The organism is Falsiruegeria mediterranea M17 (genome assembly GCF_900302455.1).
Taxonomy (GTDB): domain Bacteria; phylum Pseudomonadota; class Alphaproteobacteria; order Rhodobacterales; family Rhodobacteraceae; genus Falsiruegeria; species Falsiruegeria mediterranea.
Genome location: NZ_ONZG01000011.1, coordinates 1 through 55,714, shown reverse-complemented (window position 1 = coordinate 55,714; position 55,714 = coordinate 1). Strand labels below are relative to the sequence as shown.

55 protein-coding genes, 1 other RNA gene and 1 riboswitch (1 of these 57 cut by a window edge) are annotated in these 55,714 nt (G+C 59.3%); of the genes, 25 read left to right on the top strand and 31 right to left on the bottom strand.

Going from position 1 to position 55,714, the window contains the following annotated elements:
• Positions 1–406, bottom strand: partial view of a cysteine hydrolase family protein gene (locus TRM7615_RS19325; RefSeq protein ID WP_108790770.1) — the 5' portion only. Its footprint begins 227 nt before the window's first position; only the first 406 of its 633 coding nucleotides appear in the window; its start codon is at positions 404–406; the stop codon falls past the left edge of the window.
• Between the two features lies 1 nt (position 407).
• A complete protein-coding gene (locus tag TRM7615_RS19320) occupies positions 408–857 on the bottom strand; it encodes a MarR family winged helix-turn-helix transcriptional regulator (protein ID WP_108790768.1) in 450 nt (149 codons plus the stop codon).
• A gap of 125 nt (positions 858–982) precedes the next feature.
• Between TRM7615_RS19320 and TRM7615_RS19315 the strand changes: the two genes are divergently transcribed.
• From TRM7615_RS19315 to TRM7615_RS19305, 3 genes are all read left to right on the top strand, one after another.
• Positions 983–1,834, top strand: a complete 852-nt coding sequence (locus TRM7615_RS19315) for a methylated-DNA--[protein]-cysteine S-methyltransferase (RefSeq protein WP_108790766.1) — start codon at positions 983–985, stop codon at positions 1,832–1,834.
• Between the two features lie 256 nt (positions 1,835–2,090).
• On the top strand, positions 2,091–2,822 hold the full coding sequence (locus TRM7615_RS19310) for a helix-turn-helix transcriptional regulator (protein WP_108790764.1): 732 nt from the start codon (positions 2,091–2,093) through the stop codon (positions 2,820–2,822).
• A gap of 90 nt (positions 2,823–2,912) precedes the next feature.
• A complete protein-coding gene (locus TRM7615_RS19305) occupies positions 2,913–3,575 on the top strand; it encodes a YiaD family glycine zipper/OmpA-like lipoprotein (protein WP_108790762.1) in 663 nt (220 codons plus the stop codon).
• A 108-nt stretch (positions 3,576–3,683) separates the two neighbouring features.
• On the opposite strand, the gene TRM7615_RS19300 is transcribed toward TRM7615_RS19305, so the two are convergent.
• Together TRM7615_RS19300 and TRM7615_RS19295 are read right to left on the bottom strand one after the other, a co-directional pair.
• Positions 3,684–4,244 carry a TetR/AcrR family transcriptional regulator gene (locus TRM7615_RS19300; protein WP_108790760.1) on the bottom strand — a complete coding sequence of 187 codons (561 nt, stop codon included), beginning with the start codon at positions 4,242–4,244 and terminating at the stop codon, positions 3,684–3,686.
• A complete protein-coding gene (locus TRM7615_RS19295; protein ID WP_108790758.1) occupies positions 4,241–4,780 on the bottom strand; it encodes a dihydrofolate reductase family protein in 540 nt (179 codons plus the stop codon). The genes TRM7615_RS19300 and TRM7615_RS19295 overlap by 4 nt, the downstream gene beginning before the upstream one ends.
• 230 nt (positions 4,781–5,010) lie before the next feature.
• Between TRM7615_RS19295 and TRM7615_RS19290 the strand changes: the two genes are divergently transcribed.
• The gene (locus tag TRM7615_RS19290) at positions 5,011–5,553 is read left to right on the top strand and encodes an NADPH-dependent FMN reductase (protein ID WP_108790756.1); all 543 of its coding nucleotides are present in this window, start codon (positions 5,011–5,013) and stop codon (positions 5,551–5,553) included.
• On the opposite strand, the gene TRM7615_RS19285 is transcribed toward TRM7615_RS19290, so the two are convergent.
• Positions 5,550–5,945 (bottom strand): VOC family protein, encoded by a 396-nt coding sequence (locus TRM7615_RS19285; RefSeq protein WP_108790754.1) that lies wholly within the window; start codon positions 5,943–5,945, stop codon positions 5,550–5,552. The genes TRM7615_RS19290 and TRM7615_RS19285 overlap by 4 nt on opposite strands.
• Before the next feature lie 38 nt (positions 5,946–5,983).
• On the opposite strand from TRM7615_RS19285, the gene TRM7615_RS19280 reads away from it, so the two are divergent.
• Positions 5,984–6,805, top strand: coding sequence for an HTD2 family dehydratase (locus TRM7615_RS19280; protein ID WP_108790752.1), 822 nt, complete (start codon positions 5,984–5,986; stop codon positions 6,803–6,805).
• A 259-nt stretch (positions 6,806–7,064) separates the two neighbouring features.
• Here the strand turns inward: TRM7615_RS19280 and TRM7615_RS19275 are convergent, their stop codons facing one another.
• On the bottom strand, positions 7,065–8,099 hold the full coding sequence (locus TRM7615_RS19275) for an NAD(P)/FAD-dependent oxidoreductase (RefSeq protein WP_108790750.1): 1,035 nt from the start codon (positions 8,097–8,099) through the stop codon (positions 7,065–7,067).
• Between the two features lie 62 nt (positions 8,100–8,161).
• On the opposite strand from TRM7615_RS19275, the gene mnmC2 reads away from it, so the two are divergent.
• Both mnmC2 and TRM7615_RS19265 read left to right on the top strand, forming a co-directional pair.
• On the top strand, positions 8,162–8,827 hold the full coding sequence (mnmC2, locus tag TRM7615_RS19270) for a tRNA (5-methylaminomethyl-2-thiouridine)(34)-methyltransferase MnmC2 (RefSeq protein WP_108790748.1): 666 nt from the start codon (positions 8,162–8,164) through the stop codon (positions 8,825–8,827).
• Positions 8,828–8,862: 35 nt separating this feature from the next.
• Complete coding sequence (locus TRM7615_RS19265) at positions 8,863–9,699, top strand: DMT family transporter (RefSeq protein WP_108791063.1); 837 nt, start codon at positions 8,863–8,865, stop codon at positions 9,697–9,699.
• On the opposite strand, the gene TRM7615_RS19260 is transcribed toward TRM7615_RS19265, so the two are convergent.
• A complete protein-coding gene (locus TRM7615_RS19260) occupies positions 9,658–11,640 on the bottom strand; it encodes a lytic transglycosylase domain-containing protein (RefSeq protein WP_108790746.1) in 1,983 nt (660 codons plus the stop codon). The genes TRM7615_RS19265 and TRM7615_RS19260 overlap by 42 nt on opposite strands.
• A gap of 133 nt (positions 11,641–11,773) precedes the next feature.
• On the opposite strand from TRM7615_RS19260, the gene dapA reads away from it, so the two are divergent.
• On the top strand, positions 11,774–12,646 hold the full coding sequence (gene dapA / locus TRM7615_RS19255; protein WP_108790744.1) for a 4-hydroxy-tetrahydrodipicolinate synthase: 873 nt from the start codon (positions 11,774–11,776) through the stop codon (positions 12,644–12,646).
• Between the two features lie 34 nt (positions 12,647–12,680).
• Here the strand turns inward: dapA and TRM7615_RS19250 are convergent, their stop codons facing one another.
• The 9 genes from TRM7615_RS19250 to pdxR form a co-directional block, all read right to left on the bottom strand.
• A complete protein-coding gene (locus TRM7615_RS19250; protein ID WP_108790743.1) occupies positions 12,681–13,562 on the bottom strand; it encodes a sigma-70 family RNA polymerase sigma factor in 882 nt (293 codons plus the stop codon).
• The gene (locus TRM7615_RS19245; protein ID WP_108790741.1) at positions 13,559–14,020 is read right to left on the bottom strand and encodes a carboxymuconolactone decarboxylase family protein; all 462 of its coding nucleotides are present in this window, start codon (positions 14,018–14,020) and stop codon (positions 13,559–13,561) included. The genes TRM7615_RS19250 and TRM7615_RS19245 overlap by 4 nt, the downstream gene beginning before the upstream one ends.
• Positions 14,021–14,127: 107 nt before the next feature.
• Positions 14,128–15,000 (bottom strand): dimethyl sulfoxide reductase anchor subunit family protein, encoded by an 873-nt coding sequence (locus TRM7615_RS19240; RefSeq protein ID WP_108790739.1) that lies wholly within the window; start codon positions 14,998–15,000, stop codon positions 14,128–14,130.
• Positions 15,000–15,764 (bottom strand): 4Fe-4S dicluster domain-containing protein, encoded by a 765-nt coding sequence (locus TRM7615_RS19235; protein WP_108790737.1) that lies wholly within the window; start codon positions 15,762–15,764, stop codon positions 15,000–15,002. Before TRM7615_RS19235 ends, TRM7615_RS19240 begins: the two co-directional genes overlap by 1 nt.
• The gene (locus tag TRM7615_RS19230; protein WP_108790735.1) at positions 15,764–18,586 is read right to left on the bottom strand and encodes a molybdopterin oxidoreductase family protein; all 2,823 of its coding nucleotides are present in this window, start codon (positions 18,584–18,586) and stop codon (positions 15,764–15,766) included. The genes TRM7615_RS19235 and TRM7615_RS19230 overlap by 1 nt, the downstream gene beginning before the upstream one ends.
• Before the next feature lie 26 nt (positions 18,587–18,612).
• Positions 18,613–19,644, bottom strand: a complete 1,032-nt coding sequence (locus TRM7615_RS19225) for a YeiH family protein (RefSeq protein ID WP_108790733.1) — start codon at positions 19,642–19,644, stop codon at positions 18,613–18,615.
• A gap of 70 nt (positions 19,645–19,714) precedes the next feature.
• Positions 19,715–20,722, bottom strand: coding sequence for a phosphate acetyltransferase (gene pta, locus TRM7615_RS19220; protein WP_108790731.1), 1,008 nt, complete (start codon positions 20,720–20,722; stop codon positions 19,715–19,717).
• 23 nt (positions 20,723–20,745) lie between these two features.
• Entirely contained in the window at positions 20,746–22,521 is a 1,776-nt protein-coding gene (gene xsc, locus TRM7615_RS19215) for a sulfoacetaldehyde acetyltransferase (RefSeq protein ID WP_108790729.1), read from the bottom strand.
• Positions 22,522–22,651: 130 nt separating this feature from the next.
• Positions 22,652–24,112, bottom strand: coding sequence for a MocR-like pyridoxine biosynthesis transcription factor PdxR (gene pdxR / locus TRM7615_RS19210; protein WP_108790727.1), 1,461 nt, complete (start codon positions 24,110–24,112; stop codon positions 22,652–22,654).
• A 275-nt stretch (positions 24,113–24,387) separates the two neighbouring features.
• On the opposite strand from pdxR, the gene TRM7615_RS19205 reads away from it, so the two are divergent.
• Positions 24,388–24,696: an ArsR/SmtB family transcription factor gene (locus TRM7615_RS19205; RefSeq protein WP_108790725.1), complete on the top strand. Its 309-nt coding sequence runs from the start codon at positions 24,388–24,390 to the stop codon at positions 24,694–24,696.
• A complete protein-coding gene (locus TRM7615_RS19200) occupies positions 24,689–25,717 on the top strand; it encodes a permease (RefSeq protein WP_108790723.1) in 1,029 nt (342 codons plus the stop codon). Before TRM7615_RS19205 ends, TRM7615_RS19200 begins: the two co-directional genes overlap by 8 nt.
• Positions 25,718–25,766: 49 nt before the next feature.
• Here the strand turns inward: TRM7615_RS19200 and TRM7615_RS19195 are convergent, their stop codons facing one another.
• Complete coding sequence (locus TRM7615_RS19195; RefSeq protein WP_108790721.1) at positions 25,767–26,150, bottom strand: hypothetical protein; 384 nt, start codon at positions 26,148–26,150, stop codon at positions 25,767–25,769.
• Between the two features lie 127 nt (positions 26,151–26,277).
• On the opposite strand from TRM7615_RS19195, the gene TRM7615_RS19190 reads away from it, so the two are divergent.
• Positions 26,278–26,784 carry a hypothetical protein gene (locus tag TRM7615_RS19190; RefSeq protein WP_108790719.1) on the top strand — a complete coding sequence of 169 codons (507 nt, stop codon included), beginning with the start codon at positions 26,278–26,280 and terminating at the stop codon, positions 26,782–26,784.
• Between the two features lie 59 nt (positions 26,785–26,843).
• Here the strand turns inward: TRM7615_RS19190 and TRM7615_RS19185 are convergent, their stop codons facing one another.
• Both TRM7615_RS19185 and TRM7615_RS19180 read right to left on the bottom strand, forming a co-directional pair.
• Entirely contained in the window at positions 26,844–27,488 is a 645-nt protein-coding gene (locus TRM7615_RS19185; RefSeq protein ID WP_108790717.1) for a ribonuclease T2 family protein, read from the bottom strand.
• A gap of 16 nt (positions 27,489–27,504) precedes the next feature.
• Positions 27,505–28,317, bottom strand: coding sequence for an ankyrin repeat domain-containing protein (locus tag TRM7615_RS19180; RefSeq protein ID WP_108790715.1), 813 nt, complete (start codon positions 28,315–28,317; stop codon positions 27,505–27,507).
• 128 nt (positions 28,318–28,445) lie between these two features.
• Between TRM7615_RS19180 and TRM7615_RS19175 the strand changes: the two genes are divergently transcribed.
• Entirely contained in the window at positions 28,446–29,219 is a 774-nt protein-coding gene (locus tag TRM7615_RS19175) for a DUF1013 domain-containing protein (protein ID WP_108790713.1), read from the top strand.
• A gap of 131 nt (positions 29,220–29,350) precedes the next feature.
• A complete protein-coding gene (locus tag TRM7615_RS19170) occupies positions 29,351–30,199 on the top strand; it encodes a DMT family transporter (protein WP_108790711.1) in 849 nt (282 codons plus the stop codon).
• Here TRM7615_RS19170 and recR read toward each other — a convergent pair.
• The 3 genes from recR to TRM7615_RS19155 form a co-directional block, all read right to left on the bottom strand.
• Positions 30,196–30,786: a recombination mediator RecR gene (gene recR / locus TRM7615_RS19165; RefSeq protein WP_108790709.1), complete on the bottom strand. Its 591-nt coding sequence runs from the start codon at positions 30,784–30,786 to the stop codon at positions 30,196–30,198. The two genes, TRM7615_RS19170 and recR, sit on opposite strands and share 4 nt — an antisense overlap.
• A 92-nt stretch (positions 30,787–30,878) precedes the next feature.
• Positions 30,879–31,223, bottom strand: a complete 345-nt coding sequence (locus TRM7615_RS19160; protein WP_108790707.1) for a YbaB/EbfC family nucleoid-associated protein — start codon at positions 31,221–31,223, stop codon at positions 30,879–30,881.
• 178 nt (positions 31,224–31,401) lie between these two features.
• Entirely contained in the window at positions 31,402–33,213 is a 1,812-nt protein-coding gene (locus TRM7615_RS19155; protein ID WP_108790705.1) for a DNA polymerase III subunit gamma/tau, read from the bottom strand.
• On the opposite strand from TRM7615_RS19155, the gene TRM7615_RS19150 reads away from it, so the two are divergent.
• A complete protein-coding gene (locus TRM7615_RS19150) occupies positions 33,201–33,836 on the top strand; it encodes a protein-tyrosine phosphatase family protein (RefSeq protein ID WP_370739829.1) in 636 nt (211 codons plus the stop codon). The genes TRM7615_RS19155 and TRM7615_RS19150 overlap by 13 nt on opposite strands.
• Positions 33,837–34,103: 267 nt before the next feature.
• On the opposite strand, the gene TRM7615_RS19145 is transcribed toward TRM7615_RS19150, so the two are convergent.
• Entirely contained in the window at positions 34,104–34,502 is a 399-nt protein-coding gene (locus TRM7615_RS19145; protein WP_108790703.1) for a hypothetical protein, read from the bottom strand.
• 88 nt (positions 34,503–34,590) lie between these two features.
• A riboswitch (cobalamin riboswitch) is annotated at positions 34,591–34,800 on the bottom strand.
• 18 nt (positions 34,801–34,818) lie between these two features.
• Positions 34,819–35,382, bottom strand: a complete 564-nt coding sequence (locus TRM7615_RS19140) for a TetR/AcrR family transcriptional regulator (RefSeq protein ID WP_108790701.1) — start codon at positions 35,380–35,382, stop codon at positions 34,819–34,821.
• Positions 35,383–35,474: 92 nt separating this feature from the next.
• On the opposite strand from TRM7615_RS19140, the gene TRM7615_RS19135 reads away from it, so the two are divergent.
• On the top strand, positions 35,475–36,338 hold the full coding sequence (locus TRM7615_RS19135; protein WP_108790699.1) for an alpha/beta hydrolase family protein: 864 nt from the start codon (positions 35,475–35,477) through the stop codon (positions 36,336–36,338).
• Between the two features lie 37 nt (positions 36,339–36,375).
• On the opposite strand, the gene rsgA is transcribed toward TRM7615_RS19135, so the two are convergent.
• The 3 genes from rsgA to TRM7615_RS19120 form a co-directional block, all read right to left on the bottom strand.
• Positions 36,376–37,407 (bottom strand): ribosome small subunit-dependent GTPase A, encoded by a 1,032-nt coding sequence (gene rsgA, locus TRM7615_RS19130; protein WP_108790697.1) that lies wholly within the window; start codon positions 37,405–37,407, stop codon positions 36,376–36,378.
• A 180-nt stretch (positions 37,408–37,587) separates the two neighbouring features.
• Positions 37,588–37,686, bottom strand: an RNA gene (gene ffs / locus TRM7615_RS19125) — signal recognition particle sRNA small type.
• Positions 37,687–37,728: 42 nt separating this feature from the next.
• Positions 37,729–39,603: a bifunctional 2',3'-cyclic-nucleotide 2'-phosphodiesterase/3'-nucleotidase gene (locus TRM7615_RS19120; protein WP_108790695.1), complete on the bottom strand. Its 1,875-nt coding sequence runs from the start codon at positions 39,601–39,603 to the stop codon at positions 37,729–37,731.
• A gap of 248 nt (positions 39,604–39,851) precedes the next feature.
• Here TRM7615_RS19120 and nudC point away from each other — a divergent pair, with 248 nt between their 5' ends.
• Positions 39,852–40,835, top strand: coding sequence for an NAD(+) diphosphatase (gene nudC / locus TRM7615_RS19115; protein ID WP_108790693.1), 984 nt, complete (start codon positions 39,852–39,854; stop codon positions 40,833–40,835).
• Between the two features lie 35 nt (positions 40,836–40,870).
• Positions 40,871–41,338: an SRPBCC family protein gene (locus TRM7615_RS19110; protein ID WP_108790691.1), complete on the top strand. Its 468-nt coding sequence runs from the start codon at positions 40,871–40,873 to the stop codon at positions 41,336–41,338.
• Between the two features lie 2 nt (positions 41,339–41,340).
• Here the strand turns inward: TRM7615_RS19110 and TRM7615_RS19105 are convergent, their stop codons facing one another.
• Complete coding sequence (locus TRM7615_RS19105; protein ID WP_108790689.1) at positions 41,341–42,198, bottom strand: LysR family transcriptional regulator; 858 nt, start codon at positions 42,196–42,198, stop codon at positions 41,341–41,343.
• A gap of 90 nt (positions 42,199–42,288) precedes the next feature.
• Here TRM7615_RS19105 and TRM7615_RS19100 point away from each other — a divergent pair, with 90 nt between their 5' ends.
• Positions 42,289–43,155 carry a DMT family transporter gene (locus tag TRM7615_RS19100; RefSeq protein WP_108790687.1) on the top strand — a complete coding sequence of 289 codons (867 nt, stop codon included), beginning with the start codon at positions 42,289–42,291 and terminating at the stop codon, positions 43,153–43,155.
• Here the strand turns inward: TRM7615_RS19100 and TRM7615_RS19095 are convergent.
• Positions 43,149–43,982, bottom strand: coding sequence for a prephenate dehydratase (locus TRM7615_RS19095; protein ID WP_108790685.1), 834 nt, complete (start codon positions 43,980–43,982; stop codon positions 43,149–43,151). The genes TRM7615_RS19100 and TRM7615_RS19095 overlap by 7 nt on opposite strands.
• A gap of 120 nt (positions 43,983–44,102) precedes the next feature.
• On the opposite strand from TRM7615_RS19095, the gene TRM7615_RS19090 reads away from it, so the two are divergent.
• The 5 genes from TRM7615_RS19090 to TRM7615_RS19070 all read left to right on the top strand — a co-directional run bounded on the left by TRM7615_RS19090 (position 44,103) and on the right by TRM7615_RS19070 (position 50,547).
• A complete protein-coding gene (locus TRM7615_RS19090) occupies positions 44,103–44,609 on the top strand; it encodes a c-type cytochrome (RefSeq protein ID WP_108790683.1) in 507 nt (168 codons plus the stop codon).
• A 221-nt stretch (positions 44,610–44,830) separates the two neighbouring features.
• The gene (locus TRM7615_RS19085; RefSeq protein WP_108790681.1) at positions 44,831–46,768 is read left to right on the top strand and encodes an extracellular solute-binding protein; all 1,938 of its coding nucleotides are present in this window, start codon (positions 44,831–44,833) and stop codon (positions 46,766–46,768) included.
• A gap of 9 nt (positions 46,769–46,777) precedes the next feature.
• On the top strand, positions 46,778–47,863 hold the full coding sequence (locus tag TRM7615_RS19080; protein WP_085794022.1) for a microcin C ABC transporter permease YejB: 1,086 nt from the start codon (positions 46,778–46,780) through the stop codon (positions 47,861–47,863).
• 3 nt (positions 47,864–47,866) lie between these two features.
• The gene (locus TRM7615_RS19075) at positions 47,867–48,973 is read left to right on the top strand and encodes an ABC transporter permease (RefSeq protein ID WP_108790679.1); all 1,107 of its coding nucleotides are present in this window, start codon (positions 47,867–47,869) and stop codon (positions 48,971–48,973) included.
• Positions 48,970–50,547, top strand: a complete 1,578-nt coding sequence (locus TRM7615_RS19070; protein WP_108790677.1) for an ABC transporter ATP-binding protein — start codon at positions 48,970–48,972, stop codon at positions 50,545–50,547. Before TRM7615_RS19075 ends, TRM7615_RS19070 begins: the two co-directional genes overlap by 4 nt.
• A 259-nt stretch (positions 50,548–50,806) precedes the next feature.
• Here TRM7615_RS19070 and TRM7615_RS19065 read toward each other — a convergent pair whose 3' ends face one another.
• Both TRM7615_RS19065 and hemN read right to left on the bottom strand, forming a co-directional pair.
• On the bottom strand, positions 50,807–52,729 hold the full coding sequence (locus tag TRM7615_RS19065) for an elongation factor G (protein WP_108790675.1): 1,923 nt from the start codon (positions 52,727–52,729) through the stop codon (positions 50,807–50,809).
• Between the two features lie 241 nt (positions 52,730–52,970).
• On the bottom strand, positions 52,971–54,326 hold the full coding sequence (gene hemN / locus TRM7615_RS19060; RefSeq protein WP_108790673.1) for an oxygen-independent coproporphyrinogen III oxidase: 1,356 nt from the start codon (positions 54,324–54,326) through the stop codon (positions 52,971–52,973).
• 61 nt (positions 54,327–54,387) lie between these two features.
• Here hemN and fnrL point away from each other — a divergent pair, with 61 nt between their 5' ends.
• Both fnrL and TRM7615_RS19050 read left to right on the top strand, forming a co-directional pair.
• Complete coding sequence (fnrL, locus tag TRM7615_RS19055) at positions 54,388–55,131, top strand: transcriptional regulator FnrL (protein ID WP_108790671.1); 744 nt, start codon at positions 54,388–54,390, stop codon at positions 55,129–55,131.
• A 70-nt stretch (positions 55,132–55,201) separates the two neighbouring features.
• Positions 55,202–55,456, top strand: a complete 255-nt coding sequence (locus TRM7615_RS19050; protein ID WP_108790669.1) for a GlsB/YeaQ/YmgE family stress response membrane protein — start codon at positions 55,202–55,204, stop codon at positions 55,454–55,456.
• The last annotated feature ends 258 nt before the right edge of the window (positions 55,457–55,714 follow it).

The following is a 55,714-nucleotide window of genomic DNA, read 5'->3' as shown; positions in this document are numbered from 1 at the left end:
CGCCCACTGATTTCACGAACTCGGCGCTTGGTGTCAGGCTCAGTCTAGGGTCAAGCCCCAGCCCATCAGACCCATTGTTTCCGCGGCCATTGTTGAACAAGCCATTCAAAAGGTTGGCCAGCCACCCCTGGAATACGTGTCGGACTACGATGATGGGCATACCAGAGTGCTGGGCATTTGATGTCGAAGCTGAGATTTGCGCAAAGTTTTGCTGCAAGTCGCTCTCTGTCCAGGTGGGCAGAGTGGTAAAGTCCACCTGCATATCTATCACCAAAAGGGCTGTTTCTGTGCGCGCAGACAGGTTGATCTGTGGCCCGGTTGTCGGCTTGCCGATCCTCCGGATATCCCAGATCACGTACAGGACACAGGCTGTCAGTGCTGCGACTACGATCCAGATGATTGTCATTTCAGCTCTCCTTGGCGAGCAAAGCAAAATACTGCGTCAAGGTGATTTGCAGCCTGCAGAATGCGTTAAGGTCTTCGGTGGTCTGCCCCTCGGCAAATGCGATCAATTTGGATGTTTCGTCAGCCCGGATGGCTGAAATGACATCCTTTCCCTTGGCAGTTAGTCGATATCGCCATGATCGGGCACGATCAGGGTTGGGCAGTTTTTCAACCAATTCCGCTGTGACGACTTCTTGCAGAACGCGAGCCACATATTGGCGCTTCATCTGCAATTCCGAACCCAGCAAAGGGGCGGTGGCATCCGGGTGCAAAAATAGGCCTTCCAGGATGGCGCGTTGCCCGACGGTTACTCCGTGTCGGCGGCTGCCTTGTTCAACGGCTGCCGTGATGTTGCGCAGCAAGGGGCGGGTGGCCTGAACGGCTTGGTACAGGTGATCGAGGGTTTGGGTCATACCGGGATCCTAGATTACCCAATTCTGATTCGTCAACTGAGTTGACGAATACTTGCGCAAGTTCCGGGTCGCGTTACAGCGGTCGAGTTCGCTACTGTGAGGTCAATAAGTGAAAGGGTATCGTGATGAACATGCGCACCGGAGAAGAGGGCTATCACTATGGCGTCATGCGTCGGGCCATCGAACTGATTGATCAGGGCGAGGGGAACCTGTCGCTTGAACAGCTGGCGGGTCAGATGAACATGAGCCCCGCGCATTTTCAGCGATTGTTTTCACGGTGGGTCGGTGTGTCGCCCAAGAAGTACCAGCAATACCTCACCCTCGGCCACGCCAAGGCATTGTTGCAGGAGCATTTCACCACGCTTGAGGCCGCGCATAGCGTGGGTTTATCTGGCACCGGTCGCCTGCATGATCTGTTTGTCCGGTGGGAGGCGATGAGCCCCGGCGACTACGCCCGCCATGGGCAGGGTCTTGTGATCTATTGGGGCTGGTTCGAAAGCCCCTTTGGTCCCGCGTTGGTCATGGGCACCGACAAGGGGATTTGCGGGGTTGGCTTTGCGGCCGAAACCACGGCCGAGGCGACAATGGAGGATCTGTTGTCGCGTTGGCCCAAGGCCGAGTTTATCGAAGACCCGATGAGGCTGCGCCCCTGGGTTTTGAACATGTTCAATGCCGCCAGCGATCGGCTGGAGCCAACGCCGCTCTATCTGATCGGCGCGCCCTTGCAGATCAAGGTATGGGAGGCGCTGTTGCGCATCCCATCCGGTCAGGTCACCACCTATTCCGAGATCGCCGAGGCCATCGGCAACCCACGTGCAGTTCGTGCAGTGGGCACCGCAGTGGGTCGCAACCCGATCAGCTGGATTATCCCCTGCCACCGCGCCTTGCGTAAATCTGGTGGCTTGGGTGGCTATCATTGGGGGCTGCCTGTCAAACGGGCGATGCTGGCCTATGAGGCCGCCAGAGCCGAAGCTTGATCCGGGGTTTTGGTGCGTGTGTTTGGGGGCGTTTGGCTTCCTTCCGTTCAGCAATTTCGTTGCGCTCGATTTCCCAGGATTTCGGCGGACGCGGGCGTCTCCAATGGTCCAGGCCCAGGGTCATCAGCGTTGTGTGGTCATAAGAAGACATCTGCACTCTCCAATCAAACGTGTTTGACGGAGAAAAACAGATGCCTCCTGACATCCGGTTGTCAGTGGGGTGTGCTAAGGTGTCAGGATCATCTCGGAGACTCAGATGCATCGATCCAACCGCCTTTTCGAAATCATTCAGATCCTGCGCGCCGCGCCTGGGCCGGTGACGGCGGATACGCTGGCCGAACAGCTCGAGGTTTCGGTTCGCACGATCTACCGCGACATTGCGGCGTTGCAGGCGATGCGAACCCCGATCGAGGGCGAGGCGGGTTTGGGCTATCTGATGCGACGTGGGTATGATCTGCCGCCGCTGAACTTCGATCTGGAAGAGTTGGAGGCGTTGCGGGTCGGTCTGTCGATGCTCGAGCGCACTGGGGACAGCGCCTTGCAACAGGCAGCCAAACGGATTTGTCAAAAGATCGAGGATCTGCACGACCCGGCGGAATGGCTGCAAGTGGCGCCTTGGGGCGCCCCGTTGGACGATGCCGAACGGGGCTGCGTGTCCAAATCGGGTCTGCGTTCAGCCATCCGGCAAGAGCAAAAGCTGCGGTTGACGTACCGGGACGAAGCAAACAAGGAAACGGAACGTGTCGTACGCCCCGTGGCGCTGATCTATCATCTGGAATGCACCATGCTGGCTGCTTGGTGCGAGCTGCGTGGTGGGTTCCGCCACTTTCGTACCGATCGCATTTGGGCTTGCGACTGGCTGGAGCAGCGGTTCGTCGGACAAGGTGCTGCGCTGCGCGAGGTCTGGCATCAGCAGAACCGTTGGGAAGACCGTGACAGAGCCTTTGATCCAACACCCAATGCGCAAGGAACCGCCGAAATCAATTGATTGTCGGTTGAGTGCGCGCCAACAAAACATGATATAGTAGGGATAAGGAAAAGCCCTGTGAACAAGGGCCGTTGAGCAGAAGGTGACCCTATGTCGATCTCGAAAACCTCGTTGGCCGTGCTGATGGGCGCGGCTGTTACCCTTGCCGCGTGTACCGATCCGGCGCAATTGGGCGTTCAAACCGATCCCAAGCAGAACACCAAACAGGGGGCCATCGCCGGTGGTATTTTGGGTGCGGGCATTGGTGCCATTACCGGTTCGTCCGCCAAATCGGCGATTGTTGGCGCGGCTGCTGGTGCCTTGGCGGGTGGCGCAATCGGGTCAGTTCTGGACAAACAAGCCGCTGACCTTCGGCAGGAACTGGCCAACGATGGGATTACCATCACCAACACCGGTGACCGTCTGATCGTTTCGGTGCCAAATGACATCACTTTTGACACCGACAGCTCTTCGGTGCGGCCTGCCTTGCAATCCGACTTGGACAAGGTCGCGCAGAACCTGCTGAAGTATCCTGAAAGCAGCGTCCAGATCATCGGCCATACTGACAGCGACGGTGCCGCAGAGTACAACCAAGGCCTGTCTGTACGACGCGCCAATGCGGTGGCTGATGTCATCCAGGCCGGTGGTGTGCCTTACAATCGGATCTCTACCATCGGTCGGGGCGAAGATGACCCGATTGCGTCGAACCTGAACGAGGCGGGCAAGGCCCAGAACCGCCGGGTCGAAATCGTGGTCATCCCCACCAACGCGTGAGGCTTGCCTTGATGGATCACGTGCTGACGTGATCCGGACCAAGCCAGAATTGCGGACATGCCACTTTCCCGTCGCCTCGGCGGCGGGATCGATTTCTCTGGTCGTGGGCTAGGTGCGTCGTGCTCGATCCAAGACCCAATTTATCCCGCGCAGATAGTCATCAATCGTCAACGTGTCAGTTTCGTCGCTTGCTGCCGAAAGAACAAATCCATGCGTGTAGTCGATGAGTAGGTGCAACAGAACACTGCCAGCATCGCCGTCATTCAGGTCTTTTGTGCATGTTCCCAATGCGCCGGTCACATGTTTCAGATCGACACTCATCAAAGAGGGGTCACTTAGAACTGCACGCAGTAGATGCGCGTTCGCAAGGGCCCGGGTGTAGTACGCGGTCAGGATTTGCCGTACCCGATCTGATGCCGTTGCCCCGTCGACCTGACCCAGGGTGTCTTTGAACGCTACTGCCACCAAGTCAGCCAAAAGCTGTTGCCTGCTCCCGGAATGATAGGTGACGGCCATCGGCGTGACACCCAACTGATCCGCCAATGTGCGAAAGCTCAGCGCCTCAATGCCGTCTCGTTGGACGATCGGCAGAGCGACTTCGATAATTCGGGCCTTGGAGATTTTCTGGTCCGAAGCTTTCGGACGTCCCACCTTAGAGCGGGCGTTCATTCAGTTTTGACCCGATAGACCAAATCGACCAATCCGGACGGGAAACTGGTCGCAGATTGCAATTCCAGATCAATATCGTGGTCTATGTCGCCGAAAATCCGGATGCCATCACCAATCAGAATTGGAATCATGGAGACTTTCATATCGTTGATAAGACCGGCCTTTAGAAACGATTGAATGATTGCTCCGCCATCCACATAAACGCGTTCGAACCCTCGTTCGGCAAAGCTCTCCCAAAGGTCTTTTGGTGCAGCGGTCGAAAACTCGACCTTGTCGCGCAGGTCGCTTGGCAGGTCGTCCTTTGTCATGCTCCGACTAAGGACAACGACGGGTTTGTCGTACGGCCACATGTCAAACCCCAGAACCGTACGAAGTGATCCGGTTCCCATCACCAACACATCAACGCTGTCCATGAAATCGACAAACCCATGATCCTCGTTGCCGGAGGGTTGTTTGAACAACCAATCAAGAGCGTGATCCTTTCGCGCGACAAACCCGTCCAAGGTCATCGCCATCATGATGTGTCCAGTTGTCATGTGCGCCCCGTGATTAATATTTATACGGCATATAAAAAAATAGTCAACTCAAGGTCAAGGCAGAGATGCGGACAGAGCCCGCAGCACCCCTCAGTGCGTTTGAATACTGTCATTACGCCACGTTCTCTTCGTCCTGCGAAATTTCGAACAGCCCCTGCGCGCGGGTTGGGGTTGGTCCTGAACCACGGCTTGCTAAATAGGGCACAGTTACAAAACCGGAGTTATTCAAGATGTCCGCACCCGTTCTTTTGGGCCTGTCAGGCTCGCTGCGCAAAGATGCAACAAACCGCAAGCTGCTGCGTGAGGCCGCGCGCCTGTTTGATGCCCAGACCTATGTCGAGGCGAATCTGAACCTGCCGCTTTATGACGGAGATCTTGAGGATGCAGAGGGCGTTCCAGCCGCAGTTCAAGCGTTGGTCGATCAAATCGCAGCCGCCGATGCAGTCGTGATTTCGACCCCTGAATACAACAAGGGTCCGTCCGGTGTTCTGAAAAACGCGTTGGACTGGGTCAGCCGCACTGGGTCGAACCCTTGGGCGGACAAGCCGGTTGCAGTTATGTCAGCTGCCGCCGGGCGGGCGGGCGGTGAGCGCGCGCAGATGGTGTTGCGCGGTTTCATGGTCCCGTTCCAACCGCGCATTTTGCAAGGTCCGGAGGTTCATCTGGCGAATAGCTCGAACGAGTTTGACGAGAACGGTCAGCTGTCCAGCGCGCAGTACACCAAGACGCTGCAGGCATTGATGGACAAGTTGCGGGCCGAAATCGCGCGCTAGGCAACGGTTCCGATCTCGATCAGATTGCCGTCGGGATCACGAATGTAGAGAGACATGATCGGGCCGGTTGCTCCTGTACGGGCGACCGGCCCGTCTTCGATTGGGACGCCCAACTGCGATAGGTGGCGGGTCCAGTTCTCTAACGTTTGATTCGTGAGAAAACACAGGTCGGCTGAGCCGGGTGCGGGGTGCTGCGCCTTTGGTTCAAAGGGACGCTCGGCGGGGTGAAGGTTGATTTTTTGATTTCCGAACTTGAGCGCGGTACGAGTGGACCCGTCCGCTGGATGAAATTCTTCGGCCTGCATTCCCAGAACATTCGAATAGAAGGCGACTGTTGCGGGAATATCGTCGACAGTCAGAACCAGGTGATCGAGTGTGGAAACGTCAGGCATGGATTGTCCTTTGCGGTGATCTGCATAAAGTGCCTGCTATGACATCGACTGACCAGACAGAAACTCAGACCGAGATCCAAGGCGACGTGATGGATCCGGCCCGCGCGGCCGCGTTTCAGGTCGCTTTGGGGCAAGACCCCACAACTGCGACCGGTTCACCCCTCCCTCCTTTCTTTCATCAGCTCTATTTCTGGACCCCACGTCCACCCGATGGGCTGGGACGCGACGGTCATCCGCTGGTGGGGGGCGGGTTGATACCAGACATGGGGTTGCCGCGAAGGATGTGGGCTGGGGGGCGACTGACATTCTCGGCGCCTCTGCGGGCTGGGGTTGCGGCAGAACGGCGATCCGTTCTGGAAAGCGTCACGTCAAAGGTTGGGCGTACAGGGCCGCTGGCCTTTGTCACCCTGCGGCACGACATCTGGCAGGATGGTGTGTTGTGCCTGAGCGAATGGCAGGATCTGGTTTATCGCGAAGATCCCCTCGAAAATGCGCCAAAACCTGTCCCGCCTTCAGCGCGCACAGATGAAACTGACATGCAAGCTGCCCGTTTCGATTCAACTTTCCTGTTTCGCTATTCGGCACTGACCTTCAATGGGCACCGGATCCACTATGATCTGGATTATGCCCGCGATGTGGAAGGCTACTCAGGGCTTGTGGTGCACGGCCCGCTTCTGGCGCAGAAACTGATGTTGCTTGCGACCGAAGTGTTGGGGCCGCTGGCAACGTTCTCGTTCCGCGCCTCGTCCCCTTTGATGCATTTCGAACAGGCGGAGTTCTGTCTTAGCGGCAATGACCTATGGGTTCGAGGACCGGACGGACGCCAATGCATGCAGGCGCGTGCCGCCCCGATTGCTTGAGCCTCGCGTATTGCGAGTAAGTCAACGGCGGGGTGCTCCCGCGCCCGAGCCATCCTGACTGCGTCAGCCCGGCTAGCGGACTTGGGCCGGGCGCCGCGCTACGCGCGGCGCGGCACCGTCTGGCGTGCCGTTTTTGCCAAAGTCGCCAACTGCCGAGCGAAGCGAGGCCGGGCCCAACGGGAGGAGGTTTTTCGTCAGAAAAATTGACGACGGGCGGGAGCGCCCCCGCCTCACACGGTGTCCTTTCGAATGACGCACGTCACAGGCTTCTTTCTGGTCGGAAATCCTCGGGAATACCGTCGCGCGACTCCAAAACCAGATCGGCCATCACATTGGCCACTTTGGGAGCCATGCCAAAGCCGATTTTGAAGCCACCATTGGCGATGAACTGGCCTGGGCGCAAGGGATGCCCCCCCAGTATCGGCGCCCGGCTTTTGGATCGAGGGCGGACGCCCGCCCAGCGTTCGATAACCTCTGCCCCATGCAACAAAGGTAGAGTTTGAACGGCGCGGTCCAGCACATCGTCCAGCTGTTTGTCCGTCGTATCCGGCGCGTCAAATTCCCGTTCAGAGGTCGACCCGATCGCCAATGTCCCGTTTGCGTGCGGGATGAAATGCAGTGCATCCGCAAAGAGCTGTGGGACCTTTCCGGCGTCAAATCGCAACAAGGCGGCTTGTCCCTTGACGCCATTGCCGACCGTTTTGCCCATGGCCTGGGACAGTTCTTGCAAGCCTACCACGCCAGTCGCATGCACGACCTGGCCTTCGTCCACTCCTTCCGCTTCAATTTCGACGCCGAGAGTTTGCAGCGCCGCGACCAGCGCCGCACAGGCCTGGCGCGGATGCATCCGAGCGCTCAGAGTGTCATGGATGACGAAGCCCGTAGGGCTTGGGGGGCACCAGCCGCCCATGTCCGACACAGCCATGACTTGCCAGACCGCCTTGCCTTGCCACAGCGCCTTGGCCGTCTCAGAACGCTTGTGCGCCAGGTCCAGCGTGCGGGCATCCGCAATGGGTTGCAGCCGTCCAAGGCGTGCGTATCCGGGCGATACACCGCCAACCGCTTCGACTTGAGACCAAAACCCCTCGGCCATGATCAGACTGTCGAATTGAAAGGCTTTCTTGGCATTCCAGTTCTCGGGGACATGCGGAGCCAAGGCCCCGACCAGCCCGCCGCTGGACCCTGCACCAGGGCCAAATGGGTCGATCACCTGAACCTTTGCGCCACGTTGCGCGCAGGTCCAAGCGATGGACAGGCCAAAGATCCCGGCCCCACGTATCGTCACATCTGCCATTGCCAATTTCTGCCGCCTTCGTCAGTGTCGCGCTGTTTCACCAGCACTTAGGGGATAATAGCATGGCTGACCAGCACGCTCAGTTAAGTTGGAAAGACGAGACCATCCCCGTCTCTGACCGATTTGATGATCCCTATTTTTCGCTCCAGAACGGGTTGGAGGAGACGCGACATGTGTTTCTGGCGGGCAACGACCTGCCTGCGCGGTTTGCACCCGGCTTCCATATAGCCGAGCTTGGTTTTGGCACCGGGTTGAACATGTTGACCACCTGGGCCGCTTGGGAGCAATCGGGACAGACCACGCCGTTGCGCTTTACCAGTTTCGAGGCCTTCCTCATGGACGCCGTCGACATGGAACGCGCCTTGGCAGCCTTTCCCGAGCTGTCGGACTATGCCACGCGGTTCCTTGATGCCTGGACCGGTGAGCCTTGTGATCTGGACACGGTTCAGATTGAGGTGATCCAGGGGGATGCCCGCGATACGCTGGCAAGGTGGGAGGGAAAGGCGGATGCCTGGTTCCTTGATGGTTTCTCGCCCGCCAAGAACCCCGAACTTTGGGAGTCGGATTTGATGGCCCATGTCGCAAACCATACAGCACCGGGCGGCACAGCTGCCACATATACCGCAGCAGGTTTTGTGCGCAGGGGGCTTGAGGCGGCGGGTTTTACCGTCACACGCAGCCCTGGATACGGACGCAAACGGCATATGACACGGGCAGTTTTGGATTGACGCAAAAGAACAACATCCCTGCGGGCATTGGCCTCATGCTGGGCGCAACTGTGGTTTTCGCCCTGCAGGACGGCATTTCGCGCCATCTGGCGGGCACCTACAACACCTACATGGTGGTGATGATCCGCTATTGGTTCTTTGCTGCCTTTGTTGTGGCTTTGGCTGCGCGTGCGCCCGGTGGCGTGCGCGAGGCCGCGCGAACTGACCAACTGCTGTTGCAGATTTTTCGCGGGGTTTTGTTGGCGGGTGAGATCTGCGTCGCTGTCTATGGCTTTACCATCCTTGGCTTGATCGAAAGCCAGGCCGTTTTCATCTGCTACCCGCTTCTTGTTGCGGCCCTTAGCGGGCCCGTTTTGGGCGAGAAAGTCGGTTGGCGCCGGTGGGCTGCGATCGGGGTTGGTTGCATAGGTGTACTGATCATTCTGCAACCTGGGATGGGCGTGTTCAATCCGGCGGCGATTATTCCGCTGATCTCGGCCTTGATGTTTGCACTCTATGGCCTGCTCACCCGCTATGCCGCGCGCAAGGACGGCACTGCGACATCATTTTTCTGGACCGGTATCGCGGGGGCCGTGGTCATGACCGCAATTGGGATGTGGTTCTGGGAACCGATGGAACCTGCAGATTGGGGCTGGATGGCATTGCTGTGCATTTCGGGCGTGTCCGGGCATTGGTTGCTGATCAAATGCTATGAAATGGCCGAAGCGAGCGCGGTGCAGCCCTTTGCCTATTTCCACCTATTGTGGGCTGCGATGCTGGGCATTGCGATCTTTGGCGAGACGTTGCGCGACGCCGTGGTCATCGGCACCGCACTGATCGTGGGGGCGGGTCTATTCACTCTCTGGCGCGAACGCGCGCAAAGTCGATCCTGACAGCTCTTTCGAGAACGGGATGGGCAGGGGATCCTTACCTAACCGAGCGCGGTAAACCGGCAGGCTTTCTGTCACGCGCATCACGTAATTGCGGGTCTCGTTGAACGGGATGTGTTCGATCCAGTCGATTATGTCCGGCGTGCCTGTGCGCGGATCGCCAAAGCGCTCCATCCAAGAAATAGGTCGGCGGGGACCTGCGTTGTAGCCCGCCGACATCATCACCACGTTGCCGACGAAATCACCTGCAAGACCGGCCAGATAGTTGGCCCCAAGCACGGCATTGTATTCCCAATCCCGCGTCAACCGGTCGGTCTTGTGCCCGCCGAGCAACCCTAGATCGGTGGCCACCAGCTTGGCTGTGGCCGGCATCACCTGCATCAATCCACGCGCGCCGGCCCCGCTGATGACAACGGGATCGAACTCACTTTCGCGCCGTGCGATGGCAAGGGTCATTTCCTCGGCCATTGGCAGCTCTTTGCTGGCCACCGGGTGCAGCGGATAGTAGGCCGCCGGAATGACAAGACCGCTGCGCGCTGCGCGTTTGGCGATCATGACGGCCAAGTGGGGTTGACCCATGTCGATGACCATATCGCCCAGCTGGGCGGCCTGTTCCGGCGGCAGATCTTCGACCAGATGGGTCAGGAACCGTTCGGCAAGGTTGGCCTCACCTGCGCTCAGCAGCAGAAGAGAGGCCTCAAGCACACTGGTCTTCATGAAAGGGGCTTCGCGCCAAGGCGGGTTCTTTGGGGGATTCGCCAGGTCCGCATCAAACTCGCGCCCGATCTGTTCGGCCGCCAACAGTCCATAGAACGACGTTTGATACTTTGCCCCATCCGCATAGGCCGCTTGCGCCTTGTCGATGTCGCCCATCTCGGCATAGGCGCGCCCCCTCCAATACCCGCCGCGCCCCTTTGAGATGGGCGAAGCGATGGCGGCATCGAAGTTTTCGAAATGCTTGGCGGCGGTTGCTGGATCGCCCAGTTTGCGCAGCGCAATGAAACCGGCCAGCCACTCCAGATCGGCATAGGCATAGCCCATTTCAGGCGTCATGTGGTGACGCGCGGCAACGCGATAGGCCCGCTGGTGATTGCCCTGCCGCATTTCCAGTCGCGCCAATCTGCGCCGACGCGGAGCCCATTTGTCGGGCTCGCCCAATGCCTCGGGGCTGGTCGAGCGTTCCAGCATCAGATCAACGGCGCTCTCATCCAGTTCCTTGCGATCGCGCCAAACAAAGCGTTGATACGCCAGCCCGGGCGAACCCATCAGCTCTTTTGGGATCGCCGTGATTTTGGTGTCCACCCCAGGTGCCATTTCGAACAGGGCGATCCGCGCCTCGGCCAAGTTGCGTTGCCCTTCGCTGACCAGCGGTAGCATGCGTTTCGAGCTGATCATGTGCTCGTCCCAGATCAGCCGGTCCAGCCGTGCGGCGTGATGCGGTTTCAGCAGCTTGTCGAAGTTTTCCAGATAGTCCTTTTGTAACCCGCTGCCCATCGGCATTGTGCGCCAGGCCTTGACCAGTTCCGCCTCGGCATCGCCGCGCTGCCCTTTGGCCATCAAGGCGGCGGCATAGTTCAGCGCGCCTTCGGCTGTTTGTGGTGGCACCTCGGCATAGAATTTCAGCACCCGATCCGGGTCGGCGTTGGTGAAGGACGGCTCGCTCTTGCGGCGCAGGAAGTCCAAGCCTGGCCAATCAGGTCGCCGTTCCAGAAACACCACCACATCGCCCGAGGTTCCGAACCCCTTGCGCAGCCAATGCCAGACGATGATGTCGCGTGGCACAGAACCCCGGCGGCCCGATACGCGCAACGCCTCGTTCCAATCGCCGGCCCGCATTTCCTTGAGCCCAAGCTTCAGATCATCGACCGGACCTGCCCAGGCAGAGCCCAACATTGCAGTGCCAAGCAGGATTAGGGCCATAACAGCGGCCAGAACGCGCGTCATCACTTGCATTTCCCGATCAACCAAGGCTAGAGCCTTTTACGTTAAGCCGTGTTCGGCCGGGATCAACACACAATCCCGAAAGAATGCAAGTTCGGCGGGCCTCTGCCCGCGTTGCCAACCAGGGAGCATCCCAATGTTCACAGGCTCTATGCCAGCCCTCGTCACCCCGTTCCTCAATGGTGAGTTGGACCTGGATAAGCTCAAACACCTGGTGGAATGGCAGATCAGCGAAGGTTCGACCGGCCTTGTACCTGTCGGGACCACCGGCGAAAGCCCGACGTTGAGCCATGACGAACACGAAGCAGTTATTGCCGAGGTGGTCAAAGCTGCCGCTGGCCGCGTGCCGGTCATTGCCGGTGCCGGGTCGAACAACACTGTCGAGACGATTCGCTTTGTCGAGTTTGCAGCGCGTGTTGGAGCGGATGCAGCTCTGGTCGTGACGCCCTATTACAACAAGCCGACACAGCGCGGCATGGTGGCGCATTTCACCGCAGCACATGACTGCGCCGAAATCCCGATCATCATCTATAACATCCCCGGCCGTTCGATCGTCGACATGACGCCGGACACCATGGGTGAGCTGGCCCAGCTGCCACGCATTGTGGGCGTCAAGGATGCCACTGGCGACATCGCTCGTGTGAGCCAGCAGCGCGCGTCCTGCGGCGCGGACTTCTGCCAGCTGTCGGGGGAGGACGCCACCGCGCTTGGCTTCAACGCGCATGGTGGTGTGGGCTGCATCTCGGTCACGGCCAACGTGGCACCGAAACTCTGTGCCGAGTTCCAGCAGGCGACACTGGCGGGCGACTATGCCAAGGCGTTGGAGTATCAGGACAAGCTGATGCCGCTGCACGAGGCGATCTTTATCGAGCCCGGTCTGGTCGGCGCAAAGTACGGCCTGTCGAAACTGGGCCTGTGCAGCGAAGAGGTCCGCTCGCCGTTGACCGGTCTGGAAGACAGCACCAAAGCTGCCATCGACGCGGCCATGGCGCACGCAGGCCTTCTGTAAGAATCAAAACCCCCGCTGCCCGTCGCGACGGGGGTTACTCCAAGACCTGGGCAAGATGCCGGGTCTTGTCGGGATTGCGGGTCATGTAAATCTTGGCAATCCGTCCTTCTTCGATCTCAAATGACGCCGCTTGCAGAATGCCACCGGGTTCTCGGCTGACGATCGCGGGCTGCCCGTTCAATTCGCACATTGTCCAGCGAAGCCCCGGATAGCCCGCCGTCTTGCGCGCCAAACCAACAAAGAAGCGGATGACCTTGTCTCGTCCAAGGATCGGGTTGAGAGTGGCCAGAACCTTGCCGCCACCGTCAGAATGCAGGCGCACCCCCTGAGCCAGCAGTTGGGTCAGAGCGCCCGTATCCCCGCTCTTTGCCGCCGAAAAGAACGCGTTGATCATATCGCGTTCTGTGGCGTCATCGACCCGCGTGCGGGGCTTGTTCTGCTGCACATGCTTGCGCGCACGGCTCACAAGCTGTCGACAAGAAGCGACATTTCGATCCAGCGCCAAGGCCAGCTCATCATAACTGTGTTCGAACACGTCATGCAGCAGGAAGGCCGCTCGCTCCAGCGGGGTCAGACGCTCCAGTGAAAGCAGCAGCGCAATCGACACGTCGCGGTCCAACCGTTCGGTTGCGTCATCGGTCACCAGCGGTTCTGGCAGCCATTCCCCGGTGTAGGCTTCGCGCCGCGTCTTGGCGGCGCGCAGATGATCCAGACACAGCCGCGTCGTGATCCGAATTAGATAACCGGTGCTGTCTTGCACATGCTCCTGATCGGCGCGTTGCCAGCGAAGATATGCCTCCTGCACGATGTCCTCGGCATCACTGACGGTGCCCAGCATACGGTAAGCAACCGCGAACAAACGCGGCTGCAAATCGACAAATGCCTGATCTTGAATGTCCGTCAGGGGGTGGGTCACGTGGCAGAGGCCTCCTGTTCAACAGGATGCGGGGTGGCAAAGCCGATGGCAATCCGGTTCCACGCATTGATCGTCGTGATCAGCAGGGTCAGGGCAACTTGTTCGACCTCGTCGAAATGCCCGGTCATGGCGGTGTAGGTCGCATCCGGTGCGCCGGTCCGGTCGATGCGGGTCAGGTCCTCGGCCCATGCAAGGGCTGCACGTTCCCTGTCGGAATAGAGCGGGGATTCGCGCCAGGCGTTCAGCAGGTGCATCCGGTCCTCTCTCTCACCATGCGCGCGGGCGTCGTGGGTGTGCATGTGGATGCAATATGCACAGCCGTTGATCTGCGAGACGCGCAGTTTGACCAACTCGATCAGGCCATGATCAAGGGGCGAGGCTTTGACCGCTTCTTCCATATCCAGCATGGGCTGCATCAGGGTCGGGGCGGCGGCAAAAGGGTTCGGACGTGGGTGCATGGTTTGCTCCTGTTGTTGGGTCACATACCAACAGGACGGAGCAGCGCGTGTGTTTGTGACATCCCCGCGAAAAAAAGAGCCTCGAAACCGAGGCTCTTTTTCAGAATTCAGCGTTTGCCGTAGTAGAGGCCGACGACATGTTCGGCCTGGGCAAAGAACAGCCAGCGCGAGGTGGCGATCCCGGCCAGGTGCGACAGCACCGCGATCAGTGCACCAAAGTGATGCGGCGAGATCAGCAGGATCAGAATCGGCAGGACAAAGGCCAACACGAAGGAGATGACCCGCAGCTTGGCCGCGTGCTTGCGGCCCACCACATGCACGAACTCGCGCAGCAGATAGTTGGTGCCGGTATGCGGCGGTTCAAATGCGCGCACGGTGCCGCGTGAGCCCAGACCCGTTGCCGTGCCCATGTCGGTGCCCGAGTTGGCGAATGCCTCGTCGCCTTGTTTCCAATAGGCCAGCTGCACCAGCGCGGCGATGGCCAGCAGGATCATGGCCGCGTTGACCTGACCGGCCAGCAAGGCGCCGCCTGCGATCGAGAACGACAGGAACATCGCCGGGGTCAGTTTCATGTTCCAGCGCGGGATGGTTTTGAGCTGGGTGTAGATCATCGAGGTGGTGAAGACCGTCAGCAAGCTGAACAGCGCACCGATCAGACCCAGAGCGGTGTACGTCTCGCCCAGGAACACCAGACCGGCCCCATAGGGCGCCATGACCAGCAGGGCGATGACTGCACACCAGCCCTCGCGGCTGAGCCAGCTGGAGCGCCACTGCGTGAAAGCCTTCATCGCGCGTTCCGGGTGACCCAGGTGAAAGGTCGACGCCATTAGCCCGCCAACCGCCAGCGCATAGGCGATGGCAAAGAAGACAAAGGCGACCCAGCCTGTGACAGCCGGAAAACCCAGGCCAAGGAACATCAGCAGGCCAAAGCCCAGGCCCGACAGGGTGGTGAATACGATAACTGAAGGTGCGGGATGCATCAGGCGTTACCTCCGGGGAGTTTGTCGAGGGCTTTGTCCAGCCAACCCATGAAGCCTTGGGGCTCTTCGGCCACAGGGGCCAGCAAGGGGGCCAGAATGTCGATTTGTTCTTCGATCGTGTCCTTGGGACGGGGCGGCAGGTATTTGTTGACTGGTTTGGTGCCTTGTTCGGGCATCAGGTCCATGCCGCCACGCTCTTCGACCAGTTTGGATACGTCGCTGTTCGGGTCGCCCAGATCGCCAAAGTGACGGGCACCGGCTGGACAGGTCCGCACGCAGGACGGGACGCGGTCAACTTCTTCGAGGTTTTCGTTGTAGATCCGGTCAACACACAGGGTGCATTTCTTCATCACGCCTTCGGTCGCGTCCAACTCGCGCGCGCCATAGGGGCACGACCACGCACAGAGGCCACAGCCAATGCAGTCGCTTTCGTTGACCAGAACGATGCCATCCTCGACCCGCTTGTAGCTGGCCCCGGTGGGGCAGACTGTGACGCAGGGCGCGTCTTCGCAGTGCAAGCAGGATTTGGGGAAGTGGATCAGCTGCGCGTGGCCCTGTTCGGGCTGTACCTCAAAGCTGTGCACACGGTTCAGGAATGTGCCCGATGGGTCCGAGCCATAAGCATCTTGATCCGACAATGGCGCACCGTAGTTTTCGGTGTTCCAGCCTTTGCACGAGATCACGCAGGCGTGGCAACCGACACAGGTATCCAGGTCGATCACCAGACCCATTTTGCGGTCAGTGGATTGGGGGAGTTGGGTCATTATTTGCCTACCTTCCACGCCAGGTTCTTGGGACCGGTTCCCACCGGTGATTTGATCGGTTCAAAGACCGGCTGGCTTTCTGCCAGATCCTCGGGTGCGCCTGCCTTTTCGATTTTGACCTTCAGGTCGAACCATGCGGCCTGACCGGTGATCGGGTCCGAATTGGCCCACCGCAGGCCGTCACCCTTGGCGGGCAGCAGCTCGTGGATCAGATGGTTGAGCAGGAAGCCCTTGGTAGCTTCGGGCGCGTCTTCTTCCAACGCCCAGGCACCTTTGCGCTTGCCGATGGCGTTCCAGGTCCAGACGGTGTTGTCGTTCAGCGCCGCCATCTCCATCACCGGCACAGTGATTTCACCGTGGGGCGAGGTGACCTTGGCCCAATCACCGTCTTGCAGACCGTTCTCGCGCATCAGTTTGGTCGGCACATACAGCGGGTTGCGGCCGTGCAGCTGGCGCAGCCAGGCGTTCTGGGTGCCCCACGAGTGGTACATTGCCATCGGACGCTGAGTCAGCGCGTTGACGGTAAAGCCCTCGTTGCCGTGCTGATCGGTTTCGTACCAGATCGGCATCGGGTCCAGCTTTTCCTTGATCCGCTCGCGCAGATGATCCGGGGGCTGGCGGTCGCCATGACCTTCGGCGGCCAGCTGGAATTTGCGCATCGGCTCGGAATAGAGCTGGAACAGATAGGGCTGCGGGCTGTCATAGATACCCATGTCCACGGCCCAGTTCTGATAGGACGTGTTCCAGGGTTTGTAATAATCCGCACCATCCGGGATGTGGGCCACGTAGAACCCGCCGTTTTCGATGTAGCGGTCCAGCTGCTCGGGGTTCACTTCGCCCCGGCCTTCCTTGTCACCGTTTTCACCACGGAAACCTGCGAGCGGGCCGATGCCCGGCTTGCGCTGGTGGTTCACGATGTAGTCGGCATAGTCCTGATACTTGGCGCTGCCGTCTTCGTTGGTGAAACCGGGCAGTTTCATCTTGTTGGCCAGTTGCACCAGAGCGGTCTGGAAGCCGCGCACATCGCGGTCGGGTTCGATCACCGGCCAGCGGATGGCGTCTGCTGCTGCGTCGGCCTCGCAGATCGGACGATCCAGAAGCGAGATACAGTCGTGCCGTTCCAGATAGGTGGTGTCGGGCAGGATCAGATCGGCATAGGCCACCATTTCCGAGCTGTAAGCGTCGGAATAGATGATACGCGGGATGACGTATTCGCCGCTCTCATCCTTATCGGTCAACATCTCCATGACACCTTTGGTGTTCATGGACGAGTTCCACGACATGTTCGCCATGTACATGAACAGCGTGTCGATCTTGTAGGGATCACCCGCATGCGCGTTCGAGATTACCATATGCATCAGCCCGTGGCTGGACATCGGGTTTTCCCAAGTAAACGCCTTGTCGATACGCGCCGGGCTGCCGTCTTCTTTCAATGCCAGGTTTTCCGGGCCACGAACAAAGCCCAGGTGTGGGCCATCGAGCGGCGCATCAGGGGTGACTTTGCAGTGCGGGGCAGGGTGCGCCTCGACCGGTTTGGGGTAAGGCGGCTTGAAGCGGAAGCCGCCGGGAACCTCGACCGTGCCCAGGATGATCTGCAGCACATGCAGGGCGCGGCAGGTCTGGAAGCCGTTGGCGTGGGCCGAAACACCGCGCATCGAGTGCATCGAGACCGGGCGACCGATCATTTTGGTGTGCTTCTCGCCGCGGAAGTCGGTCCACTCTTGGTCCAGCTCAAACGCCTCGTCAAAGGCGACGCGGGCCAGTTCCCCCGCGATGGCGCGGATACGCTCGGCGGGGATGCCGCAGCGCTCGGCCACGGCCTCGGGCGCGTATTCGTCGGACAGATATCGCTCGACCATCCCGTGGAACACAGGGCGGTGCGTGACGCCGTCTTTTTCGTAAGTCGCAGACAGGTCAGGGCGCACGCCGGGTTTGTCGAACGCGGTCAGCTCGCCGGTGTTGCGGTCGATGACCAGTGGCTTGCCATCTGCATCGCGCAGGAACAGGCCCTTGGTCGCGCCTTCGCTGGCGTCGATCAGAACCGGCGCGTTGGTGTAGCGGCTGAGGTAATCCAGGTCGATCTTGCCCGCTTTCATCAGCACGTGGATCATCGACAGAATGAACAGACCATCGGTGCCGGGCGTGATGCCGACCCAATCGTCGGCCACCGCGTTATAGCCCGAGCGGATCGGGTTGACGCCGATCACCCGTGCGCCGCGCGCCTTGATCTTGCCAATGCCGATCTTGATGGGGTTCGAATCGTGATCTTCGGCTACACCGAACAGCATGAACAGTTTGGTGTGTTCCCAGTCAGGCTGACCAAATTCCCAGAACGCGCCGCCCATGGTGTAGATGCCGCCCGCCGCCATGTTGACCGAGCAGAAGCCGCCGTGGGCTGCGTAGTTGGGCGTGCCAAAGTTCTGAGCAAAGAAGCTGGTGAAGGATTGCGATTGGTCGCGACCGGTAAAGAACGCCAGCTTTTCGGGGTTGGTTTTGCGGATCGGCTCCAGCCAGCCGGCAGCGATATCCAGCGCCTCGTCCCAGCTGATTTCTTCGAACTCCCCCGACCCACGCGGGCCAACCCGTTTCATTGGCGCCTTCAGGCGCGAGGGGGCGTTCACCTGCATGATGCCCGCCGACCCTTTGGCGCACAAAACACCCTTATTCACCGGATGGTCGCGGTTGCCTTCGATATAGGCGACCTTGCCGTCCTTCATGTGAACGTTGATGCCGCATCGACACGCGCACATATAGCAGGTGGTCTGCCGGATCTCGTCCGAGACCTTGGGCGAGGTGTCGATCTTAGGTTGCTGGATTGTCATCTGGCGTCCTTCTGTTGGGCGGCGTCTCAGGTCAGGAAGGTCATCCCCCCGAGGATCACTCCGGCAATGAATAGGGTTTCAACGATGATCAGGGCGATGGCGGCGCCGCCGACCGAGAGTACTTGTTTGAGGTTGGTCTTCATTCCGACCGCCGCGATGGCGACCAGCAGCAGCCAGCGCGAGGCTTGGCTCATGAAATCGGCGATCACGGGCGGGATCAAGCCAAACGAGCTTGCACCGGCCAGAACGAGGAAGCCGATGACAAAGCCCGGCAGGATCGGAGGGCGCTCGCCGTCCACATCAGCCTCGGCAAAACGGCGGATGAGCAGCGAAGCAACCAGAACGATCGGCGCCAGCATGGCCACGCGGAAGAGTTTGACGAGCGTCGCGGTGTCGCCAGTCTGCTCCGAGATCGAGAAGCCTGCGCCGACAACTTGTGCCACATCGTGGATGGTGCCGCCCAGGAACACGCCGCCAGCCACGTCGTTCATGCCAAGCGCGCGCACCAGGATCGGATAGGCGATCATTGCAATGGTCGACAGGACCGTGACACCCAGAACGGTAAAGATCAGGCGCTCTTCGGACCGTTCGTCTTTTGGCAGGATGGCACTGATCGCCATGGCTGCAGACGCGCCACAGATCGCGACCGATCCCGCGGTCAGAAAGGCAAAGCGCCATTTGTGACCAAAGAACCGGGCGACGGCGAGGCCGAACGCGATGGTGGCCAGAACGCCGCCAACAACAAGCGCGATCAAGTCCCAGCCCAAGCCCATCATCAGTGTCATTGAAACACGAACACCTAGCAAAGCCACGCCAAGGCGCAGCAGGGTGCGGGCCGAAAAGGCCACGCCCTGAACAGCTTTACCTTCTTCACCCAAAAAGCTGATGGCGATACCCAAGAGCAAGGCAAGCAGCATCGCCGGAGTTGCATAGTGCTCGGACAGGAACTTTGCCGCCACCGCCACCATTATGGCGACCATGATGCCGGGGAACAGCTCGCGGGCCCGCTCCATGTGCCGTTCGACGAACGACAGGGTTTCAGGATTTGCGGACGCCATATCTATTGTTCTTTCCTTTGTCGTATATGGGTCGCAAAGACCCCAGCTCTGGGGTCGAGCTGCCTTGATGTCAGTTGGTCTGCGCCTGCAGGATGGTGACCGCAATGATCTGGGTCACGTCATCAGCGCTGCAGCCGCGCGAAAGGTCATTGGCGGGCTGTGCAAGCCCCTGCATCACCGGGCCGATGGCCGAATAGCCGCCAATTCGCTGGGTGATCTTGTAGCTGATGTTTCCCGCATCCAAATTGGGGAAGATCATGACGTTGGCCTGACCGGCCACATCCGATCCGGGCGATTTGCGCTCGCCGACCGAAGGGACAAAGGCCGCATCGAACTGCAGCTCGCCGTCAACCTGAAGGTCGGGTGCATCGGCACGCAGGGTGTCGGTCGCTTCGATCACCTTGTTCACCACGGGATGCTTGGCGCTGCCTTTGGTCGAGAACGATAACATCGCAATCTTGGGCTCGGTGCGCAGCAAGGCGCGGGCCGAAGCGGCCGAGGCGCTGGCGATCTTGGCCAGCTCGGCCGAGCTTGGGTCAATGACCAAGCCGCAGTCGGAATAAAGCATGGCGCGCGCGCCAGGTTGCGCGTTTTCAGGTGGGTACATCAGGAAGAAGGACGAAATCATCCCTGCGTTCGGTGCCATGCCGATGATCTGAATGGCGGTGCGAACCACGTCACCGGTGGTGTGAACCGCGCCGCCTACGGTCCCGGTGGCACGACCCGTGCGCACCAGCATCGCGGCATAGGCCAGCTGTGTTTCGGCAACGGCGCGCGCTTTGGCAAGGTCCACACCTTTGTGCTTACGCAGTTCGTAATAGAGATTTGCGAACTCTTCGGTCAGGTCCGAGGTTGCGGGGTCGTGGATGGCAACGCCGTCAGATGCGGAGGCCCCTTCGGCCTGCAACGCAGCTTCAACCTCGGCTTGCGGTCCAACAAGAATAACATCGGCCAGATCGGCCTTATGGGCTGCCAGGGCCCCCGCAACGATACGGGGATCTTGGCCTTCGCTCAGGGCAATAACAGGGCGGGTTGCCGGGGCGCTTTCACGCAACAACTCGATAGGTGTCTTGGTCATGCGTCCCGGTCCCTTTTCCTGAATTACACTTGCTGCTGCTGCATGTCGGCGGCGTTGATGCCAGCAACTTCGACCGGCTTCTTCATCGCGTCGCGACGGAAGGGGTCACCCAGTTCCTGGTTGATCATCGCTTCGATCAGGGTGGTGATACCGTTTTTCTGATCTTCGATGGCCTGTGCCAGAGCAGCTGTCAGCTCGTCCTGAGTGCGGGCGATGACGCCTTTGAGGCCACATGCGTTGGCGATGCCAGCATACGAAACGCCTTCGTCCAACTCGGTGCCGACGAAGTTGTCGTCGAACCACAGTGTCGAGTTACGCTTTTCAGCACCCCACTGGTAGTTGCGGAACACGATCTGGGTGATCGCAGGCCAGTCGCCACGGCCGATCGCGGTCAGTTCGTTGACCGAGATGCCGAATGCGCCGTCACCAGCGAAACCAACAACCGGTACGTTGGGCTGACCGATTTTCGCACCAACAATCGACGGCAGACCGTAACCACAGGGGCCGAACAGGCCAGGGGCCAGGTATTTGCGGCTTTCGTTGAACGAAGGATAGGCGTTGCCGATGGCGCAGTTGTTGCCGATGTCCGACGAGATGATCGCTTCGACGGGCAGAGCTGCCTGGATCGCGCGCCATGCCATACGGGGCGACATCCAGTCAGGCTTAGCTGCACGTGCACGCACGTTCCAGTCGGTGCCGGGATCGTCCTGCTCTTCGTTCATCGAGGTCAGTTCCTGAGCCCACGAAGATTTGGTGGTGGCGATCAGGTTCTTGCGCTCGGCGCGACCTGCGTCACCCGCGTCGTCAGCCAGCTTGGCCGAGATCGAGGATGCGACTTTGGCTGCGTCGCCAACGATACCAACGGTGACTTTCTTGGTCAGGCCGATGCGGTCAGGGTTGATGTCGACCTGGATGATCTTGGCGTCTGTGGGCCAGTAATCGATACCGTAGCCGGGCAGGGTCGAGAACGGGTTCAGACGGGTGCCCAAGCACAGAACAACGTCTGCCTTGGCGATCAGTTCCATACCGGCTTTCGAGCCGTTGTAACCCAGAGGACCTGCGTACAGCGGGTGGTTACCCGGGAACGCGTCGTTGTGCTGGTAGCCAACGCAAACAGGTGCGTCCAGAGCTTCGGCGAGAACGCGCGATGCTTCGATGCCGCCCTTGGACAGGATCGCACCTGCGCCGTTCAGGATGACCGGGAATTTGGCCGACGACAGCAGGTCTGCCGCGTTCTGTACGGCAGTCTCACCGCCCTGGGGCAGTTCGAAATCGACGATGACGGGCAGGTCGATGTCGATCACCTGGGTCCAGAAGTCGCGTGGGATGTTGATCTGTGCCGGTGCGGATGCGCGCTTGGCTTGCATGATCACGCGGTTCAGGGTCTCGGCGATGCGCGACGGGTCGCGGACTTCTTCCTGGTAAGCAACGCAGTCAGCGAACAGGTTCATCTGTTCCATTTCCTGGAAGCCACCCTGACCGATGGTTTTGTTTGCAGCCTGGGGGGTAACAAGCAGAACCGGTGTGTGGTTCCAGTAAGCTGTTTTCACGGCGGTCACGAAGTTGGTGATGCCGGGGCCGTTCTGCGCGATCATCATCGACATTTTGCCGGTGGCGCGGGTATAGCCGTCGGCCATCATGCCGCCGGATGTTTCGTGGGCGCAGTCCCAGAACTTGATACCTGCGTCGGGGAAGATGTCCGAGATCGGCATCATGGCGGAACCGATAATACCAAACGCGTTGTCGATGCCGTGCATCTGCAGCGTTTTGACGAAGGCTTCTTCAGTGGTCATTTTCATGAGGGCGCACTCCAAAAATAGATTATGGTTGACCGGCACGAGTGTACCGGCGGTTTGGAACTGGTTTAGGCGTAAGCAGAGGTCACGGGTTAGGGCCAAAAAGATGAACCGCTTAGGTCCAGATGACCCGTCATTGGCGGTTGATGGACTGGGCCAGAATTTCGATTCCAGGCTCGATCCGGTTGACGGGAATAGAGGAATAGCCAAGCCGGAAATAGTTTTTTGGTTTTTCGGGGCCGGAAAAGAACGGCTCGCCCGGTTCGATGTGAACGCTTTGAGCCCGAAGTTTTTCTGCCAAAACCTTTGTATCCACGGCTTTTGGCGCACGCATCCATAGCGATGACCCGCCATAAGCGCCCCGTCCGGCGATGGTCAGACCATGGTCTGTGATGGCCGATTCTATTGCTTTTCGGCGCTCGAGAAGGGCGGCAGAAACCCGTCGGATCTGGGCGTCATAGTGGCCCAGGGACAGGAAGTAGGCGGCCGTGCGCTGGATATGTCCAGGCGGGTGCCTTAGGACCAGCGACCTGAGCGCGCGCGCCTCGCGAATGAATGCCTCGGAGCCGACCATGTAGCCCAGCCGCAAGCCCGGAAACAGAGATTTGGAAAAGCTGCCGACGTAGATGACACGCCCGTCGCGGTCCAGAGACTTCAACGCGGGCGAAGGCGCAGCCAGAAACGCCATTTCGAATTCGTAATCGTCCTCGACGATCATAGCGTCGATTTCGCGGGCGCGTTGCAACAAATCATGCCGCCGGTTCAGTGGCATGGTGGCTGTAGTCGGACTTTGGTGGCTGGGTGTTGTGAAGATCACATCGGTGTCGTGGGGGATTGCATCAGGTGGCAGTCCGTCCACATCCACCCGCAAAGGGGCAACTTGGCAACGCGCCTGCAGAAGCAGTTCGCGCAAAGCATAGTAACAGGGATCTTCGATCGCGGCCTTGCGGCGGCGATTGAGCAGAACCCTGGCTGCCAGCCAAAGCGCATTTTGCGCCCCGAGCGTGATCAGGATCTCTTCGGGTTTGGCGGTGATGCCGCGCCGGGGCAGAGTGTGGCGCGCGATGAACTCGATCAACAGCGGGTCGTCCTGATCGACGTAGTCGGCCGTGAGCGAAGCAAAATCCTTTTGCCCCAAAGCTCTGACCGCACACAGGCGCCAATTGGCATGATCGAAGAGCGTCGGATCAGCCTGCCCATAGATGAATGGATAGCGATAGTCGCGCCAATTGCTGGGTTTGTGCAGCGTATCCCCACCGGTGAAACGCCGGGCAATGGCTCGGTTCCAATCCACCGTCTCTTCGGCTCGTTGCAACGGGGTATAGCTGGGCGGCACGGGGGCATTGTCGGACACGTAGTATCCAGACCGGCCCCGAGACGTCAGATAGTCGTTTGCCAACAATTCGGTATAGGCCAGCGTCACCGTGATCCGGCTGATCCCCAGATGTGTGGCCAGTTTGCGCGACGAGGGGAGTTTTTCGCCCACGTGAAAGCGCCCTGAAAGGATGCCTTCGGCAATCATCTGCTGGATCTGCGCCTGCAGTGTGCCCTGTGCGTCGGGTTTGAGAAAGAAGGTGTCGACCGATATGCCCATTGCGGCACCATAGTGTGGCCTTAAGTGGCGTGCAATCTGGACTTACGGTTGTGGCCAAATTTCGTCATGCCTTCGATTCAAGAGCAATTCAAGTCGGATGTCTATGCTTTTAATATTGATACATTCTGGCTCATTTTTGGAGCAATTGGTCGTATTAAGCATACATAACAACAGCTTGGTGTGATGCGAGTGGTTTGCACGTTCGATCAAGAAAACTGTTGCAGTTCCTGAATAAACTATATAACCAGAAAACTGGTTTAATAAAGGAAAGCGAAATGTGGGAATCAGTAGGCGCAGGATTTTCGGCGATGGGATCTGAATCTCGACTGAAGGTTCTCAAGGTTCTGGTGCGCGCAGGCGAATCAGGTCTGACCGTCGGTGAGATCCAGGAACGGACGGGAATCGCGCCATCGACCTTGGCGCATCATCTCAAATTTCTCGCCGGAGGTGGCGTTGTGGTTCAGGAAAAAGCGGGCCGCAGCACCATCAACCGGGCGGATTTCGATCAATTGCGCGTGCTGGCGGACTTCATTCTTGGTGAATGCTGTGCCGACGCGCCACAAAAGGCTGCAAACGATGGCTGATCTTACTCAAAACCCAGGGCGCAGCGCGTCCTTGCTCAAGATGCTGAAAACCCCCTGGGCGGTTATCGTTGTCGCGTTGTTGGGCGTTGCCGTACTTGACCCCGACAACCTGCAAGGCGTGGTGGAGTTCGCTGTCAAAGCCTTGGCGCACACGGGGCAGTACATCCTGTTTGCCGTATTGCTGCTTGCCTACCTCAAGGCCACCGGAGCCGAAGTCATGGTGGCGCGGGCCTTTGTCGGACGTGAGACACGGATGATCTTTCTGGCCGCGATGTTCGGCGGTCTGGCGCCGTTCTGCTCATGCGAAGTAATCCCATTCATCGCCGGCCTTCTGGCTTTGGGCGCACCGTTGTCGGCGGTCATGGCGTTCTGGCTCAGCTCTCCGCTGATCGACCCGCCGACCCTGCTGATCACTGCAGGGGCACTGGGATGGCCCTTTGCCATCGGCAAGGCTGTGGCTGCGGTTGCTTTGGGGTTGTTCGGTGGCTTTGTCATCAAGGGACTGATGTCGCGCGGTGCCTTTGCGCAGCCTTTGCGTCAGTACAAACCTTCGGGTTGCTGCGGTAGTGGACCGACAGAGCAAGAAAAACCGGTCTGGAAATTCTGGACAGAGCCTGCACGTCGCACCGTGTTCAAATCCGAGTTTGCTTCGAACGCGGTCTTCCTCTTCAAGTGGTTGGCGATGGCCTATGTGCTTGAGGCACTTCTGGTCTTTTACGTGCCTGCCGATCTGATCGCGCAGCTTGTGGGCGGCGAGGGGGTCGTTCCGATCGCAACGGCTGCTTTGGTGGGAATGCCTGCCTACCTCAACTCTTACGTCGCGCCGCCTCTGCTGGCAGGGCTGATGGAGCAGGGGATGAGCGCAGGTGCCGCGATGGCCTTTATGGTGGCGGGTGCCGTCAGCTCAATCCCAGCGATGGCAGCGGTCTGGTCGCTGGTTAAGCCACGGGTCTTTGCGATGTATCTGGGCCTGGGGATCAGCGGCGCGATCATGGCCGGGATCCTGTTTCAGATGATCTGAACCAACTGAGTAATCCAAATCAAGGCCGGGTGCTTACGCCCGGCCTTTTTCATTCGCAATGGCGTGGCAGCTTTATCCGATACCGTGCCTCGCCGCTTTGGACATAGACCCGTTTTTCGATACAGGCGGTTTCGCCGACGGTGCTGGCAACTGGCCCCTCGGTCGATGTGACCGAGGTTGCTGATCCATCGGGCAAACGCACGGAAGCAATCACGCCACTGCGCAGATCCCCGTTGATCGCGGTGGCCGAGAGAACGGGCACGGTCATGAACGCTTCATGCTCGTGCGTGTCATCCCCGGACATCAGCAGCAGACCCGTCAGGATCCCGGCCAGGGCAAGCACACCCAGAATGGCAATCCCCTTGGTCTGAAGGAATGCGTACACCGATACGGCACGGTGCGGGCCCATGATTTTGGACAACAGATTCAACATGCCGCTTGGTACGCAGAGCCGAGCGCCTCTGCAAGGGGCAGGGGATAAGGCTTGGCCTGAGGCGTGGTTCATGTACACATTCAAATAAGACGAACACATTGACCGAACAGGATTTTGGAGAGAGATCATGAGGACACTGAGAGCCCTTGGCCTTGCGGCCGCATTGACCCTTGGTGGCGGACTGGCATCCGCGCAAGAGCTGATCGACAAGGGAATGGTTCACGGTTGGAACCTGATGGTCGATCCGCAATTTGGTGACGGCTGCCTGATTCAGACAGTCTATCAGGATCTGTCAGTGGTCCGTTTGGGCTATGACATGATCGGTGGGCGTGGGTATTTGACGATCTTCAATCAGGCGTGGGGTGATATCGAGAACGGCAAGGAATACCCTGTGACCTTTGACATGGATGGCGAAAAGTTCGACGCCATCGCCACTGGCATCAAGGACGGCAAGGTTTCAGCCGCGATCCTGTTTTTTGACGACCGCAACTTTGTGAACGCCATCGCCCAGCGCAAAGTGATGACCGTCTTTGGTCAAGACGGGCAAGAGGTGATGGCCATCGACCTCAAAGGCACATCCAAGGCGATTGAATACGCGCGGCAGTGCCAAAACGAAATGACAGGCGGGGGCTGATTTGCCCAAGGTTTCGCGGGGCTTGTACGTTGAGCCCCGCACGTGGTGCTATCGGTCCCCTAGCGAACCGGGTCAAAGACCGCCCCGTCCAGCGTGCAATCCCGAATCACGTCCCGTCCGCAGGGCACCGGTTTCAGGTCCTTTGACAGACAAACGCGCGCCTCTTCGATATAGCCATCGCGACAGGTGATCGTCAGCATGTCAGGCTCCAGTTGGGGATTGGCCTTCAAAAACGCCTCTTCCACCACCGAGGCTGGCAATTTCACGCTGCGGTCCAGTTTGCGGAATACCTCGGGGCGGGTGATTTTGCCGAAAGCCTCTCGGGACAGGGCAAAGTACCTTGCCGCACTCAGGCCAGAACAGGTGCCGTGCTTTTTCCACTGATGCCAGGCCAGGCCTGCGCTACCCTGAATGTCCTCCATCTCCCGCGTCATCCGGCGTGACGGGGCGACGTGAGGCGTGCGGCAATAGGCAGGCCAGCCTTGATGGTACTGTGGCCACAGCCCGTGCAGGATCCAGCCATAGTCGTGACGGGCGTCACATTGCTCGGACCCGCGCACATCGCCCGTGGTCGCGCACCAATTGGGCGACCAACTGAGCGCCAACACGTAATAGTCGAATTCACCGGCCTTTTCGCCATCCGCCAGTGCAGACAGCGGTAACGAGAACAGGGCGGCGGACAACAGGGATTTGACGAAACGCATAACCGGGACACTCACTTCAATTTTGTTCATTCTGGGGCGGTTCAAACCCCTTGCTGCGATAATAGTCGGCAAGCGTTTGATCAAGCTCGGCTTGCGTCATCTTGCCTTCGGCAACGCGCCCCGCAAAGACCGTGTGCATCAGATCGGCAGTTTCATCCACGTCAGCGCGCTCTTTTCGCCGCATGACGCGGTGCTGCACCTCGGCGATGGCGGAACCCAAATCCTTGCTTGTTGCCACCAGCTGGCGGTCCGAGGCGACGTCGTTGCTGCAGATCGCCAGCCATGCGGCTTGGGCGTCTTCGGGATTGGGGTCAGCACCTGCTGCGGCCAGCATGTGCAGGATCTGCCCATAGGGCGCGCGGTCGGCAAAATAGGGCCGTGTCATGACAAAGGGAATCAGGACAAAGGGGTTGGTCGTTTCGGGGTGGCAGGCCAGCTGCGATGTGCCCCTCCGCAAAGCCGCGTAGCCATAAGCGTCCAGCCCATGGGCGTCCTTTGCGCCCAGCCGGTTGCGCACCTCTGGATGTTGCAGCAAAGCCGCGACCAGAACCGCATAGCCCCGCCCTGCGGCGCGCATCAGCGGCGTGCGCCCGTCTTCGTCTGGCTGGATCAGCGCCTCGGGCTCTGTATCTTGTATCCGGTTGATCTCATTGACGGCGGCCTCTTCGGCTTGCGCCCAATCCTCGGGGCTGCCGCCGGTGGTCTCACCCAAGACATAGAGAGCGCGGCCAAAATCGCGGATCACCTGGTGCCCGGATGTTGCCTGAGCCTGGCAGACGCTGGGAACAAGCGCCAGGGCCGCTGCGCACGGAACAAGCAGGCTACGCATTCGCTCTTTCCTTATTGCCTTTGCGGGACTATATACGGGCGAAGTTCCCCGACAACGGAAACCTGCCTTGGATCGCCAAGGTGCCTGTTTCAGGCGGCGGGGAAGATGTGTTTTAAGGAGACGTTCACATGGCAAAACCGTTGATGGCCAAGGCGACCGCCGTGTGGCTGGTCGACAATACCACGATCAGCTTCAAGCAGATTGCGGATTTCGTTGGCATGCACGAGCTTGAGGTTCAGGGCATTGCAGATGGCGATGTGGCCGCTGGCGTGAAAGGGTTTGATCCCATCGCCAACAACCAGCTGACCCAGGAAGAGATCGACGCCGCGCAAGGTAGCCCGCTGCACAAGCTGCGGCTCAAGTTCAACCCGGCCGCCTCGGGTGAGGAAAAGCGCCGAGGTCCGCGGTACACCCCCCTGTCCAAGCGTCAGGATCGCCCGGCCTCGATCCTGTGGCTGGTTAAGTTCCACCCGGAGCTGAGTGACGGCCAGATTTCCAAGCTGGTGGGGACCACCAAGCCGACCATTCAGGCGATCCGCGAGCGCACCCATTGGAACATCGCCAACATTCAGCCCATCGATCCGGTCGCGCTGGGCCTGTGTAAACAGTCCGAGCTGGATCAGGCCGTGCAGAAAGCCGCCGCCAAGAAAGCCGCCGAGGGTGGCGTGATGAGCGACGACGAGCGCCGTAAGCTGGTGTCGACCGAACAGTCGCTGGAGATGGAAGCCGAGCCCAAGATCCCAACCGCGATCGAGGGGCTGGAAACATTCACGCTCAGCGGCAGCGACGAGACAGAAGAGAAAGGCAGCGACGCAATCGTGGACGCCGACAGCTTTTTCAACCTGCCGTCGGGTGACGATGATGACGAGGAAGAAGATACCTCGCACGATCCGCGCTACTGATTCTTACCAGATCACATACATACAAACCCCGGCCTATGTGTCGGGGTTTTTTGTTTGACCGACGTCTCCCCTGACAAACAGTTGTCAGGACCAATGCGTTACCCCTGATCTGTAACGGATCGGAGGGTGGAATGGCGCAACAGCTGGCAGTTCAACGCAACACTGGCGTGGGCTTGGTCGTGGTTTCGGCCATCGTGTTCAGCGCAGCGGGGATTTTCACCAAGGGCGTTTCGGCCGGTGCGTGGGAAATCGTGTTCTGGCGCGGGCTTGCAGCGGCTGGTTTCACGTTTGCCTATCTAGCTGTGCGTGGAACTCTACGAGACGAGGCCCGCAGTTTTCGCGGCCCGTCGTTGGCGGTCGCAGTGTTGGGAGCTGCGGGCACGGCAGCCTTCATTCCAGCCTTCAAGCTCAGTTCAGTTGCCAACGTGTCGATGATCTATGCCGCGGCACCGTTTGTGGCGGCTGCCATGGCTTGGATCTTCGTCAGGGAGCGACCCGAGCCAAAAAACCTGGCTGCCAGTGCCATGGCCTGTGGTGGCGTGGCGGTGATCTTTTGGGGCTCGGGCGTCAGCGGTCATCTGACGGGCGATCTGCTGGCCCTGTGGATGACAGTCATGATGGCCGGGATGATGGTGATCTATCGGATCTGGCCAGAAACGCCCGCGGGGTTCCCGGCCGCGATGTCGTCGCTGGTTCTGGTTCCTTTCGGCGCGATCTTTGGTGATCCTCTATCCGTGCCTCTGTCCGAGGTGGGAATAACTCTGCTATTCGGCCTGTTCTTTGCCGTGGCGTCGGTCACTTTGGCGGAAGGCGCGCGGCGCCTGCCACCCGCGCAAACAGCGTTGATTTCTACGCTCGAAATGCCACTGGCACCTCTATTGGCTTGGATTATCCTGGCTGAACTTCCAGCAGTGCAAACGGCGATTGGCGGTGTTGTGGTTTGCTTGGCAGTTCTGTGGTCACAGCGTAACGGTCGCTAAAGTTCTTTGCGGGCCTGCATGGCCGCGGTGATTGTCCCGTCATCCAGGTAATCGAGCTCGCCACCGATGGGCACGCCCTGTGCCAGCGAGGTCAGGCGCACGCGCCCCTCCAGCTGATCGGCGATGTAATGGGCCGTGGTCTGGCCGTCGATCGTGGCGTTCAGCGCCAAGATCACCTCGGTGATGTTTTCGCCGGTGACCCGGTCCACCAGCCGGGGGATACGAAGCTCTTCAGGACCTATGGCGTCCAGTGCCGAGAGGGTGCCGCCCAACACGTGATACCGCCCGCGAAACACGCCCGAGCGTTCCATGGCCCACAGATCGGCCACATCTTCGACCACGCAAAGCTCGCCTGTGGCGCGTTTTTCGGATGCGCAGATGTCGCAAATGTCGGTGGTGCCCACGTTCCCGCAGTTCAGACATTCGCGCGCTGTGGCGGCAACCGTCTGGATGGTGTCGGCAAGGGGTGTCAGCAACAGCGCGCGTTTTCGGATCAGGTGCAGCACCGCACGCCGGGCCGAGCGCGGTCCAAGCCCGGGGAGCTTGGCCATCAATTCGATCAGGTTGTCGATGTCAGAGTTGCTCATGTGCCTGCGCCCGTAGTTTTTTGTCATTCTAGGGCGTCAGGCGCATCAGGTCGAGGGCGCGGCCGCCCTCGCACCACATTCGTAAAGAGGCCTTAGAACGGCAGCTTGATGTCCTTGGGCAAGCCCATGCTTTCGGTCAGTTTGGCCATCTCCTCCTGCGCCTTGTCGGCGGCTTTGGTCTGGGCATCCTTGATGGCGGCCAGGATCAGGTCTTCAACCACTTCCTTGTCGTCGCCGTTAAAGATCGACGGGTCGATGTCCAAGGCTTTGAGCTCACCTTTGGCCGAAGCGGTCGCCTTGACCAGACCGGCGCCGGATTCGCCGACAACCATGACATTGTGAAGCTCGTCCTGCATGTTGGTCATCTTGGTCTGCAGTTCCTGCGCCGATTTCATCATCTTGGCCATGTCGCCAAGGCCACCAAGTCCTTTGAGCATCTCGTGTCTCCTAGCAAATGCGTTGAGGCGTAGATACGGGTCGACCCTCTTCTGCGCAAGGGTTGTGGAGAGGGGAAAGGGCGGCCCGGCCCAAAGATTGACCCCACTTCTGGCAAAGCCAGAAGTGGGGTCAATCACGGGAGAATTACGAGTAAGGACAACTTGAAAAGAGCCAAGGTTATTCGTCGTCGAAGGGGTCCCATTCATCTTCGACCTCGGGGAGCGCTTCAGTCTCAACCTGAGCAGCGCGTTCTTCGGGTGTTTGGATATGGGTGATCTTGGCCTTCGGAAATTCAGCCAAGACCGCCTGAACCAATGGGTGGGCTTCTGCTTCAGATCGCAGTTCGTTCTCGGCAGCATCACGCAGTTCTGAAATCGTGGGCACATCCCCATCAGACACAACCGAGACGGCCCACCGGTTTCCGGTCCAGGATTGCAGGCGGCTACCAAGTCGCGCGGCCAGGTCGCGAGGCGCATTGTCAGACGGCGTAAACTCAATCCGACCCGGCTGATAGGCGACCAAGCGCACGCCGCTTTCGACGTCCACCAGAAGTTTGACGTCACGCCGCGTGCGGATCAACTCCACCACATGTTCGAAGGTGGGGTAACGAGCCAACGCCGATACTGTGTCTTGCGCCAGAGCCGTGACCGGCGCGCCGCCTCCGCCGCTGCGCGGTGCCGCTTGGGCATAGGCTGTGGTTCCGCCGACCGCTGGCGCGCCGGTGCCGCCCGGAATGGGCATTCCCCCCCCCTGATTGGGAGGTGGCGGCGGTGGCGTATCCTGCAGCTTGCGGATCAGCTCTTCGGGACTGGGCAGGTCGGCCACATGGGTCAAGCGAATAACGGCCATTTCCGCAGCCATCATTGCGTTCGGCGCGGCGGCAACCTCTTCCAGCGCTTTGAGCAGCATCTGCCACATCCGGGTCAGGACGCGCATCGGCAAGGCCTCGGCCATTTGCGCGCCGCGTGTGCGCTCGTCAGGCGAGATTGTGGGATCTTCGACGGCGTCTGGTGTGATCTTGACCACCGACACCCAATGCGTGATCTCGGCCAGATCGCGCAGCACCGCCAGCGGGTCGGCGCCTTCGGCATATTGCGCGCTGAGCTCGGTGAGCGCGCCAGCGGCATCACCGCGTAGGATCATGTCCATAAGGTCCAGAACACGGCCCCGATCAGCCAGACCCAGCATGGCGCGGACCTGATCGGCGGTGGTTTCGCCTGCTCCGTGGCTGATCGCCTGGTCCAGCAGCGAGGTTGCATCCCGTGCCGAGCCCTCAGCAGCGCGGGTGATCAGGGCCAGCGCATCATCAGTGATTTCTGCGTTCTCAGACGCAGCGATCTTGCGCATCAGGGCAATCATGTCTTCGGGCTCGATCCGGCGCAGATCAAACCGTTGACAGCGGGAGAGAACCGTCACCGGAACCTTGCGAATTTCGGTGGTGGCAAAGATGAATTTCACATGCGCGGGCGGCTCTTCGAGCGTTTTCAACAGCGCGTTGAAGGCGCTGGTCGACAGCATGTGAACTTCGTCGATGATGTAGATCTTGTAGCGGGCCGAAGCGGCGCGATAGCGGACCGAGTCGATGATTTCACGAATGTCGCCCACGCCGGTGCGGCTGGCGGCGTCCATCTCCATCACGTCGACGTGCCGACCTTCCATGATGGCCTGACAGTGCTCGCAGACGCCGCAAGGCTCGGTCGTGGGCTGCCCCTGACCATCCGGCCCGATGCAGTTCATGCCCTTGGCGATGATCCGCGCAGTGGTGGTTTTGCCGGTGCCGCGAATGCCGGTCATGATGAACGCTTGCGCGATCCTGTCCGCCTCGAACGCGTTTTTCAGGGTCCGCACCATGGCGTTTTGACCGACGAGATCGGCAAAGGTCTCGGGTCGGTATTTGCGGGCCAGAACCTGATAAGGGGCGGGGGCTGTGTCGGTCATTTCTGCTCTGCCGGATTCGTCATGAGGACGTAGCGTAGTTGTCGCAGCCATCGACGTCCACCGCCGCCGTGCGCGAATTTCGTTTGGATTTGGCCGGGTCGGCTGTACAAGTTTTGGAATTGTATCCGTGGGCGGACGGTTTGAGCCTGTTGAATTCCTTGGGGGATGGCATGTCTGAAATGGTGTTTTATGCGTTGCAGGTGGGCGGCGGCACCCTGGCGCTTTCCCCATTGCCGGGCCGGTACGGCGACTATGAGTCAGACTTGGACCTGATCGCGTCGTGGGCGCCCGGGCTCGTGCTGTCGATGACGACAGAGGTGGAAATGCTGCAACATGGCGCGCGCCACTTCGGGGCGGACATTCAGAGCCGGGCCTGCCGTTGGGTGCACCTGCCGATCATTGATTTCGGCGTACCCGAACGGGTTGTCCTGGACCAATGGCCGGATGTCAGCGCATCTGCGCGGCAGGCGCTGGCAGGCGGTGGGCGGGTTCTGGTGCACTGCAAGGGGGGATGCGGACGATCGGGGATGATCGCGTTGCGTCTGATGATTGAATGCGGAGAGAAGCCGCGTGATGCCCTTGCGCGCCTTCGTTCGGTGCGTCCCTGCGCGGTGGAAACGGACGAGCAACTGCAATGGGCTTCAACGGGTCGAATGGTGCGCGTGCTGGAGTAGAGTGCTTTGCTGAACCTGATCCGAAAGAGATCAAGTTTCAGACTAATCTCATAGCGCTCCCGCACCCGAGCGATCCTGACTGCGTCAGCCTCGCCAACGGCTTTGGGCCGGGCGCCTCGCCTCTGGCTCGGCGCGAGGTCTTTTTGGGCAGTTGGTCCGCCACAAGTGCCACCCGCCGAGCGAAGCGAGGCCCAACCCAACGGGAGGATGTGTTTCGCCAGAAACACTGACGACGGGCGGAAGCGTTTCCGGGACTTTCGCTTTTGGTCAGATGGCCGCGTGATGCTCTGAGGGCTGACGTACCGTCACGGGTACCGCTTCAGCAATCGCGCAGGGACGCTCAAATTGCGTCAAAGCCAGCGGATTTGGATTCGGATCAAACAAGGCGTCTGCAAAACGGTTCAAACCCTCTGTCTCGGCTTCGGGTGTCACGCCACAGAAGATGCGGATGCGGTCGTGGCTGGCGGTGAACTTTGCCGGGCATTCCATCGGGCAGTGTTTGAGTACGCTGGAGCCTTCGATCTCGAAATCACCCGAGGTTATCGGTTTGGACGCCATCATGGCTTGCGACAGTTTTTCCGCCATGCGTTGAACCGCCGGGCAGGTTCTACCCGTGTGCTGGCATACTGTTGCCGTGAACAGATGAGAGTTGGTCTTCCAGATCATGGTGCGCCCTCCGCGCAGGGAACGGAGCATTTGACCGGACATTGGTGGCGGAGTGCCAACAATTCGGCCCGGACACCCCGCCCGAGTTCGAGTTTCAGTTCTGATGGCAGGTCTCCTGACTTGCGGGTCATCGCTTGGCCGACCTTCCCGACCTTTCGGTCAGTGGTGTTTCGGCTTTGCTCTCCGCTTACAGTTGCGGGGGCAGTCGCGGATTTGGCCCCGGATTGGGCCGCACCGTGTTCCCTTTTCATCCCGACCGCACATTTGCGACTCGGGAACCATCACAGGAATGGCTAGCTGTTTGTCGGGGGGCACGTCAATCGGTTTTGACCGCAAGCAACCGATCAGGCAACTTGCGCAACTCGTCCGAGCTTTGGCGGGCCCTGGCCAGTTGCCATCCGCCCTGCAGCAGGATGAACAGCGTGTCCGCAGTGTTGCGCGGGTTGGGCTCTCCCAGCCGGGCCGCGTGATGCGTAACTTCGGTGATCCAGCCTTCGTATAGGTGATGCGCGTGTTTGCGAAAGTCCGTGTTGTCCGGGCCTTCAAACAGCGTCGCCGAGATCGGGCATCCATCCCACTGGCCTGAGTTGTCGAACATTTTTGCCGCCTTGTGGCATAGGGTTCGCGTGCCCGCCTCGAAATCCTCGGCTGGTTCGAACGAGGCCGCAATCAATCGTAGCATTTCGTCCGAGGCCCAGGTTGCTGCCGCCACGGCCAGGTCGGATTTTCCGTTCGGAAAATGATGATAAAGCGAGCCTTTGGGCGCGTCCGCCGCGGTTAGCAGTTCCGACAGACCTACGCCATGATAGCCGCTGCGCCGGAAGAGATCGGCAGCGGCCCGGATCAGGCGGTCTTTGGTCGGAAGCGGACGTTGGGTCATGTGTGGGGGATCTTGACAGCTCTAGACCAAATGGTCCAGTCATGTGATTAGACTGATCGGTCTAGGATCGTCACCACGTCGGAGGATGCGCAATGTTGGACAGTCAAACTGTTGTTGAGGTCGAAGAGTTTCACTTTCCAGCAGGCCCTGCCGAATTGTCGGCGGTCCTGTATCGACCGGTCGGTACACCAACGGCGGCCGTGGTTTTGAACGGCGCAACCGGTGTGCCGCGCGACTACTACCGTCATTTCGCGAGGTGGCTGGTCGAAGAGCGCGGCATGGCTTGCTTGACCTACGATTACCGCGATTTTGGCACCTCTCTTAAGGGACGGTTGCAGGATTCGCAGGTTACGATGTCGGATTGGGCGTTGATCGATATGCCCGCTGCACGGATCGAAATGAAGCGCAGACTCCCCGGTGTACCACTGTGGGTCATCGGACATTCGGTCGGGGGCATGCTGATGCCGTCACAGGATGGGATCGAAGATGTGGATCGCATGATCGGCGTCTGCTCAGGCCTGGTGCATCATACGGATCACGATTGGCCCTATCAGGGGTTGGCGCGCCTGTTCTGGTTTGGCAATGTTCCCCTGCTGGTCAAAGCACTTGGGTATTTGCCGGGCAAGATCACAGGATTCGGAGCTGATCTCCCGCCGCAGGTCTATTGGCAATGGCGCAAGTGGTGCACCTCACCTCGCAGTTACCTGCCCGAGTCCGGGCTGACCATCCCCGCGCCCGATTGGGGCCGCAGCGGCGCGCCGGTGACCATGATTGCGCTCAGTGATGACGACACCATTCCACCAAAATGCGTTTGGAAGCTGTCCGAACTCTACGGCGAAGGGGTCGAGAAACGCACGCTAACGCCGTCAGACTATGGGCTGAAAGAAGTGGGGCACTTAGGGGCCTTTGCCCGCCGCAGCCGCGCATTGTGGCCGGATCTTGTGCCATCCGCCTGATCTCGGGCGCTTTCCTCACGAAAAGCGCCCACACCGATCAAAGCCCTTTGCGGCCTTTCTTGTCCTTCATGACGGAACGAACCATCTTACCAAAAGCTTTGTCGCGTGCTCGGGCCTCGGCCACGGTTTCCGAGTTCATCCGATCCTCACGCAGCAGCTTTTGCCATCGACGCAAACGATCCGAATCCAGGACCCCCGCCTGAATGGCGGCTTGAATGGCGCAACCGGGCTCGGACCCATGACTGCAGTCCGAAAACTGACAATCATGAGAGAGCTCAACAAGGTCGGCAAAGACCTCGTCAATGCCATCGGTGTTGTCGAGCATACGCAAGGCGCGCATGCCCGGCGTGTCAATCAGCCAGCCGCCATTTGTCATGGGGCGCAGCGCACGGGCTGTGGTCGTGTGCCGTCCTTTGGCATCGTCCTCGCGAATGGCTGCTGTGGCGTCGGTTGATCGGCTCAGCCCGTTGGTTAGGGTTGTTTTGCCCACGCCCGAGGATCCGACCAAAGCGCCAGTTTGGCCACGAGGACACCAGGCCAGCACCTGCCGCAGATCGTTTTCATCATGGGCATTCACCGCCAGAACCGTCAGGAATGGCTCCAACGTTTCGGCCTGCCGGACAAAGCCCTGCGGATCACCACAGGTGTCTGCCTTCGTCAAGACAACAACCGGGTAGCATCCGGCCTGATGGGCGAGTGCCAGATAACGCTCTAGCCGTGCGACATTGAAATCCGCGTTGCACGAGCTGGTGATGAACAGCACGTCGACATTGGCTGCGATCAATTGCGATTGTGCGCCGCTGCCTGCCGCGCGCCGCGACAGCAGGGTGTTGCGTTCCAGTGTTCGGTCGATCAACCCATCCTGGTTCGCATCTACCCAGTCGCCAACGGCAAAACTGCCGGTGGATTGACCGGCGCGAGGGAGCAGAACCCGCTCGCCGCGCGGTGAAAAACCCGTCAGCCGGTCGCGGTGAACGGCGGTGATACGAAAGATGCGGTCAGCTTCGGGTGCGGCTTCTTGCGCCGCAAAGTGGTTGGACCATCCCAGGTCCGAATAGGTGTAAGACATTGGTCTACCTGTTGCAGAATGCAAACATAGCGCAGTGGCGGCCAAGCGCGCGACTGCGTCAGTGGGTCAGACAGAAACGGGAAAAGTTTGGTTCAGACGGTCTCTGCCCGAGGGGATGCAACTACAATCATAAAGTCCCTCCTTGGGCTGAGTGGTCATTAATGCGATCCGGGGTGGATCAAGTGAGAGGTTGGACATCGACCCAAGCGGGGCTCGTTGTGGCTGCTTCCTTCCGGACCTGACCAGGTTGGCGAGGCGCTCGCCCGCGCCAACCTCTCACCGCCGATATAGGGGCTGGCGTAAGAAATGACAAGCCACCGGTCACAGGGCGATGGAAAGTTGCAAGAAGCCCTCGTCGTTTAACCCAAGGTCTTTGGCCAGCCCTGAGGGGAGTTCATGCAAATGGCGTCGTGCGGCAGGGCCGGTGAGCTCAAGAACTCGGGTGTTCGGGACACTTGCCAACCGCCAGCAGGACCCTGCGAATTGCCGTTCTGGCGGCAACTTGTTCGTCACATAGTCGCGGACCAACTGCTGAATTCGATGGGACGGCACCGGAATCGGTTCGACATCGTTGAGCGCTGCAAAGTTGCCGCCCCCATTTGCGCGGTAGTTCGTCAAAGCCACAGCGAACTTTTGTTCGTCTTCAACCGGGCGGTCATGGTGGCGCAGGTTTCGAATGCGGCGATGATCCGGATTCAGAAGCGTTCCGAGCAGATCGAACCGGGCGGGGGGCGTCAGATCAACCTGGTACGTCAACCCGTGAAGGACATCAAAGTTGTGACCGGGATGCTCGCCGTTCCGCAGGGGAATGTGTGAGGTGCCGGGGGAAATTTGGTTGAAAACGCTTGCTGACATCTCCAGCCATTCCCGAATTTGCTTGCCGGTCGCGATCACGGCGCTGAGTTCATTTGGGAACACATGAAGATCTGCGACATGCCGCATCGACACAACGCCAGCAGGCACATCGGTGTATCTGAGCGGCCCGGCCCGTCCGCCGAATTTGGACGGCGCAGCCGCTGACAGCACCGGCAATTCCCGGGCTGCTGTCGAAGGCTGATACTCTCGCAAGGCTGCGGCTTGCGCGGCGGCAACCAAAGCTAATCCGCGATCCGGAGCAAAGAACGAGAAGAAACTGTGCAAGGGGTGTTCGGTTGCCCCAACCGGCTCTTGCATGCCCTGACGGGTCTGCAGATGATGCGGGCGAAACAACTGCTGCAGTTCGGGGTCTTCATCCACGAGCGATTTCAGTGTGCTTGGGGATGCTGGCCGGGAAATTGACAGCAGTTTACTGTGCTGCGACGTAACCGTCCAACCGCCTTGGCCATCAGATGTCACATTCAGATCAATCTGGCCCAGGTGAGAGCCCGCCGAACCCGGCATGATCGCCGGTTTACCATGGATCGTTCCCGCATTCGCGTCGACATTGGCCAGTCCGTTGTGTGCGGCGCCAGGAAGGTGCAGGTGCGTGTGCCCCGTGATCAAGGCATCAACATCGGCCACCTCGGCAAGTGCTATGGCAGCGTTTTCGGCATTCGGTAAATAAGGGCCCGTCGCCAGACCGGTGTGGGCCAGCGCAATGACCAGATCGCAGCCCTGCCGCCTTAGGCCCTGCGCTGTCTCACTTGCGGTCGACACAATGTCCGAAATGCGAACACGATCGCGCAGGTGATGTGTGTCCCAAGCCAAAGTCTGGGGCGGCAACACGGATAAAACGCCAATACGGATCGGCCAGTCCCGACCGTTTGCCTTGATCGTGCGTTCAAGGATGATATTGGGCCGCCAGTTCAACTGGGTGCCATCAATGGCGCTCACGTTAGAACATACCACCGGGCATTGGGCGTCGTCCAAAATTCGCCGCAGGGTGTCCAGGCCGAAATTGAAGTCGTGGTTTCCCAAGCCGATTGCATCATAATGCAGCGCTTCGAATGCCGCCATCAGGGGATGTCGTTGTGACGTATCTTGGGCGGCGAGATCACCGATTGGCGTGCCTTGCATGCTGTCGCCGTTGTCGACAAGCACTACGAGTGCCCCTTCTGCACTCCGGCGCGCGGCGCGGATCAGGCTTGCAATGCGGGTCATTCCAACCGACGGGTCAGGTCGGTCCGCGTAATAGTCAAAACTGGACAGATTCATGTGCAGGTCACTGGTCGCCAGAAGACGCAACTTTGCCGTTTGACCGGCTGGGCAGACATCCATCCCAATAGGCGAAGAGCTTTGTCTTGGTGTCATTTCGTCCAATGTTGAGTTTTTTCGCGTTAAAGTTGTTGTTTCTATCAGAGCTCAGAAATGTAAATCCTTTACAAGGACTTAGTAGCTTTCAATTTGTGTCAGATGTGACCCTAAGTTGCGTCAATTGTGGGTGCTCAGGTCATATTCCGTCAAGCGGGTTGTGGTAGACGCTCAAGGGTTTAAGAAGTTCTGGTCAAGGGAACGGGAGGCGCAACGTGAAGCGGGCAGAGCAGGTTACATTTGGCGGGTCGGGATTGAATCGGGCCGCACATATCCGAAATGACGCTGTCGCGCTGACCGAAGCGAGGCAACACCCACAGGCGGCCTGCATACTTCTGTGGCGGGGAAAGGTGATGGTCCACGGTGACCGGCTGGACAAGCTTTCGTGGGTGACGATGGCGCATCCGATTTTGAAGGCCGGGTATCAGACTGCTGCTGAGGAAATAATCTTTTTGGGGTTCGAAGATGATGGGGCCCCCAGCTTTGCGCTTGATATCTCGGGCTGGGAGCCGGTGGGGCAGGACATCAGCTCGGTTGGCGCATTTGTGGATCGCACCGAGCAGCAGCATCCAGACTGCCCGCCAGGGCACGTTTTTGCCGAGTTGCGCCGGATCATGACCCGATTGTCGCCGCGCGATGCCGAGCTGGCGGCCACAGCCAAGGCAGTGATCGGTTGGCATGAAACTCATCAGTTTTGCGCCCGCTGCGGTGCTCCGAGCGAGATTGTGCAAGCCGGGTGGCAGCGCTCTTGCGACGCTTGCGGCGCGCAGCATTTTCCGCGCACCGATCCGGTCGTGATCATGTTGATTACCCACGGGGATTCGGTGCTGATGGGGCGCTCGCCGGGATGGCCCGAAGGGATGTATTCGCTCCTAGCAGGTTTTGTGGAGCCTGGCGAAACACTGGAAGCCGCCGTGCGACGCGAAGTCATGGAAGAGGCTGGCGTGAAAGTTGGGCAGGTCGACTACCTGTCCAGCCAACCTTGGCCGTTCCCGTCGTCTCTGATGTTTGGCTGTGCCGGAGAGGCACTTTCACATGAGATCGAGATCGATCCGATCGAGATTGAAGATGCAATTTGGGTTACACGCCAGGACATGATGCGGGCGTTCGCGGGGGAGCACCCCGAGATTCTACCGGCTCGCGAAGGGGCTATTGCGCATTTCCTTTTGGAAAACTGGCTTGCAGATACGCTGGATTAAGACGACAACTTACCAAAGAGGATCAATGGGGCGACATGCAGTTTTCGGGTAAGGAAGATATCGAAGCGCCGATCGGGAACGTCTTTGCTTCGGTTTCGGAATTCGAGAGCTTCGAACGTTCGGCAATTCGCCGGGGGATCGAGGTTCGACGTGTTGGGAGCGTGAATCCAATTGCGCCAGGACTGGCATGGGACACCACGTTCTCTTTGCGTGGCAAACCTCGCGATATGCACATTACCTTGGCAGAGTTTGTGGAACCATCGCTTATGCGGTTCGATTCCCGCAGCAAGGGCATCAACGGCGACTGCGTTATCGAGCTGTTGGCCCTGTCCCCACGCCGGACCAGATTGAGCATCGACATAAAACTCTCGGCCAACACTTTGGCCGCCCGATTGTTTTTGCAGTCGCTGAAGCTTGCCCGTAACAGCCTGAACAAAAAGTTCAAACTGCGACTTGCAGATATGGCGAAAGAGATCGAGCGGCGACAGTCCCGTTTGGCGTGATCTTACGCTTTGCCGGCTTCTCGGCCCAGCCAATCGCAAAACTGATTGCGCAGTCCCGTGTCGCGCGGACCAAGTTGGATGCCATAGTGCCCCAACGGCACTGCGGGAACCCCGGGCAAGGGAACCAAACGACCTGAGTTTATGTCGTCCTGCACCATGAACAGGGGGGACAGAACCATTCCCATCCCGGCAACTGCGGCTCGGACGGCTGCATCGTCGAGATCGAATCGTGCATCAAAGCTCAACTGCTGATCCGCCAAGCCCGCCGCTGCTTGCCATTCGTGCCAATCCCAATTGTCCTTGGCGCATTGCAGCGCGGGGATGCTTGAGAGGTCAGAACCCAAGCGGTCCAATAGGGTCGGCGACACCAGCGGTTGACTGCAATCCAACATCAAGACATCGGCTTTTTCATCAGGCACCCCTCTGCAATAGCAAATGGTGATATCAGCAGATGCGCTATCAGGCGGCACTTCGCCAGAATGCGTTTCGATGCGAATGCGCGCCCTTGGATGACGTGCCTTGAACCGCTCAAGACGCGGCACCAGCCATCGCATGGCCAGCGTCAAGGACACATTCAGGTTCAATTCGTTGGCGCCGCGCGTCGCAGAGTGAATGGATTGGTCCAGTAAATCCAAGCCCGGTTGAATTCCATTGGCAAAGCGCGCGCCATCAGGCGTCAGGGACAGGGCGTTGTTGCTGCGCAAGAAGAGTTGCACTCCAAGCGCACCTTCCAACGCTTTGATCTGATGGCTGACCGCACCAGGTGACACGTTCAGCTCGGCTGCCGCATTCGTTACACTCATGTGCCGCACGGTGATCGCAAAAACGCGCACAGCGTTCAGTGAGATCTGGGTTTGCATCAAAAAATCTCAATTGGTGTGAATTTCATTGCTTTGTTTTTATCGCACGATTGGAGGCATCGTTTCTGAAAATTTCAAGGAGTTTCAGGGATGGTTACCAATACGGCTGTAGCGGTGGGTTGGGTTCTGGCAGGCACGGTGCTTTTCACACTGGTCTATGCGTCGGCCAAGTTTTCTGGCGGGGCAATTTCGTCGTTTCAGATCGTTTGGTTGAGATACCTGGGCGGGTTTGCAACGGTTGTGATGCTTGCGCGCTCGGGAGGATCCCTGCGTCGGTTTCAAAGCCGTCAACCAGCTAACCATTTGTTTCGCGCAGTGCTGGGGTGCTCGGCCGGGGTCGCGGTCATTCAGTCGTCCGCAATGATGCCGATCATGGACGCCACCGCCATCGGGTTGCTGAACGTGGTGATTGTGGTTGTTCTTGGCGCGTTGGTTTTGAAGGAACACGTTTCGCTTGGTCATTGGGCTGCGGTCGCTGTTTCGACGCTTGGGGCGGGTTTGGTTGTTCAAGCACGGGGCGCATTTCAGGGCGGCAGCACGATGTGGCCATCGGCAATTGCGCTGGCCGGGGCCATCCTACTGGCGCTTGAAGCTTTGTTGATCCGCAGGTTGTCCCAAAGTGAGGCGCCGCTCACGGTCCTGCTTTACGTCAATTTTTTTGGCGTCTGGTTGATGGCGATCCCCGCGATTTTATCGTGGACCTCAATGAGCTTGGGGCAGTTTGTATCGTGCTGTGCGCTTGGGCCCTTGGCGATCTCGGCCCAATATTGTGTCATCCGAGGGTACAGGCTGGCCCCCGTCTCGGTTCTGGGACCGGTGGACTATACATGGCTGGTCTTTGCCGCCCTGCTGGGGGTGGTCGCATTTTCCGAGGTTCCCGGGCCGGGCGTGTTGCTCGGCGCGGGGTTGATCATAGTAGGGGGCGTATTGCTGATCCAGGCATCGGGGGATCAGTGACGTTTGCGTGCAGCCGGATAGACGCCCAGAACTTCGACGTTGGTGGTGAAATATCCCAACTCGTCCATGGCAAGACGGACATTGGCATCGTCTGGGTGTCCCTCGATGTCGGCGTAGAACTGGGTCGCGGTAAAGCGACCGCCAACCATATAGCTTTCCAGCTTGATCATGTTGACACCATTGGTCGCAAATCCACCCATCGCCTTGTACAGCGCCGCCGGGATGTTGCGGACCTGAAAGACAAAGCTGGTGATCATGCCTTGATCGCCACGACGTGATTCGTCGGCTTCGGGCGACATGACCAGGAACCGGGTGGTGTTGTCTCCATGATCTTCGACATGGCGTGCCAAAACATCCAACCCATAGATCTCGCCTGCCAGTTCGCTGGCCAAAGCGGCGGAATGGATGTCGCCTGCTTCGGCCACCTCGCGCGCAGCGCGGGCATTGTCGGGGCTGACCCGGCCACGGATGTTGTTTTCCCGCAGAAACTTTTCGCACTGCGGCAACAGCACCAGATGCGAATGTGCCTCGGTCACGTCGGAAAGATTTGCACCCGGAACTGCCAGCAAATTGATGTGAACGCGTACAAATGCTTCATCAATGATGTGCAATCCGCTGTGCGGCAGCAGACGGTGAATGTCGGCCACCCGACCATAGGTGGTGTTCTCGACGGGCAACATGGCCAGGTCGGCCTCGCCTGTCCGAACGGCGTCGATCACGTCTTCGAACGTGCGACACGGCAGCGCCTCCATATCGGGGCGGGCGTCGCGGCAAGCCTCGTGGCTGTAAGCGCCGGGCTCTCCCTGAAAGGCAATGCGGTTGGTCATTTGTCGGTTTCCGTGCAACAAGTTCTTGAATTGGGCGTTTAGTCGCGGTGTCTATACCTTGCCTCTTGCAAGGGGAAGCCTTAGACACCCGCCCAGACAGCTGAAATGGACTCGCGATCAATGTTCGACACGATGACAGTTACCAAGGCCGCAGCCGGCCTGCTTGGCGCCTTCCTGGTGCTTCTTCTTGGCAAATGGGCCGCTATGATGATCTATAACGTAGGCGGCCACGGTGAAGCCTCGTATGTGATCGAGACCGAGCAGCCTGCCGAAGAGATCAGCACGGGCGAAGAAGTCAGCTTTGACGAGTTGATGATGGCCGCCGACGTGAGCAAGGGCGCCAAAGTATTCAAGAAATGCTCGGCCTGCCACAAGCTGGAAGCTGGCGCAAACAGCACCGGCCCAAGCCTCTATGGCGTTGTTGGCCGTGCAGTAGCATCCGAAGCCGGTTTTGGCTACTCCGGCCCGATGCAAGCCAAAGGTGGCGATTGGACCCCCGAGGCGCTGGACGCCTTCCTGCTGAAGCCGAGCGCCGATGTTTCGGGCACCTCGATGAGCTTCTCGGGCCTGAAAAAGCAAAAGGATCGGGTCAACCTGATCGCTTACTTGGATAGCCTGGACAACTAAGCGCCACGCATCTTGAGAATTTGAAAGCCGCTGCCCCTTGGGTGGCGGTTTTTTCGTTTCAGAAGGCGAAATCTGCAATTTCCTGCCACATGAACCTGTCTTCACAATGCGTTCACGCATTCTAAACTTGAATCTCGCCCCGCTGGACCTTTAGCTGGCAACAACAAAAATTGGTCTATGTTTCGTCAGAGACAAACAGACCCATACGGAGGTAGAGCCTGATGACATCGCCCCGCGTCGCGACCCGAACCCGCCAGATGGATATTCGGCCAAAGGTGCTGGGGGCGATCGGATTGTCCATCGGCTTGGTGCTTGCTGCAACCGGCTTGGCAAGGGCCGAAGATGAAAAGATCATTGAAAGCCACGGCTATTCGTTTTTTGGTGATTTGACCTATCCGGCTGATTTCGAGCATTTCGACTATGTGAATCCCGACGCGCCAAAGGGGGGCGAGATCGCGGTTTCCGCGCCCGGAACCTTCGATTCGATGAACCCCTACAGCCGCAAAGGTCGGGCGGGGCGATACTCCTGGATGGTCTACGAAAGTCTGTTGGGTGAGATGCCGGCCACCGGGGGCAGCCTGCCAGCGGATCAGATTGGCGAAAGCTATGGCCTGCTGGCCGAGAGGTTGGAATATGACGAGGGCAAAACCTGGGTCATCTTCTACATGCGTCCCGAAGCGCGGTTTGCCGATGGCTCGCCGGTGACTGCGCATGACGTGGTGTTCAGTCACAACCTGTTCCTGGAACAGGGGCTGCCGTCTTACGCGCAAGCGGTCAAGAAACGCATCCTGTCGGCCGAAGCATTGGATGACCACACGGTGAAATTCACCTTTGCCACGGGCATCTCTCGCCGTTCTTTGATTGATCAGGCCGGTGGCGTGCCCGTGTTTCCGAAGGCATGGTACGAAGAATCCGGCGCGCGCCTGGATGAGCCGCGTCTGGATGCAGCACCCGGCTCAGGGCCGTATCAGCTCGACAGCTATAACGTAAACCGTCGCATCGTATACAAGCGCAACCCCGATTATTGGGGTAAGGATCTGCCGATCAACAAAGGCCGCTTTAACTTTGACACCATCCGCGTTGAGTATTTTGCCGATGACACCGCCGGGTTCGAGGCGTTCAAGGCAGGCGAATACACTTTCCGTGCCGAGGGGAATTCGAAACGGTGGGCGACCGAGTACGATTTTCCAGCTGTCACCAAAGGGTGGGTAAAACGCGAAGAACTGCCGGACTTTACGCCGCCGACGCCAACAGGGTTCGTGTTCAACCTTGGCCGCCCGGCTTTGCAGGACAAGCGCGTGCGCGAGGCGCTGTCGCTGGCATTCAACTTTGAATGGACCAATGAATCGCTGCAGTACGGCCTGTTCAAGCAACGTCATTCCTTTGTCGAGAACGCTCCGCATATGGCCCAAGGCGCGCCTGAAGGGGCAGAGTTGGAGCTACTCAAATCGCTCGGTGATCTGGTGCCTGCTGACATGCTGACCGAACCGTCTGTTCGCGCACATGAGTCCCGCGCCAAACGCCTGAACGACCGCCGAAACCTGCGGACTGCGATGAAACTTCTGGACGAGGCCGGTTGGGCCGTTGGCGATGATGGCATGCGCCGCAATGCGGCAGGCGAAAAGCTGGTGCTTGAAATTCCTTATCCGTCATCGTCGTCGCCAACCCTGACCGCTGTGATTGATGGTTTTGCCAAGAACCTGGTCGCGATGGGGGTCGATGCGCGCCCCGACAAGGTCGACTCGGCGCAATATACCCTGCGCAACCGCGACCGGGACTATGACATCGTCTTTGACAACTACCGCGCGTTTTTGTCGGCGGGCACTGGGCTGATGCAGATGTATGGTTCGGGCGAGGCCGAATTCAGCCTGTTCAACCCAGCCGGTCTGGCCAGCCCGCTGGTGGATGCGATCATCGAGCGCTCTCTGGTGACCACGACCAAAGAAGAAGAAGCCGCCGCACTGCAAGCCCTGGATCGTGCGCTGCGATACGAGCGGATTATGGTGCCGGTCTGGTATAACGACAAAAGCTGGGTCGCCTATTGGGACCAGTATGATCATCCCGAGAACCTGCCGGAATATGCGGTCGGCGTGCTGGACTTCTGGTGGTACGACGCCGAAAAGGCCGCCAAGCTGAAATCTGATGGCGCGTTGAGGTAAGCCAGACCCATGGGAGCCTATATCCTAAGACGCCTGTTGCTGGTGATCCCGACCCTTTTGGGCATCATGATCGTCAACTTCACACTGGTGCAATTTGTCCCCGGGGGCCCGGTCGAACAGATCATTGCCGAACTGCAAGGCGGCGGCGATGTGTTCGAAGGCTTCGCTGGCGGGGGTGATGACGTTCAGACACAATCCGGCGCCCCGAACGAAGAATACGTCGGCGCACGCGGCCTGCCGCCCGAATTCATCGCCGAGCTTGAGAAAGAGTTCGGCTTTGACAAGCCACCGCTCGAACGGTTCTTGACCATGCTGGGCAATTACATGACGCTCGACTTCGGTGAAAGCTACTTCCGTTCCATCAGCGTTATCGATCTGGTTTTGGAAAAGATGCCGGTGTCGATCTCACTTGGCCTATGGTCCACCCTGATCGCCTACTTGGTGTCGATCCCGCTTGGTATTCGCAAGGCCGTGCGCGATGGGTCCACATTCGATACATGGACAAGCGGCGCGATCATCGTGGCTTATGCGATCCCCGGCTTTCTGTTCGCAATCCTGTTGCTGGTGCTCTTTGCCGGTGGCTCGTACTGGCAGATCTTTCCGCTAAGGGGGCTGACCAGCGACAACTTTGACGAGCTGAGCCTGTTGGGCAAGATCGGCGACTATTTCTGGCACATCGCACTACCGGTCATCGCCTCGACCATCTCGGCCTTTGCCACGCTGACACTGCTCACCAAGAACTCGTTCCTGGATGAGATCAAAAAACACTATGTCATGACCGCCCGCGCCAAGGGGCTGAGCGAAAGCAAGGTTCTGTATGGCCACGTCTTCCGCAACGCCATGTTGATCGTGATCGCGGGGTTTCCGGCAGTGTTCATCGGCGTCTTCTTCTCAGGCTCGATTATCATTGAGACGATCTTTTCGCTCGACGGTTTGGGACGACTGGGGTTTGAGGCCGCGGTGGCGCGGGACTATCCGGTGATCTTCGGCACGCTCTTCATCTTTGGCCTCATGAGCCTTGTGGTCGGCATCCTGTCGGACCTGATGTATGTCCTGGTCGATCCACGCATCGACTTTGAAAGTCGCGAGGGGTAATTCATGGCACTTTCCCCCCTCAACCAACGCCGCTGGCGCAATTTCCGCAAGAACGGCCGGGCCTATTGGTCGCTGATCATCTTCTCGGTGCTGTTCACCCTGTCGCTGTTCGCCGAGTTCATCGCAAACGACAAGCCGATCCTGGTGAATTACCGGGGCGAATACTTCACACCCGTTTTCAACTTTTACCCCGAAACCGCCTTTGGCGGCGATTTTCAAACCGAAGCGATCTATGGCGATCCCGAGGTCAAATGCCTGATCGCAAGCGGCGGGTTGGAAGAGTGCTTTGATGAGCCCGAAGAGATGCTGGAACAGATCAGCGCGGGCACGTTTCAAGCCGAGGGGTTCGAAAAAGGTTGGGCCGTCTGGCCGCCGATCCCCTATTCGTTCAACACCACAGTCGACCGCCCAGGCGCAGCACCGCTGCCGCCCAATGGCCAGAACCTGTTGGGCACCGACAGCGCCAAGCGTGACGTGCTGGCGCGGGTGATCTACGGCTTCCGCCTGTCGATCCTGTTCACACTGCTTGTAACAGGCGTGGCCAGCATTCTGGGCGTCGTTGCAGGCGCGGTGCAGGGCTACTTCGGCGGCTGGACTGACTTGATCTTCCAACGTGTGATCGAGATCTGGTCAGCCACGCCGTCGCTCTATGTCATCATCATCATGTTTGCCATTCTAGGTCGCAGTTTCTGGCTGTTGGTTGCCTTGATGATCCTATTTGGCTGGACCGGGCTTGTGGGCGTGGTGCGCGCCGAATTCTTGCGTGCGCGGAATCTGGAATATGTGCGCGCCGCCAAGGCGCTCGGGGTGGGCAACATCACCATCATGCGCCGTCACATGTTGCCCAATGCCATGGTGGCAACGCTGACCTTCATGCCGTTCATTGTGACCGGCACCATCGGTGGATTGGCCTCACTCGATTTCTTGGGATTTGGCTTGCCTTCGTCAGCCCCTTCGCTTGGCGAGATGACCTTGCAAGCCAAAAACAACCTGAATGCGCCGTGGCTTGCTTTCACCGCGTTCTTCACCTTTGCCATCATGCTTTCGCTTCTGGTCTTCATTTTCGAAGGCGTGCGCGATGCGTTTGATCCAAGAAAGACCTTCTCATGAGCTTGATGGAAGTCAACGATCTGCGCGTGTCGTTCCGCCAAGACGGACAGCTGACCCAAGCGGTCAAGGGCGTGTCCTTTGCTGTCGATCGCGGAGAAACCGTGGCCCTTGTGGGTGAATCCGGTTCCGGCAAGTCGGTGACGGCCTTGTCGACCGTCTCTCTTCTTGCTGGCAGCGCCGAGGTCGAAGGGTCCGTGACCTATGACGGGCAAGAGATGATCGGCGCCGATGAACAGCGCCTGCAGAAGGTGCGCGGCAACGACATCAGCTTTATTTTCCAAGAGCCGATGACCTCGCTCAACCCGCTGCACACCATCTCCAAGCAGATGGCGGAGTCGCTGGCTCTGCACCAGGGCGTGGTGGGTGAAGCAGCCAAACAGCGCATTGTCGACCTGCTGACCAAGGTGGGCATCCGTGACCCGCAGGATCGGTTGGACAGCTATCCCCATCAGCTGTCGGGGGGGCAGCGCCAGCGGGTGATGATCGCTATGGCTCTGGCCAACAAGCCCGATGTTCTGATCGCGGATGAGCCGACGACGGCGCTGGACGTGACCATTCAGGCGCAGATACTGGAACTACTGGCTGAATTGCAGAAAGCCGAGAACATGGGGATGCTCTTTATCACCCATGATCTGGGCATCGTGCGGCGGATTGCGGACCGGGTGTGCGTGATGAAGGACGGCGAGATCGTTGAAACCGGTCCGACAGCTGAGATTTTTGACAATCCCCAGCATCCTTACACGCAAAAACTGCTGGCGGCTGAGCCGTCAGGCGTTCCTGAACCCATCGCATCTGATGCCGAGGTGATTGCCCATACCGACGGTTTGCGCGTCTGGTTCCCGATCCAGCGCGGGTTTATGAAGCGGACGGTTGGCCACGTGAAGGCGGTCAATGACGCCACGATCAGTGTCCGGGCGGGCGAGACACTCGGCATTGTCGGCGAATCCGGCTCGGGCAAAACCACGCTGGCTCTGGCCCTGATGCGGCTGATTTCGTCCGATGGTGGCATCACTTACCGCGATCAGGACGTGCGCAAGTGGTCCACGCGAGAGCTGCGTCGGCTGCGCAAGGATATGCAGATCGTATTCCAGGACCCGTTCGGCTCGCTCAGTCCGCGTATGACCTGCGCCCAGATCATCGCCGAGGGGCTTGCGGTGCACAACGTCGATCCACACCGCGCGCCCCGCGACCTGGTAGCCGAGGTGATGGAAGAGACAGGGTTGGATCTGGCGGCAATGGACCGTTACCCGCATGAGTTCTCGGGCGGGCAGCGCCAGCGGATCGCGATTGCGCGAGCGATGGTGCTGCGGCCCAAACTGCTGGTTCTGGACGAGCCGACAAGTGCTTTGGACATGACGGTTCAGGTGCAGATTGTCGAGCTGCTGCGGAACCTGCAGCAGAAATATGGGCTGGCCTATCTGTTCATCTCGCATGACCTGAGAGTGGTGCGTGCGATGTCGCACCAAGTGATGGTGATGAAACAGGGCGATGTGGTCGAAATGGGCCCATCAGAGGCGCTGTTCGAAGCGCCAAAGGCGGACTACACCCGCGAACTGATCGCAGCAGCTGGGTAGGCAAAAGGGGGTGGGCTCCCGCGCCCGAGCAGACCTGACTGCGTCAGCTCCGCTAGCGGCCTTGGGCGTAGCGCCGGGCGCTGCCCGGCGCGGGTCCGCCTGTGGTTCGCGTTGTCGTCGAACGTCAGCTTTTTCTGCCGTGTGTGTTTCGCGGACACCGCCAGTGTTGAACACCAACCGCCGAGCGAAGCGAAGCCCGGCCCAACGGGAGGCGGTGTCCCGCAAGGGACACCAACGACGGGCGGGAGCGCTCCGGGTTCTATTTGGCGGGCGCCATCTTGGCTTTGGTGCTTTGGCCGCGCATTTCCTCATAATGGTCAAAGCTCAAGTTCACCCAACCGGTGCCACGTGTTGAGCTGGCGATAGTGCGGTGCAGTTCATCCTCGGCGACGGCAGGCAACAGCGCGTTGAAAATCTCCCATCCGGTGGCGTTTGGGTTGGCCTCGAATCCCAGAACCTGGCCTTGCAAGCTGCTGATCGTCGGAACCATGTCCCCGACAAAAGACGTTGGCAGGTGAATCTCGGCGTGCAGGATCGGTTGCAGCACCACAGGTTTTGCCATGCCAATCGCCTCGCGCACGGCGACCTTGCCAGCCATCTTGAACGCATAGTCCGAGCTGTCGACGTTGTGGTGTTTGCCGTCGGTCAGGGTGACCTTGACGTCGACCACCGGGTGCCCTTGGGGGCCTTCGGTCAACGCGTCCAAAGCTCCGGCTTCGACCGAGGGGATGTAGTTCTTGGGAACAGCGCCCCCCTTGACGGTATCGTCGAACTGAAACCCCGATCCGCGGGGTAAGGGAGCAATCGTCAGCACCACATCTGCAAACTGCCCGGCTCCGCCGGATTGCTTGCGATGGCGGTGGCGGTGATCGACGGATTTCGAGATCGTCTCGCGATAGGCAGTTTCCACTGGCTCTGCCGTGACCTCGATGCCAAAGTCTTCGGCCAGTTTCTCGGACAATCGCCGCATATGTTGAGGGCCTTGTGTGCCCAAAATAGCGTGACCACTCAGCTCATCTTGTCTTTGGTGCAATCCAGGGTCGATTTCGTTCAGACGCGAAAGTGCGTTCGACAGTCGAACGTCGTCCCGCTCATGCGTCGGGGTGACCTTTTGTCGATGGCTGGGGGCGTGGCTGGTCGCCCATTCGGGCAGAGGAGAAGAACCAGTACCATCGTAGATGGCGCCAGGGCTCAGGTGATCAGATTTCACTGCCAACCCGATCTCGCCCGCGTTGATCCGGTCGATCTGGGTCTTGGTGTCCAAGGCAACCAAAGAGCCAACGGTATCGCTGCCCAGGCTTTCATGGGCCGTGATGCCGTCCCCCAACCCGCGCAGGACCGTGATCTTGCCGATATGCTTCTTCACGTCAGCAAAGCCTGCGATGGCGCGTGCCTTTTCGCCTGCTTCATCCCTGTCCCGGGCGATGTCGAACTCGGGAGCTTCGTGACGCAGGGCCTTCATCATCCGCGTCAGCCCATTGGCGTGGCTTGCAGCGCCAAGGTAGGCGGGGATGAGTTGGTGGTTCTGGAGCACCTTGGCCGCCAGATCAAAGACCTCTTCGCTGGGGGGCTGCTTGTCTTCGATCAGTTGCTCCAGCAGGTTGTCGTCAAAATCCGACAGAGTTTCCAAGAGTTCGGTCCGGGCCTCCTGCTCGCGGTCCTCGGCCGAAGACGGCAATTCGATCAGGGCTGAGGGTTGCCCCTCCTGATACTTCCAGGCCCGTTCTGATATCAGGTCGATCGCGCCCACGATTTGTTCATTCTCGCGGATGGGGATCTGGCGCAGGGTGATGTGGTGCGTGCAATAGGCCTGCAGAGCTGCGACGATGTCGCGGATGCGGCCATTGGGGTTGTCCATTTTGTTAATGAATAGAAAACTCGGAATGCCAGCCTCTTCGACCAGGCGCAGATAGGGTGCGGCCAGAACGGCGGCGTCAGGGTCGGGCGGCACGACGATCACGGCGGCGTCACTGATCGCCATGGCGGGGCCGACATAGGCAAGCGCATCGCCGCCGCCGTTCACGTCAACGGCACACCATGGCTCATCAAGGTAGGAAAAACTGTGGAGGTGAACCACATCGGACACGCTGAATTTGGTGGATCGCCCGTCTAGGCGGCTGATCGCCTCGACGAGCGTGGATTTGCCTGATTGGGTTGGGCCTAGAACTGAAAAGACGCGCATTTAATGTCCCTCTGACTGGTGCACAGCACGGGTTTCGAAGCTGCACGAATGGGTCAGACGAACTGCAAGGTGTTCGTTCAGAGGTCTTGTAACCTGCCTGCCTCGTGACGCGCGGATCTTATGGTCGGCGGCCTTTCACCCTATGAGTGTCGGAAATCGCAGGCTGTTCCGTCAAGTCTTTTGGAAGGGATGCGGCGGGCCTCAGGGCGCCCGCCGCTCTGATCCGGCTCTCCCCTCCGGATCAGATGGCCGAGCTGTGCCCGGCTTTGCTGAGGTCGTATTCATCAAACCCGCGCGCGATCATCCGCGTCAGCGGGCGCGCCTCGGGGGGGATGAACAGTCCCTCGTTCGACACCCGCAAGACCCCTTCAAAGGCGCGATTGACCTGGTCAAAGAGCGCATTCAGGTCGCTTGGGGAGATGTCGTGATCGCGCAGGATTTCGGCTCGGTCGATCCGGAAATCGCACATCAAAGCCTCGATCAGGCGGCTGCGCAGCATGTCCTGCCCTTTGAACCGATGGCCGCGCGAGGACGAGAATCGACCGTCGCGAATGGCGGCTGTGTGAGCCGAGGTGGCGGGTGCGTTCTGGGCATAGCCACCCGGAAACTTAGAGATCGATGAGGCACCAACGCCGATCAGCACATCGGCCTGATCGTCGGTGTAGCCTTGAAAGTTTCGCTTAAGCCGCCCGGCCTTGAGGGCGTGGGTCAGCCCGTCGTCCTGAGTGGCGAAATGGTCGATCCCGATTTCGGCGTAATTGTCCCACTTGAAAAGGCGGCGGGCGGTCTCAAACAAGTCCAGTCTCTCTTCGGGGGTGGGCAGTTTGTCCGAAGGGATCAGCTGTTGTCGCTTGGCCATCCAAGGCACATGAGCATACCCATAAAGAGCAACCCGGTCCGGATTGAGCGAAAGCAGCTTCTGCACGCTTTCCGTCATTCGTGCCTTGGTCTGATGCGGCAAGCCAAATAGGATGTCGGCGTTCAGGCTGGCAATGCCGCGCTCGCGGATCATCTCGACCGCCTCGCGGGTGATGTCATATCCTTGGATGCGGCCGATGGTTTTCTGGATGACAGGGTCGAAATCCTGCACCCCGATCGAGGCGCGGTTCATGCCCGCCGCGGCCAAGGCATCCAGACGGTCTGCGTCGATCTCGTTGGGGTCGATCTCGACCGAGAACTCGGCGTTGTCGCCCAAAGGGGCCACATCAAAGATCGCCTGCGCCAGTTCCGTCATCATCGCGGGTTGCAGCAAGGTCGGCGTACCGCCGCCCCAATGCAACCGCGACAGGGTGATTCCCTTTGGCAGCCGGTCTGCGATCAGGCGCAACTCGGATTTCAGTGTTTCAAGATACGCTTTCACCGGATCGTCTGATTGCGTGCCCTGGGTACGGCAGGCACAGAACCAACACAGGCGGCGACAGAATGGCACGTGAATGTACAGGGAAATCGCACTTTTTGGTGCAATTTCAGACATCCATTGCCCAAAAAGATCAGACCCCACGTCATTGCTGAAGTGGGGCGCGGTCGGGTAGCTCGTGTAGCGGGGGACTTTCGCGTCAAATAGTCCGAGCTGAGCCAATTGGGATTTCGCTATCATTCCGATACTGTAATATGAACCTTCAACGAATAACCTTGACCCAGATCAATTGGGGCAGATCATGACCGCTCAAACACTACATGTTCCCTCCGCTTGCGGGGATTGTCCGATCCGGCATCGCGCTGTGTGCGCGCATTGCGACCACGACGAATTGCTGGAGCTGGAGGAGATCAAATACTACCGCACCTTCGAGGCGGGGCAGACCATCATCTGGTCCGGCGACATGATGAGCTTTGTGGGCTCTGTCGTGTCCGGTATCGCGACGCTGACGCAGACGATGGAAGATGGCCGAACCCAGATGGTTGGCCTGTTGTTGCCGTCGGATTTTGTAGGGCGCCCTGGTCGCGATGGCGCGGCTTACAATGTGGTGGCGACGACGGATGTTGTCATGTGCTGTTTCCGCAAGAAACCGTTCGAAGAGCTGATGGCGCGCACGCCGCACATCGCGCACCGCCTGTTGCAGATGACGTTGGACGAGCTGGACGCCGCGCGCGAATGGATGCTGGTTTTGGGGCGCAAGACCGCGCGGGAAAAGATCGCCAGCCTGTTGTCGATCATCGCACGCCGCGACGCGTCGGTTGCTGCCAAGGGGAATGCTGGCCCGACGACGTTTGACCTGCCACTCACGCGCGAGGCGATGGCCGACTACCTTGGCCTGACGCTGGAAACCGTAAGCCGTCAGATCTCGGCCCTGAAAAAGGACGGGGTGATTCAGCTCGAAGGCAAACGCCATGTGACCATCCCCGACATGCGCCGACTGATGGACGAGGCGGGTGATGACAGTGACGGCGGCTACTTGATTTAACTCTCAAGGCTTGCCTGACACACGCAAGGCTGCTTGTCTTGGATGAACAAGACAGTGAAAGGGTAACGTCATGGAATTCAGCAGCGTCTTTGCGATGCTCATCATCGGGGCTTTGGCCGGGTGGTTTGCAGGCAAACTGATGGAGGGCCGGGGATTCGGCATCTTTGGCAACATCATCGTCGGCATTGTCGGCGCCTTTGCGGCCGGGTTGATTTTCCCGGCGCTTGGATTTTCCGTTGGCGGCGGTTTCATAGCGTCGGTGTTTCACGCGACCATCGGGGCGGTCATCTTGCTGTTCCTGATCGGATTGATCCGCAAGGCCTGACGACAATAGATGCGCGAGATCCAGTTCGTGCCGAAAAGTGGAAACAAGATACAGATCAGATCCAGGTGAACAAACCCCTTGGTTCGGGGAACGGACATCCGACGTTTGTTTTCGGGTGTCCGCGTTGAGCCGATTTTGTTGAAAAACTGATACTTGATCGAGGCATGATCTGCTGATTCAATTCTCTTATTGATTGGGAGGATTGGCGATGATGGGACCCAAGCAGGAAGCGCAGGCGGCACTGTTTTACGAGTTCTC

Coding starts and splice junctions, on each gene's coding strand:
- TRM7615_RS19105 (WP_108790689.1), bottom strand. CDS start 42,198: ATGCAAACCCAGATCTCACTGAACGCTGTGCGCGTTTTTGCGATCACC.
- TRM7615_RS19275 (WP_108790750.1), bottom strand. CDS start 8,099: ATGGCAGATGTGACGATACGTGGGGCCGGGATCTTTGGCCTGTCCATC.
- TRM7615_RS19265 (WP_108791063.1), top strand. CDS start 8,863: ATGCTGGGCGCAACTGTGGTTTTCGCCCTGCAGGACGGCATTTCGCGC.
- TRM7615_RS19185 (WP_108790717.1), bottom strand. CDS start 27,488: ATGCGTTTCGTCAAATCCCTGTTGTCCGCCGCCCTGTTCTCGTTACCG.
- TRM7615_RS19050 (WP_108790669.1), top strand. CDS start 55,202: ATGGAATTCAGCAGCGTCTTTGCGATGCTCATCATCGGGGCTTTGGCC.
- TRM7615_RS19175 (WP_108790713.1), top strand. CDS start 28,446: ATGGCAAAACCGTTGATGGCCAAGGCGACCGCCGTGTGGCTGGTCGAC.
- TRM7615_RS19155 (WP_108790705.1), bottom strand. CDS start 33,213: ATGGCTGCGACAACTACGCTACGTCCTCATGACGAATCCGGCAGAGCA.
- TRM7615_RS19080 (WP_085794022.1), top strand. CDS start 46,778: ATGGGAGCCTATATCCTAAGACGCCTGTTGCTGGTGATCCCGACCCTT.
- TRM7615_RS19225 (WP_108790733.1), bottom strand. CDS start 19,644: ATGGCGTCCGCAAATCCTGAAACCCTGTCGTTCGTCGAACGGCACATG.
- TRM7615_RS19200 (WP_108790723.1), top strand. CDS start 24,689: ATGGCTGATCTTACTCAAAACCCAGGGCGCAGCGCGTCCTTGCTCAAG.
- TRM7615_RS19230 (WP_108790735.1), bottom strand. CDS start 18,586: ATGACAATCCAGCAACCTAAGATCGACACCTCGCCCAAGGTCTCGGAC.
- hemN (WP_108790673.1), bottom strand. CDS start 54,326: ATGATAGCGAAATCCCAATTGGCTCAGCTCGGACTATTTGACGCGAAA.
- dapA (WP_108790744.1), top strand. CDS start 11,774: ATGTTCACAGGCTCTATGCCAGCCCTCGTCACCCCGTTCCTCAATGGT.
- TRM7615_RS19320 (WP_108790768.1), bottom strand. CDS start 857: ATGACCCAAACCCTCGATCACCTGTACCAAGCCGTTCAGGCCACCCGC.
- TRM7615_RS19190 (WP_108790719.1), top strand. CDS start 26,278: ATGAGGACACTGAGAGCCCTTGGCCTTGCGGCCGCATTGACCCTTGGT.
- TRM7615_RS19260 (WP_108790746.1), bottom strand. CDS start 11,640: ATGACGCGCGTTCTGGCCGCTGTTATGGCCCTAATCCTGCTTGGCACT.
- xsc (WP_108790729.1), bottom strand. CDS start 22,521: ATGAAAATGACCACTGAAGAAGCCTTCGTCAAAACGCTGCAGATGCAC.
- TRM7615_RS19110 (WP_108790691.1), top strand. CDS start 40,871: ATGCAGTTTTCGGGTAAGGAAGATATCGAAGCGCCGATCGGGAACGTC.
- TRM7615_RS19205 (WP_108790725.1), top strand. CDS start 24,388: ATGTGGGAATCAGTAGGCGCAGGATTTTCGGCGATGGGATCTGAATCT.
- TRM7615_RS19180 (WP_108790715.1), bottom strand. CDS start 28,317: ATGCGTAGCCTGCTTGTTCCGTGCGCAGCGGCCCTGGCGCTTGTTCCC.
- fnrL (WP_108790671.1), top strand. CDS start 54,388: ATGACCGCTCAAACACTACATGTTCCCTCCGCTTGCGGGGATTGTCCG.
- TRM7615_RS19295 (WP_108790758.1), bottom strand. CDS start 4,780: ATGACAACTGGACACATCATGATGGCGATGACCTTGGACGGGTTTGTC.
- TRM7615_RS19235 (WP_108790737.1), bottom strand. CDS start 15,764: ATGACCCAACTCCCCCAATCCACTGACCGCAAAATGGGTCTGGTGATC.
- TRM7615_RS19310 (WP_108790764.1), top strand. CDS start 2,091: ATGCATCGATCCAACCGCCTTTTCGAAATCATTCAGATCCTGCGCGCC.
- TRM7615_RS19240 (WP_108790739.1), bottom strand. CDS start 15,000: ATGCATCCCGCACCTTCAGTTATCGTATTCACCACCCTGTCGGGCCTG.
- TRM7615_RS19140 (WP_108790701.1), bottom strand. CDS start 35,382: ATGACCCAACGTCCGCTTCCGACCAAAGACCGCCTGATCCGGGCCGCT.
- TRM7615_RS19120 (WP_108790695.1), bottom strand. CDS start 39,603: ATGGATGTCTGCCCAGCCGGTCAAACGGCAAAGTTGCGTCTTCTGGCG.
- pta (WP_108790731.1), bottom strand. CDS start 20,722: ATGACCAAGACACCTATCGAGTTGTTGCGTGAAAGCGCCCCGGCAACC.
- recR (WP_108790709.1), bottom strand. CDS start 30,786: ATGAGCAACTCTGACATCGACAACCTGATCGAATTGATGGCCAAGCTC.
- TRM7615_RS19095 (WP_108790685.1), bottom strand. CDS start 43,982: ATGACCAACCGCATTGCCTTTCAGGGAGAGCCCGGCGCTTACAGCCAC.
- TRM7615_RS19280 (WP_108790752.1), top strand. CDS start 5,984: ATGACATCGACTGACCAGACAGAAACTCAGACCGAGATCCAAGGCGAC.
- TRM7615_RS19305 (WP_108790762.1), top strand. CDS start 2,913: ATGTCGATCTCGAAAACCTCGTTGGCCGTGCTGATGGGCGCGGCTGTT.
- TRM7615_RS19100 (WP_108790687.1), top strand. CDS start 42,289: ATGGTTACCAATACGGCTGTAGCGGTGGGTTGGGTTCTGGCAGGCACG.
- TRM7615_RS19065 (WP_108790675.1), bottom strand. CDS start 52,729: ATGCGCGTCTTTTCAGTTCTAGGCCCAACCCAATCAGGCAAATCCACG.
- TRM7615_RS19285 (WP_108790754.1), bottom strand. CDS start 5,945: ATGCCTGACGTTTCCACACTCGATCACCTGGTTCTGACTGTCGACGAT.
- TRM7615_RS19145 (WP_108790703.1), bottom strand. CDS start 34,502: ATGATCTGGAAGACCAACTCTCATCTGTTCACGGCAACAGTATGCCAG.
- TRM7615_RS19090 (WP_108790683.1), top strand. CDS start 44,103: ATGTTCGACACGATGACAGTTACCAAGGCCGCAGCCGGCCTGCTTGGC.
- TRM7615_RS19245 (WP_108790741.1), bottom strand. CDS start 14,020: ATGCACCCACGTCCGAACCCTTTTGCCGCCGCCCCGACCCTGATGCAG.
- TRM7615_RS19075 (WP_108790679.1), top strand. CDS start 47,867: ATGGCACTTTCCCCCCTCAACCAACGCCGCTGGCGCAATTTCCGCAAG.
- TRM7615_RS19135 (WP_108790699.1), top strand. CDS start 35,475: ATGTTGGACAGTCAAACTGTTGTTGAGGTCGAAGAGTTTCACTTTCCA.
- TRM7615_RS19315 (WP_108790766.1), top strand. CDS start 983: ATGAACATGCGCACCGGAGAAGAGGGCTATCACTATGGCGTCATGCGT.
- TRM7615_RS19070 (WP_108790677.1), top strand. CDS start 48,970: ATGAGCTTGATGGAAGTCAACGATCTGCGCGTGTCGTTCCGCCAAGAC.
- rsgA (WP_108790697.1), bottom strand. CDS start 37,407: ATGTCTTACACCTATTCGGACCTGGGATGGTCCAACCACTTTGCGGCG.
- TRM7615_RS19290 (WP_108790756.1), top strand. CDS start 5,011: ATGTCCGCACCCGTTCTTTTGGGCCTGTCAGGCTCGCTGCGCAAAGAT.
- TRM7615_RS19160 (WP_108790707.1), bottom strand. CDS start 31,223: ATGCTCAAAGGACTTGGTGGCCTTGGCGACATGGCCAAGATGATGAAA.
- TRM7615_RS19170 (WP_108790711.1), top strand. CDS start 29,351: ATGGCGCAACAGCTGGCAGTTCAACGCAACACTGGCGTGGGCTTGGTC.
- pdxR (WP_108790727.1), bottom strand. CDS start 24,112: ATGGGCATATCGGTCGACACCTTCTTTCTCAAACCCGACGCACAGGGC.
- TRM7615_RS19195 (WP_108790721.1), bottom strand. CDS start 26,150: ATGTTGAATCTGTTGTCCAAAATCATGGGCCCGCACCGTGCCGTATCG.
- TRM7615_RS19085 (WP_108790681.1), top strand. CDS start 44,831: ATGACATCGCCCCGCGTCGCGACCCGAACCCGCCAGATGGATATTCGG.
- TRM7615_RS19300 (WP_108790760.1), bottom strand. CDS start 4,244: ATGAACGCCCGCTCTAAGGTGGGACGTCCGAAAGCTTCGGACCAGAAA.
- mnmC2 (WP_108790748.1), top strand. CDS start 8,162: ATGGCTGACCAGCACGCTCAGTTAAGTTGGAAAGACGAGACCATCCCC.